General features: G+C 53.8%; 43 protein-coding genes, 17 pseudogenes and 1 riboswitch (1 of these 61 only partly in view). Of the genes and pseudogenes, 21 read left to right on the top strand and 39 right to left on the bottom strand.

The window, feature by feature from the left end:
• From ACVWYU_RS16155 to ACVWYU_RS16190, 8 genes are all read right to left on the bottom strand, one after another.
• Window positions 1–136, bottom strand: partial view of a nucleotidyltransferase family protein gene (locus ACVWYU_RS16155; RefSeq protein ID WP_457373127.1) — the 5' end (the start) only. Its footprint begins 167 nt before the window's first position; the window shows 136 of its 303 coding nt (coding positions 1–136); the start codon lies at window positions 134–136; its stop codon lies beyond the left edge, outside the window.
• Between the two features lie 505 nt (window positions 137–641).
• Window positions 642–761, bottom strand: a complete 120-nt coding sequence (locus tag ACVWYU_RS16160) for an antitoxin Xre/MbcA/ParS toxin-binding domain-containing protein (RefSeq protein ID WP_457373128.1) — start codon at window positions 759–761, stop codon at window positions 642–644.
• A 386-nt stretch (window positions 762–1,147) separates the two neighbouring features.
• Window positions 1,148–1,390 (bottom strand): AbrB/MazE/SpoVT family DNA-binding domain-containing protein, encoded by a 243-nt coding sequence (locus ACVWYU_RS16165; RefSeq protein ID WP_457373129.1) that lies wholly within the window; start codon window positions 1,388–1,390, stop codon window positions 1,148–1,150.
• 488 nt (window positions 1,391–1,878) lie between these two features.
• Complete coding sequence (locus tag ACVWYU_RS16170; RefSeq protein WP_457373130.1) at window positions 1,879–3,783, bottom strand: ATP-dependent nuclease; 1,905 nt, start codon at window positions 3,781–3,783, stop codon at window positions 1,879–1,881.
• Window positions 3,784–4,078: 295 nt separating this feature from the next.
• On the bottom strand, window positions 4,079–5,257 hold the full coding sequence (locus tag ACVWYU_RS16175) for a hypothetical protein (RefSeq protein ID WP_457373131.1): 1,179 nt from the start codon (window positions 5,255–5,257) through the stop codon (window positions 4,079–4,081).
• 179 nt (window positions 5,258–5,436) lie between these two features.
• Complete coding sequence (gene kwaB / locus ACVWYU_RS16180; protein WP_457373132.1) at window positions 5,437–6,402, bottom strand: anti-phage protein KwaB; 966 nt, start codon at window positions 6,400–6,402, stop codon at window positions 5,437–5,439.
• Window positions 6,399–6,989 carry an anti-phage protein KwaA gene (kwaA, locus tag ACVWYU_RS16185; RefSeq protein WP_457373133.1) on the bottom strand — a complete coding sequence of 197 codons (591 nt, stop codon included), beginning with the start codon at window positions 6,987–6,989 and terminating at the stop codon, window positions 6,399–6,401. Before kwaA ends, kwaB begins: the two co-directional genes overlap by 4 nt.
• Before the next feature lie 688 nt (window positions 6,990–7,677).
• The gene (locus ACVWYU_RS16190) at window positions 7,678–8,175 is read right to left on the bottom strand and encodes a hypothetical protein (protein WP_457373134.1); all 498 of its coding nucleotides are present in this window, start codon (window positions 8,173–8,175) and stop codon (window positions 7,678–7,680) included.
• Window positions 8,176–8,261: 86 nt separating this feature from the next.
• Here ACVWYU_RS16190 and ACVWYU_RS16195 point away from each other — a divergent pair, with 86 nt between their 5' ends.
• The 5 genes and pseudogenes from ACVWYU_RS16195 to ACVWYU_RS16215 all read left to right on the top strand — a co-directional run.
• Window positions 8,262–8,876: a histidine phosphatase family protein gene (locus tag ACVWYU_RS16195; RefSeq protein ID WP_457373135.1), complete on the top strand. Its 615-nt coding sequence runs from the start codon at window positions 8,262–8,264 to the stop codon at window positions 8,874–8,876.
• Window positions 8,877–8,996: 120 nt separating this feature from the next.
• Window positions 8,997–9,365, top strand: a complete 369-nt coding sequence (locus ACVWYU_RS16200; RefSeq protein ID WP_457373136.1) for a hypothetical protein — start codon at window positions 8,997–8,999, stop codon at window positions 9,363–9,365.
• A 59-nt stretch (window positions 9,366–9,424) separates the two neighbouring features.
• Window positions 9,425–10,597, top strand: coding sequence for a DUF3800 domain-containing protein (locus ACVWYU_RS16205; RefSeq protein WP_457373137.1), 1,173 nt, complete (start codon window positions 9,425–9,427; stop codon window positions 10,595–10,597).
• 154 nt (window positions 10,598–10,751) lie between these two features.
• On the top strand, window positions 10,752–11,624 hold the full coding sequence (locus ACVWYU_RS16210) for a DNA/RNA non-specific endonuclease (protein ID WP_457373138.1): 873 nt from the start codon (window positions 10,752–10,754) through the stop codon (window positions 11,622–11,624).
• A 161-nt stretch (window positions 11,625–11,785) separates the two neighbouring features.
• Window positions 11,786–12,006, top strand: a pseudogene (locus ACVWYU_RS16215) (transposase domain-containing protein); the annotation flags it as partial.
• 33 nt (window positions 12,007–12,039) lie between these two features.
• On the opposite strand, the pseudogene ACVWYU_RS16220 reads toward ACVWYU_RS16215, so the two are convergent.
• Both ACVWYU_RS16220 and ACVWYU_RS16225 read right to left on the bottom strand, forming a co-directional pair.
• Window positions 12,040–12,186: pseudogene (locus tag ACVWYU_RS16220) on the bottom strand (IS66 family transposase); the annotation flags it as partial.
• 297 nt (window positions 12,187–12,483) lie between these two features.
• Entirely contained in the window at window positions 12,484–15,258 is a 2,775-nt protein-coding gene (locus ACVWYU_RS16225) for a UvrD-helicase domain-containing protein (protein ID WP_457373139.1), read from the bottom strand.
• Window positions 15,259–15,708: 450 nt separating this feature from the next.
• On the opposite strand from ACVWYU_RS16225, the gene ACVWYU_RS16230 reads away from it, so the two are divergent.
• On the top strand, window positions 15,709–18,372 hold the full coding sequence (locus tag ACVWYU_RS16230; RefSeq protein WP_457373140.1) for an ATP-binding domain-containing protein: 2,664 nt from the start codon (window positions 15,709–15,711) through the stop codon (window positions 18,370–18,372).
• A gap of 61 nt (window positions 18,373–18,433) precedes the next feature.
• Window positions 18,434–18,547 (top strand): annotated as a pseudogene (locus ACVWYU_RS16235) (endonuclease); the annotation flags it as partial.
• A gap of 405 nt (window positions 18,548–18,952) precedes the next feature.
• On the opposite strand, the gene ACVWYU_RS16240 reads toward ACVWYU_RS16235, so the two are convergent.
• The gene (locus tag ACVWYU_RS16240; RefSeq protein WP_457373141.1) at window positions 18,953–19,168 is read right to left on the bottom strand and encodes a hypothetical protein; all 216 of its coding nucleotides are present in this window, start codon (window positions 19,166–19,168) and stop codon (window positions 18,953–18,955) included.
• A 400-nt stretch (window positions 19,169–19,568) separates the two neighbouring features.
• Here ACVWYU_RS16240 and ACVWYU_RS16245 point away from each other — a divergent pair, with 400 nt between their 5' ends.
• Window positions 19,569–19,850 (top strand): hypothetical protein, encoded by a 282-nt coding sequence (locus ACVWYU_RS16245; protein ID WP_457373142.1) that lies wholly within the window; start codon window positions 19,569–19,571, stop codon window positions 19,848–19,850.
• Between the two features lie 78 nt (window positions 19,851–19,928).
• On the opposite strand, the pseudogene ACVWYU_RS16250 reads toward ACVWYU_RS16245, so the two are convergent.
• The 12 genes and pseudogenes from ACVWYU_RS16250 to crcB form a co-directional block, all read right to left on the bottom strand.
• Window positions 19,929–20,795: pseudogene (locus tag ACVWYU_RS16250) on the bottom strand (DUF3422 family protein); the annotation flags it as partial.
• 104 nt (window positions 20,796–20,899) lie between these two features.
• A pseudogene (locus ACVWYU_RS16255) lies at window positions 20,900–21,175 on the bottom strand (methyl-accepting chemotaxis protein); the annotation flags it as partial.
• Window positions 21,176–21,868, bottom strand: a pseudogene (locus tag ACVWYU_RS16260) (PAS domain-containing protein); the annotation flags it as partial.
• Window positions 21,869–21,966: 98 nt separating this feature from the next.
• Entirely contained in the window at window positions 21,967–23,649 is a 1,683-nt protein-coding gene (locus ACVWYU_RS16265) for a hydantoinase B/oxoprolinase family protein (RefSeq protein ID WP_457373143.1), read from the bottom strand.
• On the bottom strand, window positions 23,646–25,697 hold the full coding sequence (locus tag ACVWYU_RS16270) for a hydantoinase/oxoprolinase family protein (protein WP_457373144.1): 2,052 nt from the start codon (window positions 25,695–25,697) through the stop codon (window positions 23,646–23,648). The genes ACVWYU_RS16265 and ACVWYU_RS16270 overlap by 4 nt, the downstream gene beginning before the upstream one ends.
• Window positions 25,698–25,753: 56 nt before the next feature.
• Window positions 25,754–26,467 (bottom strand): TorF family putative porin, encoded by a 714-nt coding sequence (locus tag ACVWYU_RS16275; protein ID WP_457373145.1) that lies wholly within the window; start codon window positions 26,465–26,467, stop codon window positions 25,754–25,756.
• A 172-nt stretch (window positions 26,468–26,639) separates the two neighbouring features.
• Window positions 26,640–27,929 (bottom strand): purine-cytosine permease family protein, encoded by a 1,290-nt coding sequence (locus tag ACVWYU_RS16280; RefSeq protein WP_457373146.1) that lies wholly within the window; start codon window positions 27,927–27,929, stop codon window positions 26,640–26,642.
• A 160-nt stretch (window positions 27,930–28,089) separates the two neighbouring features.
• A complete protein-coding gene (locus ACVWYU_RS16285; RefSeq protein WP_457373147.1) occupies window positions 28,090–29,862 on the bottom strand; it encodes an aminopeptidase P family protein in 1,773 nt (590 codons plus the stop codon).
• Complete coding sequence (locus ACVWYU_RS16290; RefSeq protein ID WP_457373148.1) at window positions 29,862–30,401, bottom strand: peptidylprolyl isomerase; 540 nt, start codon at window positions 30,399–30,401, stop codon at window positions 29,862–29,864. The genes ACVWYU_RS16285 and ACVWYU_RS16290 overlap by 1 nt, the downstream gene beginning before the upstream one ends.
• A 135-nt stretch (window positions 30,402–30,536) precedes the next feature.
• Window positions 30,537–31,025 carry an Lrp/AsnC family transcriptional regulator gene (locus ACVWYU_RS16295; RefSeq protein WP_102675000.1) on the bottom strand — a complete coding sequence of 163 codons (489 nt, stop codon included), beginning with the start codon at window positions 31,023–31,025 and terminating at the stop codon, window positions 30,537–30,539.
• A 1,601-nt stretch (window positions 31,026–32,626) separates the two neighbouring features.
• Entirely contained in the window at window positions 32,627–32,950 is a 324-nt protein-coding gene (locus ACVWYU_RS16300) for a DUF190 domain-containing protein (RefSeq protein ID WP_457373149.1), read from the bottom strand.
• A gap of 10 nt (window positions 32,951–32,960) precedes the next feature.
• Window positions 32,961–33,328, bottom strand: a pseudogene (gene crcB, locus ACVWYU_RS16305) (fluoride efflux transporter CrcB).
• A gap of 142 nt (window positions 33,329–33,470) precedes the next feature.
• Window positions 33,471–33,532: riboswitch (Fluoride riboswitch) on the bottom strand.
• A gap of 177 nt (window positions 33,533–33,709) precedes the next feature.
• Between crcB and ACVWYU_RS16310 the strand changes: the two are divergent.
• The gene (locus tag ACVWYU_RS16310) at window positions 33,710–34,786 is read left to right on the top strand and encodes an ArsO family NAD(P)H-dependent flavin-containing monooxygenase (RefSeq protein ID WP_457373150.1); all 1,077 of its coding nucleotides are present in this window, start codon (window positions 33,710–33,712) and stop codon (window positions 34,784–34,786) included.
• Window positions 34,787–34,848: 62 nt separating this feature from the next.
• Here ACVWYU_RS16310 and arsJ read toward each other — a convergent pair whose 3' ends face one another.
• From arsJ to ACVWYU_RS16370, 12 genes and pseudogenes are all read right to left on the bottom strand, one after another.
• A complete protein-coding gene (arsJ, locus tag ACVWYU_RS16315) occupies window positions 34,849–36,084 on the bottom strand; it encodes an organoarsenical effux MFS transporter ArsJ (protein ID WP_457373151.1) in 1,236 nt (411 codons plus the stop codon).
• Between the two features lie 12 nt (window positions 36,085–36,096).
• Window positions 36,097–37,101, bottom strand: a complete 1,005-nt coding sequence (locus ACVWYU_RS16320) for an ArsJ-associated glyceraldehyde-3-phosphate dehydrogenase (protein ID WP_457373152.1) — start codon at window positions 37,099–37,101, stop codon at window positions 36,097–36,099.
• Window positions 37,102–37,136: 35 nt separating this feature from the next.
• Window positions 37,137–37,643: a cyclin-dependent kinase inhibitor 3 family protein gene (locus tag ACVWYU_RS16325; protein WP_457373153.1), complete on the bottom strand. Its 507-nt coding sequence runs from the start codon at window positions 37,641–37,643 to the stop codon at window positions 37,137–37,139.
• 13 nt (window positions 37,644–37,656) lie between these two features.
• Window positions 37,657–38,359, bottom strand: a pseudogene (arsH, locus tag ACVWYU_RS16330) (arsenical resistance protein ArsH).
• A 4-nt stretch (window positions 38,360–38,363) separates the two neighbouring features.
• The gene (gene arsB, locus ACVWYU_RS16335; protein WP_457373154.1) at window positions 38,364–39,425 is read right to left on the bottom strand and encodes an ACR3 family arsenite efflux transporter; all 1,062 of its coding nucleotides are present in this window, start codon (window positions 39,423–39,425) and stop codon (window positions 38,364–38,366) included.
• A 16-nt stretch (window positions 39,426–39,441) separates the two neighbouring features.
• A complete protein-coding gene (locus tag ACVWYU_RS16340) occupies window positions 39,442–39,912 on the bottom strand; it encodes an arsenate reductase ArsC (RefSeq protein WP_457373155.1) in 471 nt (156 codons plus the stop codon).
• Window positions 39,913–39,957: 45 nt separating this feature from the next.
• Entirely contained in the window at window positions 39,958–40,314 is a 357-nt protein-coding gene (locus ACVWYU_RS16345) for a metalloregulator ArsR/SmtB family transcription factor (protein ID WP_457373156.1), read from the bottom strand.
• Window positions 40,315–40,322: 8 nt separating this feature from the next.
• Window positions 40,323–40,679, bottom strand: coding sequence for an arsenate reductase ArsC (locus tag ACVWYU_RS16350; protein ID WP_457373157.1), 357 nt, complete (start codon window positions 40,677–40,679; stop codon window positions 40,323–40,325).
• A gap of 727 nt (window positions 40,680–41,406) precedes the next feature.
• On the bottom strand, window positions 41,407–42,681 hold the full coding sequence (locus tag ACVWYU_RS16355) for a methyl-accepting chemotaxis protein (protein ID WP_457373188.1): 1,275 nt from the start codon (window positions 42,679–42,681) through the stop codon (window positions 41,407–41,409).
• Window positions 42,655–42,984: pseudogene (locus tag ACVWYU_RS16360) on the bottom strand (PAS domain-containing protein); the annotation flags it as partial. The pseudogene ACVWYU_RS16360 and the gene ACVWYU_RS16355, both read right to left, overlap by 27 nt.
• A gap of 46 nt (window positions 42,985–43,030) precedes the next feature.
• Window positions 43,031–45,249: pseudogene (locus ACVWYU_RS16365) on the bottom strand (EAL domain-containing protein).
• A gap of 172 nt (window positions 45,250–45,421) precedes the next feature.
• Window positions 45,422–45,733, bottom strand: coding sequence for a hypothetical protein (locus ACVWYU_RS16370; protein ID WP_457373158.1), 312 nt, complete (start codon window positions 45,731–45,733; stop codon window positions 45,422–45,424).
• Window positions 45,734–45,852: 119 nt separating this feature from the next.
• Here ACVWYU_RS16370 and ACVWYU_RS16375 point away from each other — a divergent pair.
• Window positions 45,853–46,137 (top strand): annotated as a pseudogene (locus ACVWYU_RS16375) (IS66 family transposase); the annotation flags it as partial.
• Window positions 46,138–46,458: 321 nt separating this feature from the next.
• Here the strand turns inward: ACVWYU_RS16375 and ACVWYU_RS16380 are convergent.
• Window positions 46,459–46,590 (bottom strand): annotated as a pseudogene (locus ACVWYU_RS16380) (amidohydrolase family protein); the annotation flags it as partial.
• A 193-nt stretch (window positions 46,591–46,783) separates the two neighbouring features.
• On the opposite strand from ACVWYU_RS16380, the gene ACVWYU_RS16385 reads away from it, so the two are divergent.
• The 3 genes from ACVWYU_RS16385 (at window position 46,784) to ACVWYU_RS16395 (ending at window position 49,306) form a co-directional block, all read left to right on the top strand.
• Window positions 46,784–47,239: an Hsp20 family protein gene (locus ACVWYU_RS16385; RefSeq protein WP_457373159.1), complete on the top strand. Its 456-nt coding sequence runs from the start codon at window positions 46,784–46,786 to the stop codon at window positions 47,237–47,239.
• A gap of 597 nt (window positions 47,240–47,836) precedes the next feature.
• The gene (gene tspO, locus ACVWYU_RS16390) at window positions 47,837–48,277 is read left to right on the top strand and encodes a tryptophan-rich sensory protein TspO (RefSeq protein ID WP_457373160.1); all 441 of its coding nucleotides are present in this window, start codon (window positions 47,837–47,839) and stop codon (window positions 48,275–48,277) included.
• 288 nt (window positions 48,278–48,565) lie between these two features.
• Entirely contained in the window at window positions 48,566–49,306 is a 741-nt protein-coding gene (locus ACVWYU_RS16395; protein WP_457373161.1) for a Mut7-C RNAse domain-containing protein, read from the top strand.
• 247 nt (window positions 49,307–49,553) lie between these two features.
• Here ACVWYU_RS16395 and ACVWYU_RS16400 read toward each other — a convergent pair whose 3' ends face one another.
• Window positions 49,554–50,873, bottom strand: coding sequence for an ABC1 kinase family protein (locus ACVWYU_RS16400; RefSeq protein WP_457373162.1), 1,320 nt, complete (start codon window positions 50,871–50,873; stop codon window positions 49,554–49,556).
• The gene (locus ACVWYU_RS16405) at window positions 50,870–51,334 is read right to left on the bottom strand and encodes a DUF3429 domain-containing protein (protein WP_457373163.1); all 465 of its coding nucleotides are present in this window, start codon (window positions 51,332–51,334) and stop codon (window positions 50,870–50,872) included. Before ACVWYU_RS16405 ends, ACVWYU_RS16400 begins: the two co-directional genes overlap by 4 nt.
• An 826-nt stretch (window positions 51,335–52,160) precedes the next feature.
• Between ACVWYU_RS16405 and ACVWYU_RS16410 the strand changes: the two are divergent.
• The 8 genes and pseudogenes from ACVWYU_RS16410 to ACVWYU_RS16445 all read left to right on the top strand — a co-directional run.
• A pseudogene (locus ACVWYU_RS16410) lies at window positions 52,161–52,673 on the top strand (MCP four helix bundle domain-containing protein); the annotation flags it as partial.
• Window positions 52,674–53,273: 600 nt separating this feature from the next.
• Window positions 53,274–53,801, top strand: a pseudogene (locus ACVWYU_RS16415) (methyl-accepting chemotaxis protein); the annotation flags it as partial.
• A gap of 67 nt (window positions 53,802–53,868) precedes the next feature.
• Window positions 53,869–54,333, top strand: a complete 465-nt coding sequence (locus tag ACVWYU_RS16420; protein ID WP_457373164.1) for a thiol-disulfide oxidoreductase DCC family protein — start codon at window positions 53,869–53,871, stop codon at window positions 54,331–54,333.
• 13 nt (window positions 54,334–54,346) lie between these two features.
• Window positions 54,347–54,616: pseudogene (gene folE / locus ACVWYU_RS16425) on the top strand (GTP cyclohydrolase I); the annotation flags it as partial.
• Window positions 54,617–54,651: 35 nt separating this feature from the next.
• The gene (locus ACVWYU_RS16430) at window positions 54,652–55,362 is read left to right on the top strand and encodes an SDR family NAD(P)-dependent oxidoreductase (RefSeq protein ID WP_457373165.1); all 711 of its coding nucleotides are present in this window, start codon (window positions 54,652–54,654) and stop codon (window positions 55,360–55,362) included.
• A gap of 14 nt (window positions 55,363–55,376) precedes the next feature.
• Window positions 55,377–55,682: a DUF6482 family protein gene (locus tag ACVWYU_RS16435; RefSeq protein ID WP_457373166.1), complete on the top strand. Its 306-nt coding sequence runs from the start codon at window positions 55,377–55,379 to the stop codon at window positions 55,680–55,682.
• A gap of 116 nt (window positions 55,683–55,798) precedes the next feature.
• A pseudogene (locus ACVWYU_RS16440) lies at window positions 55,799–56,091 on the top strand (cryptochrome/photolyase family protein); the annotation flags it as partial.
• Window positions 56,088–56,219, top strand: a pseudogene (locus ACVWYU_RS16445) (DUF2256 domain-containing protein); the annotation flags it as partial. The pseudogenes ACVWYU_RS16440 and ACVWYU_RS16445, both read left to right, overlap by 4 nt.
• Before the next feature lie 251 nt (window positions 56,220–56,470).
• On the opposite strand, the gene ACVWYU_RS16450 reads toward ACVWYU_RS16445, so the two are convergent.
• Window positions 56,471–57,463 (bottom strand): TerC family protein, encoded by a 993-nt coding sequence (locus ACVWYU_RS16450; RefSeq protein ID WP_457373167.1) that lies wholly within the window; start codon window positions 57,461–57,463, stop codon window positions 56,471–56,473.
• Window positions 57,464–57,671 lie beyond the last annotated feature (208 nt).

The following is a 57,671-nucleotide window of genomic DNA, read 5'->3' on the forward strand; positions in this document are numbered from 1 at the left end:
GCAGATCGAGATCACTTCCCTCTTCATCCTCTCCACGTGCTGTCGATCCAAAAATCCCGGGCGCCACAAATCCGTAGGACTCTATGGTCTTTCTGATTTCATCTGCCTTACCTTTAACAGCATCAGATGGTTTCATTTGAGGGCAACTCTCGAGTAGTGAAGCAGCCGACATAGAGCGCGCTGCATGTGTGACATTCAGCTTATCAGCGCTGCCGTCACTCACACATGAGGAGCGCAAGAGCTCACCCGATGGCGGCATGTCTATCGATGCCGATGAGATACGGGAGCGAGTGATAGCCAGTGAACGCACTCAAGCGTTTCGTGAGATGAGCATCAGCAGTTTACTTGGCGCACTGAGCCGAGCCGGCGGCTCGAAGGAGCGATAGCATTGGCATCGTGCTCAGCAACCTTCATGGCGCATTGCGCAGTGATCGCCAGATTCCTTCCCGATTTTCAGGCAAAAAAAAGCCCCAATTAAGGGACTTTTTCGCTTTGCATTACGATCCGTGCTGACGTCCCCAGTTGCTACACTCAGAGTTGGCACCGTCAATGCAATTGAGATAACTGTATATCCATACATAATTTACGTCAAGCGCATTTTTTCGGACTGACCTAAACCCGGAAAACGATATCGGGTCGCCTCACACCAGCACTCCCCTTTCGAGCCTACCAATCAGATCCAAAACAGCGTTCGCTTCCACCCTCGTCCCTAACATGTCCATTGGCCGCTTGAGCCCTAGACCTTGCACCGGCGAGCTCATCCACTATCAATTCCACCAGGCGATCGCTTTCATCGGTATTAAAGCGACCAGCTTTTACCCGAGGCGCCGATGTCTTGGGCGACACGCAAATAGCGTGGGAGACCTCCGCATTCGGCATCTGAACCAGGGTCGCTATCTGGTCGAGCAATTCGACGGGAGGCCTTGATGCACACCCTCAAGTTGTTTCGTCCCGCGAGACGGTATTCGCAGTGCCATCCAAATGTCTCCATCTGTTTTTGGGTCTGGCTCATATTCAAAACACATGTCTCAGATCCGTATGAGCCGGGCGCACCGGTGAACAGGTTTTGTCGATAAGGACTGTTAGGTGACTGGAGATAAAGCTCGCTTCAGCTCACCCTACGTCAGCCTCAATGATGCTAACCCTGTCATCGAGCTTCTGCACCTCTAGCAGCGATGGCCGAATTCATGTCCTCTACGCTCACGGGGACTCTTGGCTTCCGGATTATGCCCTTGAGGCTTTGCACAGAATGAGTAGCAGCCACCATTGCAATCTGGCCATCCAACATTTCAAAGAAATGAACTCGATCTCCTGGCTTCAGACCGAGCGAATCACGCACCTGAGCAGGGATTGTGATTCGACCGCGAGAAGTAAGGGTTGCGGAAGGCATGTGTATACCTACGAGATTGGCTCACCACATATTAGCTAGGCAATGTGTCGAGATGTCAGGTCGACTATTGAGTTTAGCCGGGCCTTCAGGGCCCGAACGAACGGCTATCAAATGAAGCACTGGGTGCCGTGTAGCCCCATCCTCCAGAGGTAAGTACCCAAGAGCCAACCGCCTAGCACCCCCTAGAGACCTAAGCTCTTCGTCATGATCCATCACATTAGTAAAAATCAGCACGGAGCCGGGCACGCTTGCGTGTTGTTTCACACACACGGCCTCTTCTATGGTGAATGAAACTGGCATGCCCCATCCATGAGCTTCTTCGGCTAGCCTCTCAAAACAAGTTTCCGCTCAAGGTTTGGAGCACCTAGGTCGTGACAGCAGTTTCAGGCAGCCCCAAGTTTTCCTGCGTTAGAGTCACTGCGTAATGGCTTAACAAAATATGGTTAATGTGATGAGTGAAATCGGCCTGCCTGCCATGTAATGCGAGATCATGACGCGTTAGCCTTGGTTATAAATTCAACCATTCTGGTAAGCTCATTTGAGAATCCCCACAAGAGATCAGTTGGCTCAAGTGCTTCCATCGTCAACGCCGCCCTCATCATTTCAACCTTATTCGTATCGCCCCACACGCTCTTTCCAGGAACTTGGACGTGTTCTTTACCATCTTTCATGGTCGTTGTTGTGATGCCTGCGGCTGTAAAAAAGGCTTCCAAAGCCTTATGAAAAGGTTGGTACCGCCCGAAAGAAAAATCATCAACCACGATCTTTGCTTCATGGTTTGCGTATCCCTGCCAGCATTTAGACGCTGCATAAAGCAGCGTTCCGCCAGGGAGATAGTTTTCAATTTCCCGGCCTCCGGTCATACAAAAAAGGGCAGAGCCCGGCCTGCTGGCGTTAAGACGATCCACTTCGGTTTTTATCAATCGCGCACCAGGCTTCAAATGTTGAGCGGCATCTCCCTCTACTACTCCACCAAGGTCGGAATCAACCGCGATAATGATATTTCGACAAATACTGAGTGCATCAAAGGCCAATTGACGCTGTTCGTCGTCAGCAACACCAAGGTACGAGATCAGTCCTCCTCCATAGTGCATGATCGTGTAGTGAAATCCTTCCTCCAGATCCTTATCCTGCAACGCTTTTTTGAGCCAATGGCGATAGAACACAAGCTCAGTAGGGCCCTCAACCCAAAGCACAACGTTTGCTGTGAACAAGGTGCGCGCCGGCTGAACTCCCAGTGCCTCTAGCAGCAAAAATCCATCTTTGCGGCTTGTGACCTCCTGAACGCTGAGCGTGGTATTTTCGGCATCCTCTTCGTAAGCAGAATCGCACCTGTAAATCTTACTATCCGGTGCAAAAATTGGTGCAAATTCCAGCGCATGCGTGGCTATTAGAAATTGTCGAGGGTCTTGAAGAATTAGATCGAGCACTCTAATTCTTCGAGTGGGGTGAAGCCCATTCTCCGGCTCATCCCAGATAACGAGGTCGGTAGAATTCAAAAACCGAGTCAGACCAAAGTATGCAAGCGAAACTCTTGTTCCAGATGACGCTTTGCGATAATCCACACCATCTACCGATAAACATTTTTTGCCATCACTATCATGAAAATCTAACTCGTGTTGGAGTAAGTGTTCTAATTCCCCATGCGCAGTTCGAAATATTTTTTTATCTGCGGATTTACCTGATTGCTGCTCACACATCTTCTTTATGAATTCAGGAATTATTTCATCAAGGTTTTTAGCCGAATCCACTAAAACCGCAGCCGGAAACTGAGTCTTACTCAGTGCCTCATCTAGGATTTTTCTAGCGACAACCTCCGGCAACGTGCCAGGCATCATAACTTCACACTGAGTGGCAAGTTCGTATTTGCTGTTTTGTTGATCCAACGTACTTCTGAGACGAGCCATCTCATCGATGATTGGCTGGTGGTGTGGATTTTTATTATATTGATTCTGAACCTCTTCTATACGCCTACTGATTTCTTGGATAGCGCTTTGCAAATCTTCAATCGCCTCAACGGTGTGGGCAGATGTTATGAAAATTTCTGATTCGGACTTGAGGCTTTCAATAAAAAACTTACCCATCTCGCATTTTATTTTTACGTGCAGCCTATCTGAACAAACCTCAAACAAACCCGGCACTAAATGCTCAAGCGCCTGCTTGCTACCCTCAAACACCAATTCAGCTGAACTGAAAAGCAACCAGCTATCTGCTTCGCCTATTTCGCAGCTCACAGTTCTGCGCGACAGAAGATCGAGGGCGAATTTGACAACTCTTAGAACTGTAGTTTTTCCTGACCCATTGGGCCCGACAAGCGCGTTTATACCACCGAGTTCGAGAGATAATTTCGCGATACTAGGCAATCCGTGAAACTCGGCGTATAGAAGCTTCATTTGAACTCCACAATTTTTTAAATTAACGTACCAAGTCTGGTCAAAAGACTAACGAAAAATTCCGGCTTAGATTCGATTTTGAGTGATTCCCTCGATGCCATCCGAGGCTATACCACGCAGTTGAATTAATCTGCTCCGAGGGCTTTCACAGTTCACATCGAAGAACAGAACGATCAGACCCCCTTCGGATGATTGAAGCTCCTGCCTAGAACCGTAGACTCCTTGAACAAATGAGGCTTGCCATTCTGGAAGAGCAATGCAACCCAAGTATCTGTAGCGTCTCAAGCCCAGAGAGCTATTTCTTTACCGATGCTGATGGCCTGTTGGATGTGAATGAAATCAGATCATCGCCATATCGTATGGCGTCTGCTTGAATAATGAGCTCGTATAGTGCAAAGCCTTTTGCTTGGATCACCTGCGAAGAGTTCGCAGAGTTCAACTTCATCTTCTTGAGCGCTTCCGTGGCATCAGCTTTCAAGTCAAAAACCTCAATGACGCCCGCATCTCCCCCCTCTTGCTGAGGGTAGGCCGCAGCCTCAGCGCCTGGCTTGCCAATGTAGAAAATGCAGCATCTTTTAAGACCGAGCATATGAGGATGTCTAGGGCCGCGCCGAATGAGCCACATTCCGTTAGGGCCACGCGCAGTCCAATGTGGCACCAGCATCAACTGCCTCACCTTAGCGTTCTCAAAATGCGTCAAATCCAGAGCAGGGACACCAACATGAATCAAGGTTCCGCCACACCTCAATGTCGCCTTTTCGCTCACAGCGGCCTTCCAAGACTCGCCGGATTCCGTCTCCCGCATCAGCCGCCATACAGCAGGTATCAAGTCGAGGGTTTTCTGCCCCATGCCTGTTATGCATTCGAACAGCTGCCTTTCCTTACTCCCAATTTCTTGTGGAGGCATAGCGCTCAGCAGCTCGTTATTTAGAGAAACAAAATCCCACTCCAGGATACCGTCGCGCTCCCAACGAGCAACATCGTTCAAAGTGCAACTAGGGAAGCGCATTTGCTCAGCGCGTAGTGGAACAGAGTCAGTATCTCGGGCAGCTCTGCCCGCTGTCGGATCCGGCATGATCGAATCAATCCGAGCTTGCCAATCGCAATCCTGCGTTGACCAGATCCGCACCGCGTCTGGAAACACAGCTCCCGACCTGTTCACCTCAGGCGTGCCGCTGTAGAACCGAACACCGGGCGTAGCGCCGAAAAACGCCCTGGACAGAATCTGTGGCGTCGGCAGACCCGCTCCAGTGGCAGCAAAACTTACAACGATATCCAAGTCGCCGCAGGTAAGCGCACCCCGCGCGTATGAACCAACGACCCAAAGTTCGTTAGCCTCCAAATGACACGTTGCGGTAGTGCCATATGTGTCATAGGAAATGTCGCAAACCGATACCTCATCGAGCGCCTTGCAGATTCGGACAAGTTGCTTAGTAAACCTATCTCTGGGGTAACGCTTTTCTTCTGCTTGCAATGTTAAATCTCGTAGGAGGTTGATCCGTTTGTCAAAGCTCTTCAGGTTTCGGAATGCCCTCGGTCAAGGAGGGCAGCGTGCAGCTTCGACTTAAGCAGCTCCGTATGCTCCCACGATTCGACTGACCATGAAGAAGACATTGGGAAGTTAGCTCATGCTCCTGGCCCACACTAGACGCGCTATGGGGCCTCCACCAAGTCCTTGTTGTCTGCATCATATTCGAAATGAGTGAGCTCAGACTTCAAGTAGTCATCGTTCAGTAGCTTCATGAAGAAATTTTGAGAAACCTTACTCTCCAGGACAATTCGCGTTTCCGTATCATTAATTTTTATTTTCTTGCTGAGGCTGTGGTGCTGCTTGATAAACTGAATGATCTGATTATTTCCAACGGTGTCTAGCACCCTGGAATGAGAGATTGCTCGAATAACCTTCTTAGCGAATGTCACATCACCTTGGACACTGATTCGTTGCTCTAGAAGGGAGATATCTTCAATAAGGGCTCGGCCGGTCAACGTGGCAAGTTTAACGACTGCATCCGATTTCACGGCCTCTTTAAAACCAAAAAACTTCTCGAGAACCTTGAAGTTAGTGACAAAAACATCAGCGCCATCGTAAATAAAATCAATTGTGTGGCCCATTCGTATGATGTCTTGGTTTAGCTTTTCAAAGCGATCCTGGCCTATACCCACACGCATTAAGCTAAAACCATTCCGTCGATAGGTATTGGTTGGGTAGTGATGCTTATATACAGCTAAGGTCTCAGTGCCATTACCGAGCACTACCACGATAGCTTTCAGATCAGTCACTTGATCATTCGTGTGGTCGAAATCGGGGATCGTAGCAGGCGTGTCCAGCGTATCAATTAACCGCTCTATCTGCGGAGGGATGTTCTGAAGGTTGTAGCGAAAAATAGCATCCTGCCGCTGGTCAGCAGCGGTAAGGTCTCTCAATACGTAGTCGCCGTCGAAAAACTCCCGCAACTCTACCTTCATCTCACCTGTTAATGCAGTCTGAGCATCACCTGACAGCTCAACCTTCCGAGCAACGAATAAATTTTGCTCTTTTAAGATGAAAAACATGAGCCCTATGGTTTGCGGGTCATTTGCTAGGTTTTGTGCGGTCAATCGCAATGCTTCAATGCTCATGCTTTCCTTCCAGATATGAACTTCTCGTCAATTGTGGTGAACACAATTTTGTCAGACTCAGCTATTCGCTGGGTGGTAATCAGTACTTTACTGACACCATCAATCTCAACTTTGTACAGCCTGAACCCCAATATCGCCAGCGTTGGATTGGCGTAAAACTTGTCGGTTTTAACGTAAATCTGCCCAATAACTATCAAGAGAATGAATAGAGCAATGATGTAGCGTACATTGTCCAAATTGAAACAAATTAAAGGGACAATATAGGTTGTGAGGAATGTTAGATGTTCATAGCTCAGATCCTCGACATTTTTCGCTATTACTGGCAAGCTGACATTTGATTGGATTCTGTATCTGAATCGAAGGTAGCAAATTGCAATAACCAGAATCAACACCAGAGAAATAACGGGCAGAACGTTAGCACTAATCAGCTCCAGGGTACCAATATAATTACAGTCAGCACCAAAGCAGACTGGCACATCCATTTTCACCACAATCATCAAAATGAACAGAAGCCAAAGTGAGATGAGATAAAGTTCAAACTTCATCACTGACTGACGAAACTGTAGTCGCCGCTCTTGATCGCGCATCAGTGGCCGCTCCCTGGCTGTTGACAGCGGACGATTCGCTGCTTCAAGCGCAGGGTAGCACAACAGTGGCACTCCCACGTTCTGGTTATTGCCCTACACGTTAACCTAAAGGCCCTTCCGGCAACGAGATGCCTGCCTCTGCTCGCCACGGCCACGCGTCGATGCACGTTGGACAAATCAATGTGAGGACAACCATGCCATGAGCATCGAAGCAAAACTCCTTCATCTACAAGCCATCCAAACCTCATCGCACCATACCGCTACCCAAACGCGGCTTGGGCATCGTGGGGTGACTATGACGCAAGACAGCTTGAGCGCGATGCTGGCTTAGCTGGGTGCCCTTCCCTGCTCGAAGGCCTGCCGCATTTCAATGCTAGGAAATGGCATGCCGGCCTATATTACGATCGACCTAAATCCCTTAAGCAAACAGTAGAGTCGTTGGGCTTGGTTTGGCTGGGTACCTATCACCGAGGAATCGACGATGCCAGGAACGTTGCATCCATCATCAAGGAGATGCTCGGCTGATTATGTGAGCCGGGCCCTTTGGCCCGAAGGAACGATACCCTCAATTTACTTCACACCACAACTTAGCTTTGGGCATGCGATGACTCGCATGGAAGCAAGCGCCCGTATGCCATTCGCACAGCGATCTCTCGATGCCAGAGCTCTTCGTCATGACTCATCGCAATCAATCTCCAACCTGCTTGGAGGCTCCTGCCAAGCGTTGGTAAAGACCGGCAAGGAGTCGGGCATCGAGCAAGGCATGATGCGGAAGGTCGGGAAGCGTAATGTTACCGATGTCGTCGGCTTCTAAATGCCTGAACAAGTGGATCAGATTGGTAGGCCTGTTCTCCACATGGCTCGGCCACTTGCGATCGAAATACGCAAGCTGGCAGAAAAACTCCCAGTCCCATTCTGGAGCGTCCGAGCAGACCTCAAGTTGGCCGTCGAAACCGCCCAGGAAAACCCTCAGCGCGGCTTGAGCTTCCACGAGTGGCATTCCGTACCGAGGCTGACTCAACTGCGGCAAGACATGTTGGATTACAAAGTCACTGCAGTCTTCGACCTGATAGGTATCGGTCAGCTCTACATAGAACTCGTCACTGGCTTCTGAGACCAATGCCAAGGAGATCAGCTTCGAATTCTGGTTGAGCTGAGTGAACTCACAGTCCAAAAATAGCTTCATCACCTTTCTTCCTTTACGTGAACTCATCCGTACTCGAGGCTGCGTTGTATCCTTGACTAGGGCAGGCACCAGGTGTGTGAAGCTTAATGAAGAATGTCCGACTAATCCGCCACGGAGAAAATGCTGCCAACGCTGGCAAAGCCAGCCTGGATCACGCGGCTATTCCTCTCACGCCAAAAGGTGTTGAGCAGGCATACCTGGTGGCCCAGTCATTCAACCATGCTCCTGTTCTCATAGTCGCCTCACCGTTCTCTCGAGCGCAGGCAACTGCAATGGCGACCTTAGCTGCCTTCCCAGCTACCTCGTTTGAAACCTGGCCGATTCATGAATTCACTTACATTGAGCCAGTGCGGTGTAGCAACACGACCGTTGCCGAGAGGCGGGATTGGGTCGAAACATATTGGTCACGGTCAGACCCCGCATTCAGAGATGGTGAAGGCGCCGAGTCGTTCTTGGACTTCATATTTAGAGTTCAGTCTTTCCTGGATCAACTGGCAGAGCATCCTGCCCGGGACATCGCTGTATTTTCGCATGGGCAGTTCATCAATGCCGTAGCCTGGCTGATCGAGCGAAAGCCGCTGACCATTGATGGCCGAGCTATGGCGGACTGGCGCGACTACGAGATCACGAACCACGTGCCCAATTGCCGGGGCTACCTGCTAACCAGGCATCCAGACAATGCCTTCTGGGAAGTAAGGTAGCTCAGGGCTCCCAGGGCGCTCTGATTGCTGCGTGCACATGATAGCAGCTGGTCAACCTGATGATGGCTATTGGCTTCGATGCGAGCTAGGATTTGGAGCACTTCAACATCAAGGACAGATATGAAAAGTCTCATCGCAGTTATGGCAGTTTGTTTGGCACTTATCGGTTGCGCTACTTCGCATTTCACCGCAGGCCGAGACTTTCCGTCGACAAGCGTGGCCAATATCACCAAGGGTAAAACCACGACTACCGAATTGAAGTCGCTATTCGGTGAACCCTATGCAAAGAGCGCAGTCAGCGAGACTGACGAAAAGTGGGTATACACCTACACCAATGGCTCAACCCATGCTCAAAACTACGTGGTTACCATGAAGGTGACGACCACTGGCACTCAGAAGACGCTCGACGTTCTGATCCGCAATGACGTTGTCATCAACTACACATTCAGTGAGGGCCCTGCGCCCGGCACAACCACCGCCACCAACTGAGACTGCCACCTTCGCACTGGGCGACCCGCCGCTCAGTCAGGTGTTGATGGAGCACGCTCATGGACAGAACGTATGCTTTCGTGGATGAGTCCGGGAATTCAGCCCTTGATACTTCAAAGGGTGGAAACTCGGGCTTTTTCATCGTGTGCTCCATTCTGGTGGCAGAGAAAGACCTAGATGCTGCGTATGCCCAAGCTGAAGAGCTTCGGAAGCGTCATTTTCAAACAGGCGAGATCAAATCTAGCAATCTGAAGCACAAGGATTCAGATCGCCGTGCCCGGATTCTGAGCGAACTGGCCGAGCTGCCATTCAAGCTTTATTTCACCGTCGTTGATAAGTCGCGGATCCACAAAGATGGCGGTCTTCGCATCAAGACTTCGTTCATTAAATACGTGAACGGGTTGCTTTATGATCGTTTGTTCCGCGCCTATCCTGACCTCCGGATGGTCGTAGACGAGCATGGTGGCCAGGAATTTCAGGAGAGCCTGAAAAGCTACGTTGTAGAACGGTTCGTCGATGACCTATTTGGCGATGAAGATGCCTTCCAGACGACGTCCAGTAAGGACAACGTTTTGGTTCAGGTTGCAGATTTTTTCGCCGGGTCAGTGGCTCAGATTTACGAAGAGAAAGCATCGGAAGAAGCAGTTCTTGCCTACAAGAAGATCCTCCGCAGTCTGACTCTTGGCATGCTTGAGTGGCCATCCAAATACCAGTCTCTCCTGCCTCCGCCGACGAATGAGTCTGGATATGCAGACTACCAGGTACACCAGGAAGCTCTACGCCAGGCTGACCGTTTTAGCGAGCGCGTTGGTGAGCACCCAGATGAAGATGAGCACTTTCAGCTAAGCATCTTACGGTTCTTGAGATTTCAAAGCGAATTCGTCACCAAGGACTACGTCCTGACTACAGAAATCATGGCCCACCTAAAAGACAGCGGGTTTGGAGAGGTCAACGGCCAAAGAATTCGCTCCAATGGCGTTGCCAAACTGCGCGATGCGGACGTCATCATCACAAGCGCGGCGAAGGGCTACAAGATTCCCCAGACGCGTGCGGACATCAACGAGTTTCTTGAAAGGGCGTCAGGGATTGTCGTTCCTCTGCTGGAACGGGTCAAAAAGGCTCGAGAGGTGTACCGGCTGAGTAGTCGCGGAGAATATGACATCGTGACAGCAGCGAACCTGACCGAACTAGCCAAACTCCTCGCATCGCTAGAAGCACTTGCGGATGACTGAGCTAGGCTAGGTGCCCGCACCTCATGGTTTCGAGCTAGGTTTTAAGCATAAGGTGCGTTTGACGCGCTCGTAGACTGGCTCACCGCACGCGGTCGTTGATTCCGCAAGCGACGCAAAGTACGTTTCCCATCCATCTATTTCGAAGATTTCAAGCATGTATCCACGCAAAATTGCAATGGGGCTGTCGGCCCTTGTTTTGCTCTCCACCGGAGCAGATGCCCGCAGCCTGCTTGATCTGATCAAGACACCTACTCAGTATCAGGAACAAACATTCCGCTCGGGCTCAATCAGTCAGAACGTGGCGCTTGACCTCTATTCAAACAAGCAAAAACAGGCAGCGTTCGATGGCTGTGCAGAGCTGTTCCCAGCAGCCAAACCGTTCAACATCGCCACTGTACCTGCAACTATGAACCCCTTGGCCCTGTGTTCTGACCATTTCGCAGTGCTCTACTCGCAAACCAGCAAGACACCGCTGGTAGTGGTCGAGCGTCTTAATGCCGCCCAGCTTCAAGATGCCAAAGGGGAGGAGCGCACCAATCAGTTCTATCCAGACCCACGCATTCCCAAGAGTGGGCGGGCAGAGTTGAGCGACTACCGTGGCCAACATCCGGCTGTGGATCGTGGTCTTCAGTCCCCGGCAGCCGATGCACCGACCCCAAATGCAATGGCCCAATCCTTTGCACTGTCGAACATTGTGCCGCAAGACCCCACCAACAACCGCAAGATCTGGAGCAAGGTCGAGTCTGATGTCAGGAAGTTTGTCAGGCGAGCCGATGGCAATGTTTATGTCTTTACCGGCCCGCTCTTTGACCCAGGCCACACCACCATTGGCGACAACAAGGTCTGGGTGCCGACGCGCCTATTCAAGCTGGTATACGACGCATCGTCCAAGCGGGCCTGGGCTTACGTATTACCCAATGCAGACACCCGTATTGAGCGACCGATGGACTACGACGCGTTCGTGAGAACGACGGGGCTGAAGCTGCTGGGCAATTTACCGGTAACAGTTGCCGGGGGCCGCACCTGATCTTCGACTTGCGGGTAGTATTTTGGCGGCATGATAGATTTGCATGAGGGCGCTGGAGATGATGCGTAGGGGTGCCTTAGCAGAGGCTTGAGCCGTGTGCGGGGAAACTCGCACGCACGGTTCTTAGGGGGTTGAACGTGTGCAACCGCGTCTGACAACCCGACAATCAGATCCGGCCGTTGCGGTCGGGCGTTCAAACTGGTTGTTTACGGGGTCGCTTCGCAGCGGCAAACGTGCGGCAGCGATTATGAGTTTGATCCAGTCGGCGCGGGTCAACGGGCATGATCCGTATGCTTACTTGAAGGATGTTCTTACACGCCTGCCGATGAAGCGTGCGGGTGAGATTACCGAGCTGTTGCCACACAGGTGGACACCCGTTTAATCACGCAAGGTGTGTGGGCGGACGTTTACCTTTTTCCTTGCCTATTCGCCAGCGATCTTTATCGCTCAAGTCCCGCTCTTGGCGTTCAACTTCGTACAGGCCCCCAATCGATTGCAGCGCCTGTTCGGCCAACTGACTTTTGTTTGCCACGTGCAGATCGAAAAACTTGCGGCGGGCGTGAAGCGTGCGTGCGGTCAGTCGTGGAGTGAGATCAATCACGGACTCATTCCCGTTGATGCGGATTCCACGGCCATCCGGCCACCCGTTCCACGCTCGTCCGGCCACCCCTTAAAGTAAGCAGCAACGCAGGATTAATACACTCCCGTCGACCTCTTTTATCGAAGCAGAGAGGTCGTCATGGAGCGGTTAGCGACTCACACTATTCGATGACTGCGGCTCCTTGGATTACTGCGAGTACTGCAGGTCACCTACCGGCGGACTGATCCTGCGTCGATGGCCCGTTTGTAAATGTTAGTGTCACCACGGCCCACGGGAAGACGATCCAACTCTATGACCGCTAGGCTTACGCTGTTGCTTAGGTTTGTGAGCACACATGGGATAGCTTGAGCACGAGCGAAACTCGCCATATGGGCCTTGTCGGATGACTAACACACCGCGTTTACAGACCGGGCAACGCTCTTCCTGAATGAGCTCGCCCCGAATGCTGGTGACTGTGACGGAGCCCTCTTTCACCATTTCATCAAGAAACGGTGAGTTCTTGCCCATTACTGTGAACATCGCGACTGAACGACGAGCACGGGTAAGAGCTACGTAGAACAACCGTCGCTCTTCACTGTGTTGATAGGTGTCCCCAGCAGGCATGACCAGCTGCAGAACCGAGTCATCACTTTTGACGTTAGGAAATCCTCGGGACACCATCCCAGGTAGGATCACATACTCGGCCTCATCGCCTTTGGAGGTATGGATAGTCTTAAATTTAACTTCGATTCGATCCCCGAAATGGTATTGCCAACCGTCAGGGACGTATTGTCGATCGTTCTTATAGCGCCCCAAAACGAACACGGTCACTTTCCCATTCTTTCCTGCAAGCACCGCGCCGTCGACCAAGCGACGATAAAGCTCAGATAGGTAGTGGTTAATCGCTCCCTGAAGTTCGTTTCTGTCGGGGACTTGGAACGCTTGGATACTAGGATCGATGGCGGGCGTAACCGAAGAAACCCGCTTTTTTAACTGGGCCGGATTTTTGGAGACAAAGCGACTGGACACATCACAGAGTTCTTGAGGGCATCGGAATGTAGTCTCCAGGCGATAAACCTGCCCGTGCCCAAACCAATCGCGAAAGCCCGTCATGACTGAAATGTCTGCACCGGCAAAGCGATTGATAGATTGCCAGTCGTCTCCGACAGCGAAGAGATGTCGCCCCGGCTCAGCGACTAATGCTCTGCAGAGGCGCGCACGAGCCCTTGAAGCATCCTGGTACTCGTCAGCCATTACCAAACTGTAAGGCGAAGGGTGACCTCTCTCAAGGCTCTCCGCAGCCATGTTGATCATGTCCTCGAAATCAATTCCCTTTTCTAAGGACAGAGCCATGTTCCAGCCGTTGATGACCGGTACAGCCAGCTCCAAAAAAACTTCAAAACGGAACTTGAATGCTCCAGGTGGCAAATCCCGCAAGCGCTCAAATAGAACCTCAATTGTAAGACTATTACTCTTGAAATGAGTGATGAACGTACGGAGTAGCTTGATGAGATCCACATTCTCCATGGGTACCATCCCTTGAGCAGGAATCGGACGGTCTGGATTTGGGTCAAGAATGAGACCTCGAGATATTAGCTCTCTACTCAAGTGCTTAAAGATTTCGCCAGTCTGCAATTGATGCGAAGTAGTCTCCATGAGGGCAGTACCTAGTTTTTGATGCGTCGCTCGTTTCCAATTAACGCCTTCTAGGTAATCTTTGAAATGCTCTGGAGGCTGGCCATGAGCGTCCAATGCAAAGTGTTCATGGTAGAGGTTGATGGCGGGGTAGAAAAAGTCGGGGAAATATTGGCGATGCATAACGGTAGCTGTGTCATGCTCGTAAGACCTCTCGTACTGATAGTCGATGCCGTTGTAAAAAAGCCAATTGGCGATAATCCGCTCCTCTTGGCTTGCAACATGATCACCGTTCAATGACACCAAGCGGCCTCGCCCTTTCTTGTCCCAAGCTTCGAAAAGCTGATCCTCACCCGCTGCTGGGACGTCTCGCCCAAGTACCAGCCTGAATAGATCCCACTGAGTCTTGAATACATCAGATTGATCCTTAAGATCGTCGACGATAGTCAAGAGCTTCTGGAGGCCCAGTAGGTTATCTACCGCCCAATCCGGTACATGAGGCTTACGGCCAGTTGCTTCAGCGATGATGGAAAGCCCAAGAGAGTGGAAGGTCTTTGCCTCCACTTGTATGTCTTTAATAGCGACACGCGCGAGTGATTCTGCAACCCGTGCCTGAAGTTCTCCAGCTGCGTCCTTGTTAAAGGCCAGCATGACGATTGAGCTTGGAAATACTAATTTACGGTGCAGAGCATAAACCGCCTTGGCAACCATGGTCGAAGTCTTGCCAGAGCCTGCGGAAGCGATGACTTGGACGCGGTTATCGAAGCAGATTACCGCGCGGGATTGCTCATCTGTAAGCGGCTTGCTTTCTACTTTGGCGAAGAGATCCTTGCATGCATCAAGCTCATGCAACATATGCTCGTTGTTTCGGTGAGCCCATACCTCTGACCAATTACACCTCCAGTCATCAAGATCCTTCTGGACGGCCAGAGCGCGCTCCTGGAGAGAGGACTGAACTTCAGGAGTCTGAAACAATTTAGTTACAGCTTGGTCGTCGATGCTCAGCATTGGCTTGGCTGTGAGAAGCGCCTGCTGCATCTCGTGCGTCAGCCAGAGGTGTTCAGCGTCGGCTTTTTTTACGGTCTGCACAATGGTGTCCAACCATGTTCGGATGGACGAGTAGCATTCCTCAAAGCGTTGTCGCCGGGTAATCAGGAGAAGCCGAGCTAATTCCTGTGCAAGGATAGGCTCTTTGGAGTTGGGCAAACCATCGACACGAAACTGGCAACCTTCGAATAACGTGATATCTGTCCAAAGCACGCCACGATTGACCTCGACCTTGGGGATGTTGTCAGGCTGTATCTCAACCACCTTGTCGCCGAGTCTTAAGAAAAGCCGGTCGTCTTCAGTGTTTAAGCGCCATGGCTCAGATTTTGTCAGCAACCGCCCCCAAGCAGATGCTCGCCACTCCATTGTCATCCTGATTCCAGAATCTTAAAAATTTCTAGTCTACATCCTGCCTGCATCCCAAGCGACGTCAGTGCTCTAAACCATCGGGGTTCCACGTTTCGGGTGACATGCGAATTGCCTTGGAGGTATTCCCTCGGGGCACCTGCAGAAAGCTAGCTGGGCTTATGTGGCCTTTGATAGTGTTGATCGATTTTATTCTGGATTCGCCCCCCGATCCTCAGCACCAAACCTGTTTATCTTTCTGGCCTGTACAGACAGTCCTCTCTCCTGCCAGCCTTAGACACAGCCTCCTCCTGACTACTGTCAAAGTCGCTATTTATGGCAATTTGGTGGCAACTATGGCCGGCAAGAATTAGCATCAGGGTCAACTGAGGAACATCGTCTACCTGAGTACAGAAAAACCGTGTACTCGCGCGCCTGTACCCCCCACAACGACCATTCGAAACAGGGAGAGCTTCAATGAGTTCAAGCGACGCCTTGGATCTTGCCAATGATGCGCTAGATACCTTCCACCAAATCGAACAAATTGCATCCAAGCGCCTCGCGGCCGGGAATCGGGAAGCCTTTGATGCCTTGGCCGTCGTCAATACGTTCACTGGGTCAGCAGCAGTCGACCAGATCGCAGCCATCGCCGACGACGTGACCAAGTCTCTCTTGAGCCTGGTTCGTGAGCCTGCCGTTTCACGAATAGTCGTGGAGAACGACAAGGGTCAAACTGACACTTACTACATTTGTAGAACGACTGCTGGCATTCCCCTCAACAGCGGCAAGTTAGCTGGCTACCGTACGCCGCTCGGTCGCCTAGCAGCTCTCAGCGTAGGTGAGGACGTCGACTTAGAGATAGCAGGGAAAAAAGTCAATTTCCGCGTACTGGACAAGGTTGATCTGAAGCCCCAAAAAAGCGCAGATCTATGGGACTCAATTGATAGCGTCTGGCGACGGGAGCGGTCGACTCCGCATACCATCCCATCCCTTCGAAAAGTCATTCAGCCGGTTGATGACAATGCCTTCTTCGCGATGCTAGCCGGTGAGTCGGAAGAGGAGAGAATCCGGGAAGGTGTTCGTCATGAAATCCGTAGAGCCATGGCACTCAGAGATCAAGCCATCCTCGACAGAATTCAGGACGATATTTTCCGGTTATCAATCGACCACCAACTGATCATTCTCGGCCCACCTGGTACAGGAAAGACCACTACGCTGATCAAGCGTCTCGGGCAGAAGCTGGACTGGGAAGCGCTCAGCCCTGAAGAGCGTATCCTCCTAGGCTCTCAGGCGAAGCGCTCACGTTGGATGATGTTCACCCCATCCGACCTACTGAGGCACTACGTCAAGGAAGCTTTTAGTCGCGAAAATGTGCCGGCTTCCGATGAGCACATTAAGACCTGGAGCAAGCGGCGCCACGAGTTGGCAAGATCGACCTTCGGCATTCTCAAGACCGGTAACGGTGGCACCTGTATCCTCAAAGAGGATCGCCAGTTTGCAAGCTCTACGATTAGCGATGATCCGCGCGAATGGTTCGCAGACTTTAAGTCGTTCCACCAAAATCGCCTCCTCGCCTCGCTAAGAGAGGGGGCGAACCTCTTGAAAGATTCTGCTCCTAATCTCTCGGACGCGGTTGTGAAACAACTGCTCGCCACAGTTGATAAACTGAGTCCTGAAGGACTACTGGGTGCTTATTCCGTTTGGTATACAGTGGAAGCACGGATTGACCCTCTGCTAAAAGCTAGCCGAGCAACCACTGACAAGTTAATCCAGCAGCAAGGCAGCCTTCTCCACAATAGAAACAAAGCTGTCTTCCTCGAACTAGCGACCTTCCTTGAGAGCTTGGGACAAAACGAGGATGAGGTCGACGACGGCGAGGAGTTTGACGACGACAACGGCGAAGATAGCGTTAACACGCCCACTCACACTGCTGAACGTAGAGCGTTCCAAGCCTACCAGCAGTTCCTGCAAAGCTACGCACGCACCCATTATCGAAATGGCAAACTTGGCAAATCCAGCCGGGCAGCGCGGATCCGAGATTGGCTGGGAGATCGAGTTCCCCTGGATGAATGGCTGAAGACTCTCGGTCGTGAAATGTGTTTCCAGAATGCTCTGCGTCGCTTCAAAAATGCGTGGAAGCGTTATGTCCTTGATGTTCCCACAAGCTACCGAGCGTTTCGTCGCGATTGCCTAGAACTTGAGCTCTACGGCTACCAGCGTCCCGACACTCCCGCCCACATTGACGAAACTGAGCTAGACGCCATTCTGCTTCTAATGCTCCGATCAGCGCGCGAACTCATCCAACAAGAGTTCGTGAAACGACACCTCGATGACCCTCGCTTTACTGAACTGGCCAGGATCTCTAGTCAGTTCCTACAGCAAGTCCTAGTTGACGAGGCTACGGACTTCTCGCCACTTCAGCTGGCCTGCATGGAGAGCCTTACTGACCCTGCAACCGAGTCGTTCTTCGCCTGTGGCGACTTCAACCAACGAATCACAGGAAGTGGTCTCAAACGCCTAGACCTGCTTGAGTGGATTTCTCCACGACTGAAGCATCGCCGAATCAACACGGTTTACCGACAGAGCCGTCTACTGAACAGTTTTGCTATCAAGCTTCTAGGCTTGATGGATGGTGACAGTGAGGCGGTAGGTAGCCTACCCGATCACTCCGCTCATGATGGAGTCAGGCCGGTGCTTGGGGAAAACCTATCCGGCACAGATGCCTCCGCTTGGTTGACGGATCGCATCTTCGAAATCGAGGCGCTGATTCGCTCCAAGGGTGAAGGCGTGCCCTCAATTGCCGTGTTGGTTGGCTCTGAGGAGCAAGTCAGACCCATGGCGCAAGCGCTCACTGAGAGCCTGGAACGCATTAGTCTGAGAGCTGTTCCCTGTGTCGACGGCCAGTCATTGGGCAACGAATCAGATATTCGAGTGTTCGATGTCCAGCACATTAAAGGGCTTGAATTCGAGGCCGTGTTTTTTGTGGGCGTCGACGCGCTTGCTGAAGCCAAGTCTGCCCTATTCGAGCGCTTCCTGTACGTTGGGGCAACTCGGGCGGCGACGTACTTAGGCATGCTCTGTCATCAAAAGCTCCCGCAGAAACTGGAAGCCCTCCGGCCGTACCTAGCGGGGAAATGGTAGAGGGATTGAGATGAAGGCGTTGAGCCAGAGAAAATCACTCTATCAGTAGGTGATGTAGTAGCTATCGATAGGGTGCTCTGGGCATGTTCAAACGCCCGTGAAAAACCATATAACTTTTAATTCTGAGTCGGAGGCACAAGCGGCGAAATATCGCAAAGCAGGCAACTGCAAGTAGCTGAGTAGAAAAACAAAGCCCCAGAGGTTCGCGGCTCCAGGGCTTCTATTTTCGTCTCCATCCCTTAATGGTTTGACGAACGTGGCCAGGACATTACCTGCGTCGTATTGATATTTCACTACGACTTTGGATAAATGTGTTCGATCAGCGAAGCATCAGGGGCGAACGTTGAAACACACACCCTTAACCGAATGCAGTAGGGTCTGGCTTGCGAGCGATCATCTGGTCACAGGGGTGAAGAACTATTAACAGGAGACGTGGATCGCAAGCGAAGCGAGCCGAATTCGTCGATTTATGTTGATATGCGCCCCACCGAATCTGGCCTTGCCTCCTGCATTTTAAAGCAAGGTTTCAGCCGGGACTCGTTGGCCCGAAGGAACGAACACAGAACTCCTGCGAGACCGATCACGCGAGCTTTATGGCACCGCCTTGGATATCGTCCCGCGCCATCCGCAAGTCACTGGCGTCTTGGTTGAGCCGATGAATCAGGTTGAGCAATCGTTGGCGCAATACCTCATCCTGGAGCTGCTCGGCAGCATGCATAACATCAAGCGCCGCTGCCTCATTATTAGTGGCGACAGAGTCGAGCAGTTTGCGCATGCTTCTTGATGGCCGATTCATCTCCAACCCTCCTAGGTTCGGTGACGCGAATCATATGGCCGGAATGTTTCGTCAGTGTTTCAGTTGCACGAACAGGTTTTGAATCACTAGCTCGGGCTGATTTGAGGCTGGCTGGAAGGTGTTCCATGAGCTATCAATTACCCTAACGCTCATCCACATGCTGTACACGTCGTTCAACTGCGACGCAATCGGCCGGGCAACACAACCTCAGTCTATCGCGGGCCGACTCGGCAAACCGAGGCCATCACCCACCATTGAACTGAGATATGCGTCCTGTTTTTGCTATTTTCATACTAGATAAAGTCAATGACCGCAGGCGGTTGGTGCAAAGCCTCGGACGCCCCCTCCCACATCACCCAGCCAATGAGCCAATCGCTGACTGCCAACTAGGAGTAACAAATTGCTTACCCGTCCCGACAAAGACGCGCTTCGTGCGATGCTGGAATCGCAAGTCCAAGAGAAACTACAGCAAGACCCAGACGCCGTGACGACATATGCCGCCCAACCTGACCCAGAGCGCAAACCGTACACCAGCAAACCCACGGTTCAGGACAAGGCTTTTCACAAAGAGCTCGAGCAAATGCGTGCAGACGCCAAAGCTGGTGTGATACATACGCCTAAGCACGAACCGCACGATACGGAGGCTCCTAGCCTTAGGCTTGATGATTATCCGGATCTGTAAAACCTGTCGCCGTGAGGCCACTGGTATTGAACACCTGTAAGCGAAGGCCAAACAAACCTTGCGAAACTGACAGGACTATCTGACAGTGGATTTGAAGCAGCGCTCGATAAACACGCCAAGGCGTTGGCAATCTCCCACGTGACTTTCTCGCAATTCCCCCAAGCGTTCGAACACCAATTGAGCGAAGGCCTGCGTTGCGCTGAAACGGTGGTGGGTTTTCGCGGTGCTGCTGACCACTTGGGCAGAAAGGTTGGAGATATCCGCAAGCAGGGCTCTCGCATTACTGCCGTCGGAGTTGGCATTACGCTCGGAGAGGATGACCAATGTCTTGTCAAAAACATCGAGCTGCGCGCTCAAGTCCTTGGCCGTAGTCAATGATAACGAGGCCATCATCCTGTACGTCTCGATTTCCAGTAGACGGCGAATCATCCGGCCTTGGCGGTAAACATTCAGAAGCCGGTTGACGAACAATATGTGGTTGCTGCCGTCCTCGCTGAGACGAAAATCGCTCCAGACCATTACATCGCCACCACCCACGCAAGAACCGCTCGGATCCTTGAAGCCATAACGGGACAGATCCAGATGGACTTCACCACGCACTGCAATCTGCACTGACTTGATCAGGGTCGACAAATACACCTCGACCATTGACGCCAGCGCTTCAGGCAGCGTCGTCCAGGCCAGGTCATCACCTGATGAGGTGACTACCAGGGTCAGGGTGAAAAACTCGGCATGGAGCTCCCATTTCAGTGCATGGCCATCGAGTTGGGTAATGCCTTGCGCGGCATTCAGATCCTGGGTGCCAGGGCAACAGTTTTGAAGGAATGCATAACACACCTGATTGCTGCCGAGGAAGGCCAGATGAAGCACATGGGCCGGCTCATCGAAGTACAGAGACGGGCGCGCGTGTAGTTCGTTGTGCAGGCGTTGTCGTAGCAGGTGCATGTAGTGTGGCCATTTTGAAGTTGGTTGACTTGACTACGAAACCAGGGACTTTTCGGTTTAACCTTCACCCACATCAGGCTCGCAATTGAAGCTCAACACGTAGTGAGCATCTCCTGAATTTGTTGCGTAGCCACACTCGTTCGCTTGGCTAGTTTTTTCACTTCGTCTGCCACAACGGAAAAGCCTCGTCCAACGTCGCCAGCCCGAGCGGCTTCAATTGCAGCATTCAGTGCGAGCATATTTGTCTGGTCGGCAATGGTTTTTATAACACTCACAACTTGGGAAATCTGACCGTAAGTTGCCTGTATACGGGCGATCTCTCTTTCATGGATCGCGGCAGCCAGCTTTTCGTCAGATATGTCTCGTACAGCACCGATCATTCGACAAGTTTTTCCATTGTGATCCCGCACGACCCTGCCTCTCTCACGGAACCAGATGTCTCCTTTAGTCCTGTGCTGCATTCGATACTCAACAACGTAGCAGTTGCTGTTATCTCCAGATTGGAGGTAGGTATCGACAACCCGCAGCACAGCATCAAGATCATTAGCATTGATCAGGCGCTCATAATTACCCCAAGAAGCTGCCAACTCTGACTCGGAATAATCGATCAACGTTCTGAACTGCTTCGACCAGCGCAAAGTGTTTGCGCTGTTGTAGACGTCCCCACCAATGACAACCAGCTCCCAATAGCCCTCGGTCAACGTATCGTTGATTCCATTCCACACAAGATTCTCAATCTCATGAGCTTCCTGCCGAGATTTGCTTTCCTCGATCAATAACCCTGACTGATCCAAGTCCAGATGCAGGGCTGCAATCTCACCTTCTTTTGCTTGCAGCTGTTTTTTTAAAGCATCGACCTGTTCTATGGCTGAACTGGCAACCTCATGGCAATGTGCTTTTTGCTGTAAATCAATCCATGCCTGGCTAAAGTGCGTCAGGCTAGCCAGCAACTGCGGATAGCAATGGATCACATCGTCGCCGGGGATATCCGCCTGCTGTCCGGCAGCAAGTTTTGATAAAACGTCACTTAATTGCTTGGAAAGAGCATCGACCTTTCGATGAGAAAACATCATTCGTCCTCGATAAAAACAATCGAAGCCAAGCCGTCCCTGGCAGGTACTGCTGGCATGTGTCTCGTTACCAGCCTTGGCAATCAAACGTTGCCGTTGAGTTAAATCCGTGACATTTGCTCGGGGTAGTAGCGCCGAGCTTGTTCAGCCGAGATGTAGTCGTTTTTGATATCGTCCTGAATAGCCCGCAGGCTTCGCGCTTTTGTCGGCCCCCAACCACCGCCGTTGGCAGTGACCAGACGCAGCAAATCTCCTTTTTCAAGTTCCACACGATTGGCTCGACTGAAGCGCTCGGTTGTCCCCTGTGCGCGAATGACTTCCGCGTAGTTGCACGAGCCTTCATGACCCGCGTCAATGCCCCACGGCGGGGTGATGCCGCGTCCGAAGAATGTCGAAACCCAAGCCTTGGGCGACAGGATCCGATAATCGAGCATTACCCCTCTTCCGCCACAGTGACGCCCGGCACCACCCTCTTCATGATGAAAACCATAGCGCTCGACTAATACTTCATAACAACGTTCGGTCAACTCGACCGGAATATTGCTGGTTTCACCATTGCCCACACAGAACTGACCGCTCTCTCCGTCCTTGTCATGCCCGGCGCCCCAACCACCAACTAGCGGTTGCACCATAAGGTACTCATCATCGGTAATGGAGTTGTGCCCGTTCAATACCATTGAGCACACGGAACCGAGTTGCCCTGCAATCAAGCGATCCGGCAGCACCTCAGCCAACGCGCGACGTATCACATCGGCTGCCGCTACCATTGACTCGAAGTAAGCAGACACCGGCGCCGGACGCTGGGCCGTACAAATGGTGCCAGGCGGACAGATCACTTCGATTGGACGGAAACACCCGGCATTGGCCGCAATGCCAGGTCGAACAACACCCATGAATACTTCACGTACCGCTGATTGCAGGCCACATAGGGTATTGTTAATCGGCCCTTGCGCTTGCAAGCTTGATCCAGTGAAATCGGCCACGAAGCGACCTTCATCGATCTCAACTCTAACCTTCACCGTAAACGGCCCGTTGCCCAAGCCGTCTTCGTCAATGACGTCCTCGGCATAAAAAACGCCCTTGGGCAGGTCTGCAAACGCCGCCAGCGTCATCGCCTCGCCGTGTTCGAGTAACCGCTCGATGGCATCGAGGGTGGTTTCCTCGCCATACTTTGCCACTATCGACAACAGCCGCCGTTCCCCCACGCGCAATGCTGCTGCGCATGCATGCAGGTCACCCAGCGTCATGTCTGGCAGGCGGACGTTGGCAGCAATGATGTCCACCACAGCCTGGTTGATCCGCCCTCGGTCATAGATGCGTACGGTGGGAAACTGTAAGCCTTCCTGGTAGATCTCTGAGGCATCCGAACTGAAGCTGCCGGGATCCTTGCCACCCACCTCCGTCCAGTGAGCCTTGTTGGCAGTCCAGGCGATCAGGCGCTCCTTATGGAAAACCGGCATGATCATCGAGACATCCGAAAGATGCGTGCCACCTCCGCCGTAGGGGTCGTTGGTGATGAACATGTCGCCCGGCAAAATATCGTTCAGCGGGAATTTCTCCATCACGCTGCGTACGGCGCCATCGAGTGTGCCGATAAAGCCAGGAATGCCGTTGCCTTGGGAAATCAACTGTCCCGTCGCATCAGTAAGACCAATGCCGTAATCCAGTGCTTCGTAGATGATCGGGCTCATGCTGGTGCGCTTGAGGGCAATGAACATCTCTTCGCCAATGGCAACCAAGGCGTTTTTGATAATTTCGCGGGTGAATGGATTGGCGTTGCTCATGCCGAAAGCTCCTGCGCGTTGATATAGATATGAAGGCCACCGTAAGGGTCAACTTCAAGACGATCGAGCGGGCGAACGACTGTCGTGGTGGTCGCCTCTTCGATAATCGCCGGGCCATCGATTCGCATACCGCTGAGCAGTGCCGAGCGTTGGTACAGTGGTGTGTTGATAGGTTGTTCAGGTTCGAACTCGACCCAGCGCCGCCCACTGAACGCAACTTCGGCCGTAGCCGATGTACTCATGCCTATGGGCGCAATGGGCGATTTAGGTACTTCGCCAAATGCCACCAGATGAAGGTTGACGACTTCAATCGGCAACTCCAGCCGGAAGGTGTAGGCCTTTTCATGCTGCGCGTGAAAGCGCTCCAGGATTGACGGCAACTGCAATTCATCCAGAGCTACTTTTACGGTGTGTTCCTGGCCGGTATAACGTGCATCTATGTGCCACTCGAAACGGAGCTTTTCGCGCGACATACCGTCCTCGGCAAATTGCATTTCGGCAGCGGCCTGTAGACAAGCAAAAGCCTTGGTCAGGACAGGCAACCCTTCGTCATCGAGTAGTTGCAGGTGAGTCTGTATGTAGTCGCGACGGGAATCGAGCATCAACATACCCCATGCCGAAAAGACACCGGCGAACGGCGGAATGATGACTTTCGGAATCCCAAGTTCAGCAGCCAGTGCAGTGGCATGCAATGCCCCCCCACCGCCGAAGGCCATGAGCGCGAAGTCACGAGGATCATGGCCACGGTTGACTGAAATCAACTTGAGCGCATTGACCATGTTGGCATTGGCTATCTGTAATACGCCATGGGCCAGCAGCTTGGCCGATACACCAATCTGCTCACCCAGTTTCGCAAAAGACCTTTGCACCCCATCGACATCCGGTTTGATTTCGCCACCGGCGAAATCATCCGGATTGATCCGGCCCGTATAGAGATTGGCATCGGTCGTCGTCGGTGCCATGCCGCCTCGACCATAAGCGACCGGCCCTGGCGTTGAGCCTGCACTTTGCGGGCCTACACGCAGGCTACCCGCCGCGTCGACCCACGCCAGACTGCCACCGCCATTGCCAATTTCTACGATGTCCACGACAGGTGTCATGATCGGATAACCGGCACTGATCGCGGTTTTCTCGATTACGTAATCGTTGCTGATGTCCACCTTGCCGTCATGAATCAAGGAACACTTGGCCGTTGTCCCGCCGATATCCAACGCCAGCAACTGGTTTTCCCCGATCAATTGGCCATAGGCCTGCGCCCCGAGAATGCCACCGACCGGCCCGGACTCCACCAAGCTGATCGGATCTTGCTTGGCCGCACCAACCGGGGAAATGCCTCCGTTGGACTTCATGATGAAGGGCGCCGATTGCAGCCCTTTATCTGTCAGATGCATGGACAGATTATCCAGATAGTCTCGTGTAGCAGGCATCACGTAAGCCGACAACACTGTGGTGTTGGTGCGTTCATATTCACGCAGCGCACGACTGACCTGATGTGAAGCAATGACCGCCACTTGTGACCACAATTCGGTCACCGCAGCCATCAACTGCTGTTCATGCACAGGGTTGCAGTAGGCATGCAGCAGGCAGATCGCAATCGCTTCGACGCCCTCCCCGCGCAAGGTGTCGAGTATGGCTGGCAGGGTTTCAAGGTTCAGTGGTGTGACTACTTCACCGCGATAATTCAAGCGTTCACAGATTTCCAGACGCAGATGACGCGGCACGAAAGGCGGCGGCTTGCGGTAGTAGGTATTGAAAATATCCGGCGTATTGCCCCGAGCAATCTCCAGTACATCGCGAAATCCACTGGTGGTCAGCAAGGCGGTTTTGACACCCTTGCGTTCGGTCAGGGTGTTGATCACCACAGTCGAGCCATGGGCGAAGAACTCGATATCGGCGTAGCTGACGCCACTCTTGGCGACCGCATTGAGCAGTCCCTGTTCAAAATTCGGCGGTGTGGTGTCGGCCTTGACCGCGTTGATCACGCCGTTTTCCAGGTAAACCAGATCAGTAAAAGTGCCACCGATATCGGTAGCCACACGGATTGTCATAAGTCCTCCGGCAGTCATGCAAACGCCGGCCAGCCGCAAAGCCGCCGGCTGTTTTATCAAAAAGTGTGGGAAACGCTAAAAATTAGGCGGCCGTCATTACGCAGGTATTCGCCACTGTTGTGAAATCGACCGGACAGGTCGGTATCGACCCAGCTGAGTTTTGTGTTGATCGGGCCGAAGCTACGTTTAAGCGAGACCTCCCAGTTGGTGTATTCGTGGCCACCGGTAACATCAGGATCGCGAAAGTATTCGCCCCAGGAGTGTCCGGCCATGAACGTCAGATCGACAGCTAATGGCAGATTGAAGGTGTAATCAGCCGCCGCATATCGCGATGCTTGGGACGAACTGATCAGGTCATTGGAGTAGTAGTAATAGGTATTGAAGTTGCCGTAGCCGAGACTGAATCCGATTTCCGGGTAGTCGATGTTGTAGTTTGTCGACGGGAAATAGTAGTAATACCCGATCACGCCGTAGCGCAATCCGTTTTCCAGTTGGCCGTTGTAGCCCCCGTAGAAATCGACCTCAATGTTTGCACCATCATCGTAGGGATCACCGCTTTTGTAGCTGTCGGTGCTGGAAACCCAAGTCCCAACAAATGCCCCACTCTCTCCGGCCCAGTCGAGACTTATGCTCAGCGCTGGTTTGTTGCCGGAGTATCCGATACCGCGAGTCTGGTATTCAGAGGTCAAGGCCAGCGTGCTGGAAACTTGTGCCTGGGCTGCGCAACTGAATCCGAGCGCGGCAATAATGATGAGTCGAATGATGTTCATTGAAACAGCTCCTGAACGTCTAAAGCTTTTTATGGGCGTTGCGGTTGGCAGAAAAAAGACGAGCCAGCCCCATCGAACACACGCTTGCAGTGTTCGTTTTTCTAAAAACGGGCATGGCTTCGCCCTCCGGGTAAATCCCCGGGTCAACGCATTGGGTAGGGAGTTATCGGTATTACGAGTGCGACGGCACTACTTTAGAAACCGGGTTCAATCGGTGGAGCACTAGGTACGCGACGAAGGCGACCAGTAGTGAGTCCAATGTGGGTTGTGATGTCAGTGTCCAGCCTTCGAAAGAGGTCATCCAGGCGACTGCGCTGGCCAATGTCCAACTGACCAGTGCCGGCCAGCCAAATGCGGAGGACTGTTTCAGTGCGTCGACGTCATAGCGTTGTTGGCGTACCACAAAGAAGTCCGTGACGTAGATACTCGCCAATGGTGGGATCACGATGCTCAAGGCCATGACGAAATCGAGGAAATGCGTCATGAACCCACCTACGGCCAGTCCGGTTGCCAGGACGCTCCCGCCCACTGTCAGCTTCCAGCTCGCGGTACGACTGACGGTTGCCAGCGTGAGCGTCGCGGAATACAAGTTCGCGGTGTTGGTGATCCAGGTGGAGAACACAAGTACCGCCAAGGCCGGCAACAGTACGCCCAAGCTAGCCATGATCAGCATGATTTCACTCTGGCCGGTAATGATCGACAACAAGCCACCGACGATTAGCACAAACGGAAAACCTGCGGCCATTCCAAGAATGGCGATCAAGGCATCTTTTTCAGTACGTGCATAACGAGTGAAATCAGGCATCAATACCGGTGTCAAAATCACCATGCCAATGGTGCTGGCGATGGCCAGTGCCAGGCTGTCCCCAGAGCCCGCAAACACGCCCAACTGGCCCGGCGCTGCACGCTGGAAGCCCAGGTACAATGCAAACAGCATGAACAGTGCCATAAGCGGCACCGAATAAATCGACAGCCGATCCAGACCGCGCAATCCATAAATGGCCATCAACGTCATCAGGATGCTCCCCCAGACGCAGTGCACCCACGCCGGCGTGACAATGCCCCAGGAACTTTGCAGCGCGCTGGCCACTGTGCTGCCAAAGATATCCGCCGTGGCGGCATAGAACCCCAGCAAGGTTACAGCCATGGTCAGGTTGATCAGCTTGGCGCCATGGCGGCCAAAGGAAAACTGCAGAACCATGTAGGTACTTAGCCTTGTCCGCACACCGACCATTGCGGTCAATGCACACAGCAAGCCGAGCACCGCACATACCCCGACAAAAATCAGCGAGGCAGTCGAGAATCCGACTTTCTGAGTCACATCTGCACCCAACCAGAACACCGGCAAGGTCATCCCTATCCCAAAAGTAATCAGCGCTAGCCCGGTTCCGGAAACCGTTTCGGACTGAGGCACGGGCCTACGATCGTACCCGTCGGGAATCACACTTTCTGAACTGTTCATGCTCGCCTCTATACTGGCAACGCCTGCTCTCCCACTATGAAGTGGGAGGCAAACCGACTATTAGAATTGTTTTGAGGCGCTCGCGAACGCTGGAAACATGATGTCAGCCCTACTGAAATCTAACTGCGCTTTTGCAGGGGCCAGGAAAAACAATCAACGGTTATTCAGTACGAAACTGCATGTTGTTCGGTAGCGTTTGCCGCAGCAACCATGCTGCGACGTCTGGTTCCAGTGAGGCCACCAATGACACCCGAACAGTCCAATGGTACTCATCGAGCCACTGAATTTCGGCCGGACTCAGCAGACCACGGTCTATCAGTTCAATAGCAAACGGCGCCAAGGTAAGGGCCTGGAATTTTAGGAACCCCGGATGCGCCTCGACCTCAACTACTTCATAGAGGTTCTCGATGCGGATCCCCAACTCACCGGACAGATAAACCCCCGGCTCGATCGAGGTCACCATTCCCGCTTGTAGTGGCACCGAGCTGGCGTGGGGGGCAATTCTGTGGGGCCCCTCGTGCACATGCAGATAACTGCCAACCCCGTGTCCGGTGCCATGATCGTAGTCCAGCCCTTCTCGCCACATCACTTGCCGCGCAACGCTATCCAGTTGCTGACCACTGGTGCCCACGGGGAACAAACAGCTGGCCAGTGCAATATGGGCACGCAGCACAGTTGTGTAGAGGTAACGCTGGCGTGCGGTAGGGGGACTGCAAGCCAGCACCCGGGTCACGTCGGTGGTGCCCTGAGGGTATTGACCACCGGAATCGATCAGCAACAGCTCGCCGTGCTTGAGCTTTGCCGCCCGCCCTGGCTTTGGTAAGTAATGGGGCTGGGCACCGTTGGCACCGGTGGCCGCAATGGTCTCGAAACTCGCGCCTCTATAGTCGGGATGCCGAGTACGCCAGCCCTCCAGAGATTCGACAACCGACAATTCGCTTTGCCCGAGAAAACGGCCGCAGCGGCAGTGGAACTCATACATAAACCGACACAAGGCGAGCCCATCTAAACGATGCGCTTCACGACTGCCACGCAACTCGGCGGACTGCTTGCAGGCCCGCTGTAATAGCAGAGGATTTTGCGCCTCATAAAAGATACAACCGGCGGACTTGAACTGACGATAAATAGCCGCAGTGCACATTCGACGATCAATCCATACCCGCTGGCCATATAGTTCTGCGATGGCCTGATCGAGCCATTGGGGTGGACGCACAGTCACCGCAACGGGCAGCCAGCCCTGGGGTAGTTGCAGGCGGTCGATGTCGATGAACCAGTCAAGTCGACCGTCGGCGTACAGCAGGGCGCTGCTGAACGGCAATGGTGCGATATCGATATCCTGACCACGCACGTTCAACAGCCACGCCAACATATCTGGCGCCGGCAGCCACAAGGCATCGCACTGTGAAGTCCCCAAGCTGGCAGCGAGGTGTTCGAGCTTGTCTTGCGCAGCCATACCCGCATGTTGCAGCCCCCAGGCAAGCACTGGGCTGTTCGGCGCCGTCGGGCGATTGCGCCAACATTCGAGTACCGGATTGTCCAGAGACTCGTGCCAGTTAAAGCCCAATTCCGTCGCCATGTCCTGCCAGCGCGCGCACTCATCAACGCTGTGCAGCCTTGAATCGCATGCGATGGTCGCACCGGGTTTCAGCTGCCCGCGCAGCCAACTGAACAGGCTGCTATCGTCCAACATCAAGGTATCGAACTGAGCACATTCCTGGCGGGCTTGCTCGGTATAACGACCATCGACAAGCAGCGCCGCGCATTCTTGTGTCAGCACCGCCACCCCTACGCTGCCACTGAAACCGGTGAGCCAGTGCAAGGCTTCGTCGGCGGGGGCCAGGTCTTCATTAAGGTAGGCATCGCTGCGGGGAAGCAAAAACGCATCGTATCGACGTGCTGCCATCACCGCCCTTACATTCGCAGAGCGCCCCATCACACACCTCGCCGCTGACGATAGGCGCGCACGATGGCAATCTCAGCCTCGGGCGGCAGATATTCCTGCGGCCCGGCACAGCTCCAAATCGCCTCGACCACCTCCATGCCCGCACAGACCTGCCCGAACGCCGCAAAGCCCAAGCCATCCGGATGGCGAGCGCCGCCATGATCGAAGTGCGGCTGATCGCCGATGCAGATGAAAAAATCACCCTCGGCACTATTTGCCTCGTCACGCCCCAACGACACTGTGCCATGTCGATGGCTCAAGCCGGTCTGCAGAGTGCTTTCGAGTTCGATCATGGGCAAATTATTGGCTGCCAGGGGGCGCGTGCCCCCGTGCACCACACTGATGCGAACAGGATCTTCCGGTTGCTGATTGGACGGATCGACGATGCGAAAAATGCTGCTGCCTTCATAGCGACCACTGTCCACGTAAGCCAGAAAATTCGCAGTGGTCAACGGTGCTTGCTGGCCAAACAGCTCAAGTGTGAAGGCCCCCAGTGCCGTTTCCAGGGTAACGTACGCAGATGCAAACATGGCTGTTCTTTCCCTTAGGATAAAACAACCATTGTCCGCAAACACGGCGATGCAAAAGATTGAGATCGCCAGTGTGCATTGCACTTGCTGCGGGATGCGCGGGCATTTACCGCAGATTGTGCAGGTCGCTCGCCGTCACTCCCGCCAAATCAGATTCTCTAGCGGATAGCCGGCAAACCACTTGGTTTTGTCGAGAATGATGTTGCTGCTAATTTTCAGGATGTTGGGGTTTTCATCCAACAGCTGCTCACAGAGAGTGTTGAAATCGGTAACGGTCGAACAAGTGGCCAAGGCAATGTAGTCGAACTCTCCATCGACTTTCAGGCAATCGACCAGCTCGCGCCGTTTGGCGATGAAGCGTTCGAACTGAACACGTAGATGCCCCGCGTGATCGCGCAAGCTGAACATGACATAGGCCATGACATTGATACAGATCGCATCGATGTCGATCGACGCCATGTAGGCGCGAATGTAACCGGCATCCTCCAGCGCCTTGGTTCTCTGGAGGCAGGCGCTGGGGGAGAGATTGATTTTCTCGGCCAGTTCCAGGTTGCTTATCCGAGCATTGCTTTGCAGATTTTCGAGGATTGCTCGGTTGATACGATCCAACTTCACTTTTTTCATGTTGCCTCTGCACCAATCAACGATAAACCCTAGGGTCTAGCGAAAAAACTTGTGCCACGAGACTGACATGAGGCTAGCAATCTGGATAGCCCGAACTTTACATCCCTCGCTTTGGCGGGTAGTCGACTCCTCGCGTAAGCGCCTAGCCTTACTGCGTAATACGTTCAATCGGGAAATGGAAAGCGGCAAACCCACTAGCAAAACGGCGATGACGTGTACGCATGATAGCGGCACCAACTGCCAAACCGTGCTTCATGCGATAAGAGGCATGATGCACCGTCATAAATTGACTCAGCTTAAGCCCGTCCCGATCTCGAAGTCGCCTCCTTTTACCGGTACTTGTAGGGAGGGTTCGCACTGGCGAGGTATGTCTGCTTTGCTGGCACCTCTGCTGAATCAATAAGACATGCCTTCTGGTCGGCAAGGCCCTACCCGAAGATGCGATAGCCGGGCCCTGCTGGCCCGAAGCGTCGACTATAGGAAAATGGCTCATCACGACACCTACTACCAAACCCTGATTCATACGATGAGAAGCATGCTGCACCGTCATAAATTGACTCAGCTTAAGCCCGCCCCGTTCTTGAAATCGTCTTGTTTTGCCGGTACTTCTAAGCAACCAATGTCATGCACGGAAAGCAACCATGCACCCTAGATTCAGAGTGATCGAGACCACCACACTAGATGATGGCAGCAAGCGATACAGAGTCGTTGATCTTGTAGAGGGAGGATCAGCTAGCAAACATGGAGTCTTCAAGGTCAGGACAGAGGCAGAGACTGTTTGCTCGACATTAAATGCTGAACATCCGCGTCAAAATGGTGTAGGTCGTACGTCCCTGAGCATCTGATCCACTTGCCTCGAAATGCCAAGCACTTGATACCTTCTTAAGAGTGAAAATGCCCTATCGCGCGGTCATGGATTCTCGATCCGTCAGTACGTTTTGAAGGCGCTCCAGATTCAGTTGCTGTCACTCAGTCTCGGCTTCTTCTCGGGACTGGTAGGTAGTCGCCAAGCGTAGCTTCTCTTCGTTGTTGAAACCTATGGGTGCAGTCTCACAATAAAAGCGCGCTCCGTTACGCATTGATCCCGTTTCTGTTGGTATTGCAGGGACAACAACAAATCTCGAAATCATTTTGACGCCCTCTCCAAGCACCTCCTCACTACCGGCTATGAGCCACCACAGCAAATCTTCGCCATCAGTTTCCGATGACAAGCACAAGCGACCTTGGAATGGTTCTCGATAAGATCTACAACGGGGAATTGGTACGCGAGGGTGAAAGTACATTCCATCTCTAATCCTTCGTCTCAGCAGGTTCTTGAATGGTGTTTAATTTGCCGAGATACGACGAGCAGTTGCTCATAATGTTGGGACGGTTTGATCGATGACAGCACCACACTACCGTCGCTACTCAGTGCCTTCGAAGTCATTCAACTGACTCAGCCGGGCCGTAGGCCCGAAGCAGCGACTACAAGAAAAATGCATCCTCACGCCGCCTACTGCTCAGCCGGCCCTCCCCGTAAAGGTGAATCGGGGATTGCGTTACCAGCTGGGATGTCTGCATAGCCCATATTCGTATCTCCGAAGGTCTAGGATGGGGCCCGGCTAGTTGGCCTTTTTGCCAACGGTGCCCATCTCGATTGGGGTCTTTATGTAAAACACAGAGATTTCCTCAACCTCCAATCGCTTGAATAACCTTTCGGATTCATCCTCGGTAATAGCCATTCGAATTTCCGTCAGTTGATCCGCCAGCTCAAAAAAGTGCGATGAGTGCAATTTCCCTGTGTGCCCAAATCCTTCGATTCCTGTGCAGAGGGTCGCGCCGCGCAACCCCATCTCTTTAGCGACGTCGACGATCCATTCGCCCAGCATCTTTCCCTGATAACGACGGTTCTGCTGGGTAAAGAAAATCACTAGATAACCGTTCATGTTCATCTCCTCAGCGTGTACCAATCATTTGATAGGACAGAAGCCCGGCAGCCGTCATCGCCATCGAGCTCACGACGTGTAACGAAATCGAACCGAGCGCCCACAGAAGTCTGCCTTCCTGAATCAAGGCAACTGTTTCGGCGGAAAAAGTGGAAAAGGTAGTAAGGCCCCCACAGAAACCCGTGATGATCAGCAGGCGCCATTCAAGGCTTAGGGAGGGGGATGCGGCCAAGAACGCGATGGCTAGGCCAATGATGTAACCCTCGATCATATTGGCGGCCACAGTGCCTGGGGGAATTGTCGGGAACAGTGCGTTGAGCTTCATACCCAGGCGCCAAGCGATGCGCCGATGGCGATAACTAATAGTGATTTCAGCATGGTTGAAGGTCTCCTTTGGGCCGATAAAGCCGAGGAGGTGCTGATAACCGCAAGCGGAGAGAGGGAGCTGATAAGGGAATGGAAGTCATGATCCTGTCCTAAATTGGAAGACAGGGAGAAACACCTACGCACCCTGTCCAGGGTTCACGTAGGCATCATCAGCACAAAGGCGGTTAAAGGAGGAATGCCATCTCCTCGTTTCATCCTATAGCAACGGCGGACAGACATTCAAGCCGCTACGAGGTCGGGAATCTGATAAGCAGTCTTTCGAAGCATTCAATCAATGTCGATCAGCATCCTCAACCTATGAGCTAGATCAGTTGGATTCAAACGTGGGTCGCTATACTGGCTACCGCCCAGCATCGACTTAAGGTTTCCACCATGACTCATTCCGCCAGTGACCAACTAGATGTAGTCATTATCGGTGGGGGGCAGTCAGCCTTGGCGGTAGCGTATTTCCTTCGCCGAACTCAACTTTCGTTCGTCATCCTCGACGCAGAGGAAGAGCCCGGTGGTGCCTGGCGGCATGGCTGGAACTCGCTGCGTTTATTCTCCCCGTCCACCTGGAGTTCGATCCCCGGCTGGATGATGCCTCCTGCGCAGGAGGGGTATCCAACGCGAAATCATGTAATCGACTATCTCAACCAATATGAACTGCGCTACCAATTTCCGGTGGAACGCCCGGTTCGGGTCACTTCGGTGGAACGCAGAGCGTCTGGCTTACGAGTACGTTCTGACGACAGGTATTGGGATGCCAGGGTTGTAATCAGCGCCACCGGCACCTGGAGCAATCCGTATATCCCTCACTACCCTAATGCCGAGTTATTCACCGGTCGGCAATTGCACTCCGCGAACTATGTCGAAGCACAAACGTTTGCTGGCAAGAAGGTTTTGGTGGTGGGTGGCGGTAATTCAGGGGCGCAGATTTTGGCAGAAGTCTCCAAGGTCGCCGAGACCACTTGGGTAACAGCGACTGAACCGGTCTTTTTGCCTGACGATGTGGATGGACGGGTACTGTTCGAGCGCGCCACTCAGCGCTTGAAGGCCCAGCAAGAGGGGCGTGTCATTGACCAGCCAGTTGGCGGGTTGGGAGACATTGTCATGGTGCCGCCAGTTGTAGAAGCCCGTGAGCGTGAAATTCTCAAATCTGTGCGCCCCTTTGAACGCTTCACTCGCGACGGTGTGATATGGGCCAATGGATCTGAATCTGCAGTGGATGTGGTGATCTGGTGTACCGGGTTCAGGCCTGCACTTCAGCATCTGGATACGCTGGGGGTGATCGACACTGAAGGTCGTGTTGAGGTCAAAGGAACTCACTCGATCCAAGAACCAAGACTATGGCTGGTTGGCTATGGTGAGTGGACAGGTTCGGCTTCCGCCACGCTGATCGGTGTAACACGCACAGCACGCAGCACCGTCAGTGAGATCGTGGCCTTTCTCGCCGATCAGTCCGCCTGAAGCAGACTGCAGCCAGCCTTGGTATATACCCCACGGCGCGCAGCGCGCAGAGGTTCACTCCGTCATGTCTGACGGTTTAAAATCGCCTCGGTATGCCTGGGTAAGGCGATAGAAATTACAGCGGCCAGCAGCACGAAGACCGAGGAAACCCACAAACAAGTCTCCAATCCGTAACTCTGATAAATCCAGCCGGACAGCACGGTGCCGAGCAGTCGGCCCAGGGCGTTGGACATATAGTAGAAACCCACGTCCAGCGATACCCCGTCTTCTTTGGCATACGAGACGATGAGATAGCTGTGCAGAGAAGAGTTCACCGCGAACAGCGCGCCGAACACCATCAACCCACCCAGCAGCACAAAGTGAGGCGACCAACCAGCCGAGAGACCGAGCGCGATTGCCGCAGGCAGCCCCGCCAACGCCAGTGCCCACAGAAACGCCGCTCGACCATCCGGTACGCGCCCTCGCCTCTTGCCGGTGATGTTCGGTGCGAAGGACTGCACGATGCCGTAACCAATCACCCAGGCCGCCAGGAAGCCGCCAACCTTCCAGAAGTCCCAGCCGAACACGCTGCTTAGGTACACCGGCAGGGCCACCACAAACCAGACATCGCGGGCGCCGAACAGGAACATCCGCGCCGCCGAAAGGCTGTTGATTGCCCAGCTCTTGGAGAGAATGTCGCGAAACTTCGGTTTGGCCTTGGCTTTGCCCAGATCCTTCTTCAACAGGAACAGGCTGGCTATCCAGATCAACGCCAGAGTCGCGGCCATCGCTAGCACGGCAACCGTAAAGCCCTGCAATGCCAGCAGCGCACCGCCCAGGAAGAAACCCACGCCTTTGAGCGCGTTCTTCGAGCCGGTGAGAATTGCCACCCATTGATAGAGGGTGCCTTGTTGGTTGTCGGGCACCAGGAGTTTGATCGAACTCTTGGCGCTCATCTTGTTGAGGTCTTTGGCAATGCCCGACAACGCCTGAGCCCCCATTACCCAAGGTATGGTCAGCCAAGCGGCGGGCACAGTCAGCATCAACAAGGCTGCCACTTGGAGTCCCAAACCAATGTTCATGGTGCGATTCAGACCTAGACGGGCACCCAAGTAACCGCCGACCAGATTGGTGATGACTCCGAAGATTTCATAGAACAGAAACAGGAACGCAATCTTTAACGGGCTGTAGCCCAATGCATGGAAGTGCAACACCACCAACATGCGCAAGGCGCCGTCGGTGAGAGTAAAAGCCCAGTAATTGCCGGTCACTAACAGGTACTGGCGCACTTGCGGGGAAAGGGCTGACAACTCGTTCATGATCTCTCCCTGTTAATCGGCCATGCCGACCAGTTTGGCCAGCTCAACAGCACGGTTGGCGTAACCCCATTCGTTGTCATACCAGGCATAGATCTTCACTTGAGTGCCATTGATCACCATCGTCGACAGTGCATCGATGATCGATGAGCGCGGGTCGGTGCGGTAGTCGATGGACACCAATGGGCGCTCTTCATAGCCGAGGATATTTTTCAACGGGCCTTCTGCCGCCGCCTTGAGCAACGCATTCACTTCCTCCACCGAGGTGGCGCGCTCCACTTCGAACACGCAATCGGTAAGCGAGGCGTTGGCCAGCGGTACGCGCACCGCGTGACCATTCAAGCGGCCACGCAGTTCGGGGAAGATTTCCGCAATGGCGGTGGCCGAGCCGGTGCTGGTTGGGATGAGGCTCATGCCTGAAGCGCGGGCGCGGCGCAGATCCTTGTGCGGCTGATCCAGGATGCTCTGGGTGTTGGTCAGGTCGTGAATTGTGGTAACCGAGCCGTGGCGAATGCCCAGATTCTCGTGGATCACTTTGACCACCGGGGCCAGGCAATTGGTGGTGCAGGAGGCAGCGGTCACAATACGGTGCTGCGCCGGGTCGAACAGGTGCTGGTTAACGCCCATCACCACGTTCAAGGCACCTTGCTCCTTGACCGGCGCACAGACCACCACACGCTTAACGCCTTGATCCAGGTAGGCCTGAAACACCGCCACAGTCTTCATCTTGCCGCTGGCTTCGATCACCAGATCGCAACCCGACCAGTCGGTGTCGGCAATCGCTTTGTTCGCGGTGACCTTGATGCGCTTGCCGCCAATCACTACATGATCGCCTTCTGCGCTGGCTTCGTTGTTCCAACGACCATGCACAGAGTCGAAGTTGATCAGGTGCGCATGGGTTACTGCATCGCCTGCCGGGTCGTTGATTTGCACGAACTCGAACTCTGGCCAGTCCCAGGCTGCACGCAAGGCGAGACGACCGATGCGACCAAAACCGTTGATACCTACTTTGATGCTCATGCTTTTGCTCTCTTGGGGCTGCTGTCTGTGGGCAATTACGACTTCGCGATGTCGAATTGGCTGATGTAGTCGATATGTGCGGGGTGCTGAATCGCACGCGGACGCAGCGCTTGCACTTCGCCTAACGCCTCGCGGAACGGCACTCCGCATTCAATTAGCAGTTGCGCTGCAATCAATCCGGTACGACCCGAGCCACCCTTGCAGTGAATGGCAATATTCTTGCCTTCAGTTAGCAATTGCTTGATCCGCTCACGATTGGCTTCCCAAGCAGCCTGGAACGACTCAGCAGGTGCTTGGTCGTCTTCCACGGGCAGGTGAAACCACTCGATGCCTTGCTGTTGGCATTGCTCTGACAGATTCCCTACTTCGTTCTGGCTCAACTCTTCGGTGGGCATCAACGTTAGCAAGGCCGAAGCACCTGCTGCCTTCAAAGTGCCCAGCGCCTCAGCGACCGACACGTCTTTGGTGCCTGGGCAAGGCGTGAAGATCAGTTGGCCTTGCACAGCTGTCGTGGCAAGCACGGAGTACGGATGTTGGTGCACGATCAGACGTCCTTCAGATAGAGCGTTGATTAACGCGTTTGAAGAGTTCTTCCGCCGATTCCTTACGTTCGGAATAGCGGTCGACCAGATAGTCCTGCCGCTCACGCAGCAGCAAAGTGAATTTCACCAGCTCTTCCATCACGTCCATGACACGGTCGTAGAATGCAGAGGGCTTCATCGAACTCCAGGTAGGCCTTCGGCACCGAGGACTGGTTGGGAATGGTGAACATTCGCATCCAACGACCCAGCACACGCAGCTGGTTGACCACGTTGAAGGATTGCGAGCCACCACAGACCTGCATTACCGCAAGCGTCTTACCCTGGGTTGGGCGCACCGCGCCCATGGTCAAAGGAATCCAGTCGATCTGCGCCTTGAACACTGCGCTCATCGAACCGTGGCGCTCGGGGGAGCACCAGACTTGACCTTCTGACCAGAGCACCAGTTCACGTAGCTCTTGCACTTTGGGATGGCTGTCCGGCACGTCATCTGGCAACGGCAGCTCCGATGGATTGAAGATGCGTGTTTCTGCGCCGAAGTGCTCCAACAAACGCGCAGCTTCTTCGGTCAGCAGGCGGCTGAACGAACGCTCGCGAGTCGAGCCGTAGAGCAGCAGGATTCGCGGCTTGTGCGTGGCCGACAACGCACTTCCGAGCTTATCGAGGGTCGGCAGATCGACCAGTTCGGCATCAAGATTGGGGATCATTTCTTCAGTCATAAATTTACTCCTCAGCGAGGGCGCCCTTCGGATGATCGAACCAGCGGCGTTTGAGCCAGAGGGCCACGCCAACCAGGGAGATCAGCACCGGCACTTCCACCAGCGGGCCAATTACAGTAGCGAAGGCCACCGGCGAGGCGAGGCCGAAAGTCGCGATGGCCACGGCTATGGCCAGCTCGAAGTTGTTGCTGGCAGCGGTAAAGGCCAGCGCGGTAGTGCGTGCATAGTCAGCGCGGAGCAGCTTGCCCATCCAAAAGCTGATGAAGAACATCACCACGAAGTAGATGGTCATCGGGATAGCGATACGCAGCACATCCAGCGGCAGTTGCAGCACCATGTCGCCCTTGAGGCTGAACATCGCCACGATGGTCAGCAGCAGCGCGACCAGCGTCAGAGGACTGATGCGCGGAATGAAGCGTTGGCTGTACCAGGTCTCGCCTTTGCGACTGATGAGGATCTTGCGCGTAAGGAAACCAGCCAGGAATGGGATGCCCAGGTAGATCAGCACGGACTCGGCGATACTGACAAAGTTGGTATCAATCACGCTGCCCTGGAGACCGAACAATGGCGGCAGCAGACCAAGGAAGATCCATGCATACACGCTGAAGAACAGGATCTGGAAGATGCTGTTGAAGGCCACCAACCCAGCGACGTATTGGTTGTTGCCGCCCGCGATCTGATTCCACACCAGCACCATGGCGATGCAGCGAGCCAAACCGATGAGGATCAGCCCGGTCATGTACTCCGGCTTGTCGGCGAGAAACACGATGGCCAGTATGAACATCAGCACTGGGCCAATCACCCAGTTCTGGATCAGCGACAGTGCGAGAAGGCGCTTGTCCTTGAACACCTCGTGGAGCTCTTCGTATTTCACCTTGGCCAGCGGCGGATACATCATCACGATCAGGCCGATGGCTATCGGGATATTAGTCGAACCCACCGAAAGGCTGTTAAGCCAGGCCGGCAGTCCCTCGAACAGGCCACCCAAGCTGACACCAATCACCATGGCGAGAAAGATCCAGACCGTCAGATAGCGATCCAAAAAAGAAAGACGGCTTTTACTCATCGTCATGTCTCCAGTGTCAGAGAGTGCCGATCATGGCCAGCTCGGCCTTGAGTTGTTCGGCACTTAACTGCTTGAGCGGTAAAGCCAGGAAGGCTTCGATTCGGGTTCTGATCTGCTCCAGAGTGGCTTCGAAAGCCGCCTTGATCTCTTCTTGAGTCCCTTGATATTCCGAAGGGTCTGCCAAGCCCCAATGGGCCTTGGTGGCCGGCCCGAAAAACACCGGGCAGGCTTCGCCGGCAGCCTTGTCACACACCGTGATGACGAAATCAGGCGCCAGGTTCTCGTAGACATCACTGGACTTGCTGTAGAGCCCTGCGGGCGAGATTTCAGCCTTATCCAACGTTTTCAGACTCAGCGGATGCACTTCACCCTTCGGCTGGCTGCCAGCGCTGTAGGCGTGCATATCCGTCGGAGCCAAGTGATTGAACATGGCTTCACAAAGAATGCTGCGGCAGCTGTTGGCAGTGCAGAGAAACAGAATCTTCATCAGGCTATCTCGTTAAGGCCCAGCGTTTCTTAGGCAGGCGTTAACTCAGCAACAAGCGGCCAGGCGCTGTGGGCGATTACCCATCACGTCGAGGCGTTTGGCGTCTGGACTAAGCCAGTGCTGGTTGGCGTCCAATGTGGTTTTCAGTACGGCAATCACCCAGTCCGGCAAGCTGGGATGCAGGCGGTAATACACCCATTGACCTTGCCGACGATCCTCCAGCAAACCGCAACTGCGTAGTTGCGCCAGGTGCCGGGAAATTTTCGGTTGGCTCTCATCGAGTGCGCAGGTCAGTTCACAAACGCACAGCTCTTGCTCACGGGTGATGAGCAACATCAGACGAACGCGAGTTTCGTCAGCCAAGCATTTGAATACGGTGGTCGGTGTCAGATGGTCAGCCATAGGGGATCTCAACGTTTAGTTTTCACCAACACGAACATCTTGATGCGCTCATGGATCTCGTGAAGGGTGTAACGGAATGCATCGTGCCTGGTGCTGGTCTCCGGATCTTCAAAGTTCCAGGCCAGCACCTCTCCGGCCCCTGGAAGGGAATGACATTCCAAAGACGATTTATCGCACAACGTGATGACGTAATCGAAACGCTCGCCCGCAAACTCATCGATAGACTTGCTGTACAACACTTCGGTACTCACACCCAGGTGCTGAAGTGCCTCTAAGGTAAGGGGGTTGATCTCTCCGGGCACAGTACCTGCACTGAAGGCGTCGAATTGTTCGGAATCAGTGTGCCGCAAAAGTGCTTCAGCCAATTACGAGCTGGCAGCGTTAGCCACACAAACAGTACGCGGGTCTTGTCGGTCATCGCCAAGTCTCTATCTGCATATGGTTTTTCGAATATACGTAAATTCGCATATTCAGTAAAGAAAGAGATCCGATGCCGATACCACCTGGCCTACTCATCCACCTAGGCCGATACCTAGAGGCATCATAACGGTGCTTTGCCTGTCTTCTTTCGGCATACATTTAAAAATCCACATATCCATATTTCTGAATTAATCCGTCATCGTGGCGACTTCAGGGCCTTCTGCAGCTCACCCAGTCACGAACCTTTGCATGTACAAACTGACCCATAGTGCTCTCCGCTCATGCGCATTGCGTCTCCCTTGACCCGAGCTTTGCATTGCCGTTGATCGGCAATACTGTTGGCGCCAACGCCGAATTGACCTGCGTGTCGACGCAAGACTGACCCAACCCAAATCGGCAGAAATCCAGCACAGGAAATGGTTCGCTAGGTATCAAACTGGGTCAGTGGCATTTCAGTAACTGGATCAATTCGGCGTCGGCGCCAACAAGCTGTTCTCATGGAGGAAAGTCCAGTTAGCATCACTGGCTTTTATGTCCGTAGCCACAGGTCGTATAGCGCAGATAGACACCACTCAGAGCTAGTGACGGGAAAACATCAACACTTGGCTATCCAGTCCTAGCTGTCTTTGCGGTGGGTGGTTATCAGTCAACTCGAACCCGTCTTTCATTACGTTAACGTCCCCAGAATTGCGCCGCTAGCAGTTGAAGGCGCTCGGCCAGTTTGGCGACATGGGCAGCAGTCGTGCGGCTCTGGCTACTGGCAAGCACGTTACTTTGGGTGGCTTGACTGATACCTTTCAGGTTGCACTGGATACTATCACCCACCGCGCTCTGCTCTTCTACGGCGGCGGCTATTTGCACACTCATGTCGCTTATTTCACCGACTCGCTGGGTGATTTCATCAAGCGCCCGGGCGGCAAACAGTGCCTGTTCGACACTGGCTTCGGCCTTGCTGTGGCTGCGTTGCATCGCGACCACGGCATCACCAGTGGAGCGCCGTAAGGTATCGATGGTTCCCTGGATTTCTGCGGTGGATTGCTGGGTGCGCGAAGCCAGCGCGCGCACCTCGTCGGCGACCACGGCGAAACCGCGCCCAGCCTCGCCGGCCCGAGCAGCCTCGATAGCGGCATTGAGGGCGAGGAGGTTTGTCTGTTCGGCGATGCTTTGGATTACCTCAAGTACGCGGTTGATTTCTTGGCTATGTTGTTCCAATTGGTAAATCACCGCGCCGGTCTGTTGCACCTCGCTGGCGAGGCTATCGATGTGCTGGCAGGTTTGCTCGACCAGTTGTCGACCTCGATCGGTTTCTTGATTGGCCAAGCTCGCGGCGCTGGCGGAGAGCTGAGCGTTGCGCGCCACTTCCTGCACACTGCCGGCCATCTGGGTTATGGCGCTGGCCACCTGGGCAGTTTCCCCTTGCTGTTGTAGGGTCGCGCAGTTGTTGTTGTCCACTGCGGCGACGAGCTCTTCGGCTTCTTTGTTCAACTGACGGGCCGAGTCGGCAATGCGGCCGACGACTGCCCGCGTCTCAGCTTCGAGCATTTGCAGGGTGAAATCGATCTGTCCAAATTGATCGCGGCGGCCGCTGTATAACATTTGGCTTAGCGGGTTATCGGCGATATTTTTAGCCTTTCGGGCAAGGGCGTCGAGGGGGCGCAGGCTGGAGCACAGCAGGCCGCCGAGCAAAAGGCTGAATAGCGGTGCAGCGATGGCTGCATGGTTCCAAGAGAGGGCCCCCACCAAGCCTAAGGCGGTAAAGCCGAGTAGGTTTAGTCCAGTGCTAGCTAGTGCTAAGCGCATGCCGACGGACAGTCGTGACGGACGCAGGCAGTGTGTTTTTTTACCGCTGCGCAGCTGTGCATAGAGAAGTTCGGCGGCGTCTACCAGCGCTTTCGGTGGGCGCGTGCGAACCGATTGGTATTCCATTATTTCACCATTGCGCTGCATCGGCGTGGCGTAGGCGCTAACCCAGTAGTGGTCACCATTCTTACAGCGATTTTTTACAAGGCCCATCCACGAGCGTCCGGCCTTGAGGGTCTGCCACAGGTGTGCGAAGGCTTCTGGCGGCATATCCGGGTGACGCACGATATTGTGATTGACCCCAAGCAACTCGGCCTCACTGAAACCGCTGATGTTGATGAAATCCGGATTGACGTATGTGATGGCGCCCTTGGGATTGGTTGTTGAAAGAATGTTCGCATTGACGCTGAACTCGACAGCACGACCACTGACTGGAAGATTGATTTTCATAGTTCGCCTCCTGAGCTGATGGATAACCGCTGGGTGCCTACCGTGCTTACAGCAATGGACACCCAAGCCCCTCGAAACAGTCTTCTCCGCTGAACAACCGTTGCATCTGCGCAACAGGTCGTGGTCGGCTAAACCAATAGCCTTGGGCGTAGTGGCAGCCTTCACTGACTACAAAGTTGAGTTGTGCCGGGCTCTCGATGCCCTCCGCCACGACTTCCAGGCCAAGACTACAGCCGAGGCCGATGATCGCCTGGCTGATCGCGCTCTGTTTGTTGTCGCACGGGATGCCGCCGATGAAACTTTTATCCAGCTTGAGGATGTGCAATGGAAAGCGTGTGAGATAACCAAGCGAGGAGTAACCGGTGCCAAAATCGTCCAGCGCCAACAACACGCCAAGGCTGGCCAATTCGTTCAGACAGGCCAATGTGTCCAGGTCGTCATGCATCAGTTGGCTTTCAGTAATTTCCAGGATTAGGCTGGCAGGTCGCAGGCCGCTTTCTTGCAGGATGTCGATCAGCCGGAGGGTGAAGTCGGCTTGTTGCAACTGGAGGCTGGAAATGTTCACCGAACAGCGCAAATGGTCATGTCCAGCCAATTGCCAGAGCCGGGTCTGTTGGCAGGCCTGGCGCAATACCCATTCGCCGACGCGGATAATTTCCCCCGACTCTTCCAGCGCCGGGATGAACTCCACTGGTGGGATCAAGCGTTCGCCGTGGCGCCACCGTAACAGCGCTTCGACCCCAGACATGAGGGGCGCCCCCTGGTCAAGACGATAGATCGGTTGGTAATGCAGTTCGAACTCATTGTGTTGCAGCGCCTGACCCAGAGCGGACTCCAGTTCCAGATGGTGCTGTGCGGTATCTTGCAACGCTTCGCTGTAGTGGGCGAACCGCGCCTTGCCGGCAGACTTGGCTCTGTAGAGGGCAAGGTCGGCGGCCTGCAAGACATCCAGCGCTTTGCCCTTATCATGCAATGGGGCGATGCCGATGCTGGCACTGACCACCAGGGTACGACCGTCCATGTGCAGCGGTTGATGAAGGTTGTCGAGAATGCGTTGGGATATTTGCTCGGCGTCGCGGTCGCAGGTGAGATCATGAAGCAATACGATGAATTCATCTCCGCCGAAGCGGAATAACTGATCGCTGGGGCGCAGAGCGCCTCTCAAGCGCTGTGCCACTTCTACCAGCACGCGATCACCGACGTTGTGACCAAGGCTATCGTTGATCAACTTGAAGCGGTCGAGGTCGATGAACAGCAGCGCCTCGTGGGCCCCCCCTTGCGCTGTTTCATGAAGGTTTTCTGCATTTGCTCATCAAGGCGCATACGGTTGGCCAGGCCGGTCAGCGGGTCATGGTGGGCGGCATGTTTGAGGCGTTGCTCGGCGTCCTTGCGTGCACTGATATCGGACTGTGAGCCAGCCATGCGTAGCTGGCCTGATGTCGTGACTTCCGCGACCCCTCGCACCAGTACCCAGATATAGCCACCGTTGTTTTGGCGGATGCGGTACTCGTGGTGGACTGAAGACGTCTGCCCTTGTATGTGGGCATCGATGGCCTGGCGAAAATCCGGTAGGTCGTCGGGATGCACGCGACCGAACCAACTGGCACTGCTATCGCCGATGCTATCGCGGCTGAGGCAGAGCATGCTGGCCCAGCGTTCCGAAACGTACAGTCGATCCTGATCGACATGCCAATCCCAAATTCCGTCGTTGGCACCGCGTAACGCACGGGCGAAGCGAGCCTCACTATCCTCCAGAGCCTTGTGCTGGGCCGCACTGTAGGTATCGATGGCTAAGGTCATGTCGAAGAACACCGCCTTCAACAGACTTGAATAGAGAGCGGCGTTTTGGCTGTCGCCGAACACGCTTTTAAGCATGTCGTCGAGGTATAGACGGTAGCTGCCGAGATACCACTTCAACTCCAAGCCGACTTGTTGGTGAATCACACCGATGCGCAGGCGGCCGTTGACGTAGGTGTCATTGTAGGGGCCGCCCCACAAACACTGGTAATACTCGGCCTGGCTGTGCTTCAAACGTTCGGTGACCTCCGGCGCACGAAGTAACGCAGACGGCGTGGAGAATTTCGCTAGGTGACGGTACAAATGATCGACGAAAGCCTTCTGAGCTGGGGCCATGTGCTGAGCTGCTGCATGGAGTCTTTCGGCATCTTCGGCACTCCAGTCGAGAAAGCGAAAGCGTTCGACAATCTCCTCGTCATCGAGACGGATACGCCTGAGTAACTCCTCCAGATCTTTTTTCACCTTCATCCGCACACCTCGGTGTTTGTAAAGATTCCTTTCTGCTGACAAAAAAAACGCCGTGACAACGAGTTCTGGTCAAGAACTGCTGTCTCGGCGCTTCGTCTTTCAGGCCTATTATCCTGCTCGGCAAAGCCGGTTCCCGCCGCATTGGACGGAACCTACTGATGGCATATTTACATCATTTCTGATTGTCTGACAATCTATCCATCAATGTAACCAAGCGCCGCCGTAGCAGCCCCAGTTCGCGAGATTTGAAGGCGTGTCGAGTCTGCTCCAAAACCTCGGTAGCATCCAACAACGCAGCATGTATCAGTCCAGCTGCCCCCAATTGTGCTTCACCGAGCCAGCGGCAAAACGGCTCGGCACTACAATTACTCGGAGCACTCAACACCTCGCAATCTGGTGCTATATGAACCAACAATTGGCGTAATTGATCGGCTAATTCTAGGTCGTTGCAGATAATTCGGGTTGTCTGGTTGGACTTGTTCATCAAACTGCATCCCCAAAAGGTTGATGCGCTGTTTACAACACCGTCCGTGGCGTTTTATTGATGCAAATCAATGTTAAAACCGATCCTATGGATACGTGTTGTTGATCGCTCGTTATCATGTCCCAGCGCCGAGTCGCCCGATAGGCCGAGGCCTTGGTGGCCCGAGGTTGTTTGTCTATGCGCCGGTTTCCAAATTTGTCGATCACTTGCCGTTGTATCGGTAGTCCGAGATCTACGCCCGTGAGGGCATGGATTTGCAGCGATCAACCCTGGCCGACTGGGTTGGCCAGAGCAATCAATTGCTCAGACCTCTGATCAGCACCCTTGAGCGCCCTGTCATGAGCGGCCTTAAAATTCATGTCGAGTCCACGCCAATTGGCGTGCTCACACCGGGCCACGATCGTGGCCAGTGAAGAGCTGGCTCGCTTGGCCGCAAATCTTAACACTCTGGTCAATCGCTTCAGTATGTAGCCCCTGACCCTGCCAGTACTGTCTGCCATTACCCGGCAGACAGTCGCTCTGTTTTAGATCTCAGGCAAAGACTCAATCTGGCCGGGATGTACTCAACGATTCAATGAAACCTACCCATGTACGATAAGAAGACTCGCCACCGATGCCCCAGTTCACTTTCCAACCACTCCAGAAAGCGCTACGTAACGGATCGGAGCTAGTCGAGCAGAAGGCGAATGCAGGCTTGGTCTGTCTACGACTCGGGTAGTAGAGGTGCTAAGCCCCAACTCCAGCATCTCGGGAAAGCCTGGTTGATCAACGCTCAAACGCGCATCCGGATGACCTAAGTGATCGATGACGAGTTTGATACCGAACGGCATCAGTTGACGAATCAGTTTCGGTAAATCCTCGGCTGGCGACTCACTTTCTGAATAACCATACGCATATAAACAACCTTTTTAGCGGCCCTGACATTTGAGAACAAAAAATCATTTTGACTGTTCTTGAATCGTTTTTCTGACGTCGCTATATATTTTTGTACGCGATGCCGAAACCGGGTCGCGGCATAAATCACTTGGAGAAAACTCAGGAGATTTAGCAATGGCTACTACCTTTTCGTTAGCCCCACTGTTCCGTCAGTCCGTAGGCTTCGATCGTTTCAACGACCTTTTCGAATCCGCGCTTCACAGCGAGGCGGCCTCGACTACCTATCCACCTCATAACGTCGAGAAGCATGGCGAAGATCACTATCGAATCGTCATAGCGGCGGCGGGCCTGAGAGAGGAAGATCTGGACATTCAGGTTGAGAAGGAGGTTTTGACCATCGCTGGCGGCAAGCGAGATAACGATAAGGAAGCTATTTATCTTCATCAGGGAATCGCGCAACGTGCATTTCGACTGTCTTTCCGTTTAGCGGATCACATTGAGGTTCAAAATGCATCGCTATCCAATGGACTGTTGACTATAGATCTGCTGCGGGTTGTACCAGAGGAAGCCAAACCCCGGCGCATCAACATTGATGGCTCGGGTAAGTCTGATCTGAAACAACTCAATTGATAGCAGCAAACGAGGCGCTCTTCGGAGCGCCTTTTTTTGCGACCAAATTGCTCGTCTTCAGGGCGCCACCTCAAGGGCGGTTGTCACCTTTGGTCTCTTCGACCTCGCCGGTGTGAGGTTTTTGTAAATTTTCACTTGGCGTGGCTTACGAGTGGAGGTCTAAGACTTGGCTACAGAGCGCGACGGCCAGCCTGAGGATCCGGCAAGTTGATAACGCTAGGCAGGCTTTAGCCTCTATGCTGGAACAGAAGCAGTACGCCCCCTACTGGGGGATCGAGATGCTCGAATCAGAAGAGGATGACCGACAGAAAGCTTTGTTGGAGTTTCTCGCAGAGCTAGTTCAGCGTTAAAAATCGTGAATGATCTAGCGATAGAAGGCATAGACCGAGGGATAAACCTCTATTTGGCAGAAGGGAGTCTAGCCTGTCGGACAGTGGCCTTTAGACTGCTGAAGGGGCGCTTCGATAAAAGGTCGGCAAAGGATGAGGTGTTTGGCTGATTCAGGCTACAAAAGGCTAGCCTGCCCTGAAGAGGCTAGCATTTCCTCGGATATGGCATCGCAATTCAGGAAAAACCGACCTCAGCTAAGGAGTGGTGATGACCTTTTATATTTTCCTTCTGGCCTGTGGAGCTGCGGCTAGCACAGGCATCTTTTTCAAACCGGGCCAGTGGTACGAATTCCTCGCTAAACCTGGCTTCACGCCACCTAATTGGGCATTTCCGGTCGCCTGGTCAATTATCTATCTGCTACTTGCCTGGGCCGGGTACCGGTTGAGCCAGATATCTGGAAGCCAGGTGGTACTGGCCTTATGGGCGGCGCAGATTGCGCTGAATACACTATGGACACCGGTGTTCTTCGGCGCGCAGAGGATTTTCGCCAGTATGGTGATCCTGACACTGCTCTGGCTAGTGGTGGCGGTCATGGTGGTGATGACGCTGCGGCTTGATGTGATCACGGGGCTGATCTTGTTCCCTTACCTTGCTTGGCTTTGTGTGGCCGCTGCGCTGAATTTTTCCATCATGCGTAATAACCGCTGATGTTAAATTCAATTCGGGCCGCTATTGTCCAGCAGGCTGCATTCAGTCTCAGAACAATTCCGGCACGTTGATTGCGAATCACGAAGTTGGTGCTGGCTGCGCCGCTGGTGGAGACGATCACCATTGTGGCGGGTGCCGCAAAGGCTCTTATTAGAGCAGCCGAACGCCAAAACACTGTCAATTCAAAAATTCAACAATTCAGGTGAAGGTAGGAAGGAACCTGATCACAGGCGAAGTGACTGTCCGGACTGGACTCGCTCATCCTGCAGCCCTGCCATACTGTTCAGCATGACCAGTGCAACCTTCCGGTTCTACGAAGTGCTCAACGATTTCCTGCCGGCCGAACGGCGGAGGCAATCCTTCACTTGCGAGTGCGCGCAGGGGGCGACGGTCAAGCACATGATCGAGGCGCTCGGGGTACCGCACACCGAGGTCGAGCTGGTGCTGCTCAACGGCGAGTCGGTGGGATTCGAGAGGGTGATCCTCAATAGCGACCGGATAGCGGTGTATCCCAAGTTCGAAGCGCTGGACATCAGTCCGCTGCTCAAGGTTCGTGCGCAACCTTTACGGGTGCTGCGCTTCGTCGCTGATGCGCACCTTGGCGGACTTGCCAGCCTGCTGCGCATGAGCGGCTTCGACACCCTCTACGACAATAGCTTCGAGGATGGCGAGATCGCCGAGATCGCTGCCCAGCAAGGACGCATCGTGCTAACCCGCGACCGCGAACTGCTCAAGCGGCGAATCATCAACCACGGCTGTTATGTGCATGCCCTGAAACCGTCGTTGCAGCTGCGCGAATTGTATGAGCGTCTCGACCTGGCGCGCAGTGCGCGGCCGTTCAGCCTGTGCCTTCATTGCAACCTGCCGCTGCACGAGATCAGCCCGGAGCTGGCCAGACTGCAGGTGCCACCACGTGTTGGCGCCCTCTATTCGCACTTCTTGCGCTGCGACTCTTGCCAACGGGTTTACTGGGAAGGTTCGCACTGGCGCGGTATGTGTGCATTGCTGGCACCTTTGCTGAATCAATAAGACATGACTTCTGGTCTCGAATCAATCGTGGCAGGCCAACTGCGGAATGGCTCGCTCAGGGCATATGAAGACTTTGGGTCGAGCCGGGCTTAAGCCCGAATGAGCGATAGCCGATGTAGCTATAGCTCCGCAGCCCAGAAAATCGCCAATTGAATCAGAGATCAGATAATTGCGGGCCGAGAATTATGTAAAGGCCTGGTTAAGCAGTAGTGGTACCCAAGACGAGCATTTATCCTCCACAAAGCGCTCAAATCACGTAAGGCTCGAACAGCCTTCGTACATTCACCCGCGCCTTCAGCTTCGCGGCCAACAGGTACAAACCTCCCACCTTGCGATGCAGAAACAGTACATCCACAGGTGGCGTGTGCCAGAAGTCGCGGTCGGCACCTAGTTCCCAACCGGTATCACGTAGGCGTACGGGCAGGTCAGACGTCGCAAAGTCATAGGCACCTTGATGCCTCAGTGGCTCGCAGGCCTGTGTAATGAGATCAGTGAGCACCGCTCGGTGTTTGGGCAGCGTTTCAGGCTGAAAGTAGCCGACGTCCAGCGCGGCATTAGTGACGGCGGCACGGTCTTCATGCAGGCCTGCAATCAGCAAGCGGCGATAAGCCTCGGTAGTGTTGCGGTCATAAAGTCGCGTGGCGCCGAAGTCCAACAACACCATCCGGCCGGAGCCTTGCTGATAACGGTAATTGGCAAAGTTAGGGTCGGTCTGCACGCACTGGAACTCGAACACCTCGCGCATAAACAGGCCGAATAGCAACATGATGATCCGGTCGCGCTCTGCCTGGGGCGCGTGCTCTAGTGACTCCACCGCTACTCCGTCAACGAACGACATCACCAAAATATTCGGCGTGCTGAACTGGCTATACGCACGAGGAACCAGAAAGTCAGGACTGTCGGCCAACAGTTGATCAAAGCGCCGTAAGTGCTCGGTTTCTTTCATGTAGTCCGCTTCATCCTGCAGCTGACGCTTGGCCTCTTGTAGCAATGGGGCGACGTCCATGCCCTTAGGCATCAGCCCGGACATGCGCAACAAGGTAGCAACGTTATCCACATCGCTCGAAATACTCTCGCGCACGCCAGGGTATTGCACCTTGATCGCCAGACGTTGGCCGTCCTTTCCTTTCGCAACATGAACCTGGCCGATGGACGCTGCCGCCAATGGCGTGAAGGAAAACCGTTCGAAGCGCCCTTCCCAGCCCTTGCCCCAGTTTTCGTTGAGGACTGCCACCAACTGGCTCATGGGCATAGAATGAGCGTCGCAACGCAGACGAGAAAGGATTTCGCTGAACTCGCGCGGCAACAAATCACCTGCATCCATCGATAACAACTGCCCGACCTTCATGGCGGCGCCACGCAGTTGCGACAGTTGCTCGACCACCCGATGCACATTGCCCGACGTCAACAGCAGTTCGCTGAGCGCCGGACGTTTGCCCTGAACCCACTGCCGAGCGCCTTCGGCTAGCATGCCGCTCGCGACGCCCGAGGCCAAACTGCCAAAACGCATCAACCGCGATAAGCGGCTGCCAGGCACGGGCAACGAGCCGGGCACACGAGGCTTCATGAATGAAGCGCCTCAACGATCGCGGCAAGCAGCAAGCAAACGCTCGCCACGAGGGTAAGCCGTAATCGCATCGGCAGGTACCAGGCGGGCAAGCTCGTAACCCGCAACAGCTGCCTGTCCTGCCGGAGGTGGACAACTAAGCCGATGACCAACAGCAAGCAACCCAATGGCATTGGCAGTAACGTGGCAATCCAAGCAATAAGCGCAGGAATGACACTCCAAATGAACCGGTCGCGGCCCTGCTCGGAGCTCATATCTTGCACGGTCATGGCGAAGCCCCAGTGTAAGGCGCCGACGAAGCTCAGGATGACTGCGCCATAGTTAACAAGCGCAATCGCTAACAACGGCCGATAGTCGAGAGAGAACGGGATCAACAGCGCCAGAAAAATAAACGGCAACAGACCGCCATAACCCAGCAGGCTGACATGCTTTGGCAGAGAGGTTGAAGGCAACGCGTTCATTTGTATTCCTTGCAGTGAGCGACACTCAAGACTGTAGGCCCAAAAGTCCTGCTTGGGCGAGATTGATGGCGATCCGAAGCTGAAGTCAGCGTAATGAGTCGCTTTGTAGAATTAGGTCATTGCCCCATTGTTTTTCGGGCACTCAGGCGACGGCATATGAAGAGCTTCGCATCCTTGAGATCATGCTCAGTACCTGCATTTACCAAGTCGACCACACCCTAAAACCCTTCCAGCCTTCAGTTCTTCGTGAGCGGGTTTTTAAAACGTGCCAATGCAATCAACAGATTCTTGAAACCAAAAAAATAGGAAAACCGCGCCAGTAGTGCTTTGCCTGGTCGTCCAAGACTGCTTGCAGTAAGTCATGACACGATGTGGCTGACGACGCTGCATGAGATGATCAAACGCTACAACACGAAAATCACGACTACAAATTTTCGGAGATGTCTGGTCGTTTCACCCTCGGTTTTAAGCATACGAGCCGGGGCTCCCGCTGACTAATCCCAGTCCTTCATCGGGCCACCTAGCTTTTACAAACCGATCCGCTCGCCATCTTGGTGCATTACCGAAACCAGACTGCGACTACCAGCAGTGGCTCGACTTTGCGAAAAGCGATAAAACCTGTACAAAATTAAATTCTTGTATAGGTTTTCTGCAATGTGTGCCATTCTGCCATCAGTCAGCTATCACCAGCGGCTCACGCTCGTACCTCGCCGGGCTCTCGTAACTTTCAACTGGGTGGTAGAGACACACAAGCAGCCCTTAACACGGATAGCAAAACAGAACCACCACGTCTTGCCCGTACAGGGTCTATCTAAGAGTTCAGCCGATGAAAAACTCCATCACACTAGCCTCGCGCATAGGCCTTGGTTTCGCCGTAATTGTGTCGCTGCTCATACTAATCACCGCCGTGGGCATCCAACGTGTGGGCTTTATCGATTCCACCCTGGAACACGTAAGCGAAAATGCGGCGAAGATTCAACGCTACGCTATTAACTTTCGCGGAAGTGTACACAACCGAGCCATTGCTATTCGGGATGCAGTGTTGGTGGATACTGAACAAGACTTAACCGTCCACCTCAATGAAGTTATCAATCTAGAACAGGCCTACTCCGATTCAGCCATACCAATGGATCAGCTATTCGCAACTGCAGGGGTAACATCGCAGGAGCAACAGCTGCTACTGGCGATTAAAGACATTGAAAAGCAAACGCTAGCTTCCACTAAGTCGGTAATTGCTTTGCGTCGCGCCGGAGATATTTCAGGTGCACAGGCTTTGCTGCTGCGCCAAACCTCTGGTGAATACAGTGAGTGGTTGAAACGCGTGAATGCACTGATTGACTACGAAGAAGCCTCGATCAAAAGCCAACTCAATGCGGTACAAGCCACCGCTAGTGAGTTTCGAGGACTGATGCTCATGGCCACCGGGATAGCGCTGCTGCTGAGCATCATCCTGGCGATCTCAATTATTCGCTTCGTCAAATCAACGCTGGGTGCTGAGCCGACTCAGGTTGCACAGGCTATCCAACGGTTGGCGGCAGGTGACTTGCAACAAATCATTGTTACCGATTATCCGAACAGCGTGATGGGCGTCCTGAAAACTGCCCTAAGTCGTTTGGCTGATACCATTAGTGAAGTACGCATTGCGGCCCAAGAGGTCAACAATTCATCTAGGCAACTATTGACCACATCGTCCACCAATAACAATCAAATCAGCCTTCAGACTCGCGAAGCCGAACAAGTGGCAACTGCAATTACGCAAATGGCGGCAACGGTCAATGAAGTTTCAGGTTATGCATCTCAAGCAGCGGATGCAACGCGTCTAGCCGATGCAGAAGCTGTAAGCGGTACTCGCGTCGTTGCGGACTCCACTCTCGCTATCGAACAATTAGCGAACACACTGGTTGAAACCACCAATACGGTAGAGCAGGTGTCCAAGCGTAGCGAAGAGATTGAGATAGTGATCGAGGTAATCAATTCAATTGCCACACAAACTAACCTGTTGGCGCTGAACGCAGCCATCGAAGCGGCCCGAGCAGGTGAGCATGGCAGAGGGTTTGCAGTTGTTGCCGATGAAGTGCGCTCTCTAGCTAATCGCACTCAGGAGTCGACGCGGGAAATTCGAGAAATGATAGGCACACTGCAGAGCGGTACTGAAACGGCTGCACAAACCATGCGTAATAGTTGCGAACTGGTAAGCCACACCGTTGCGCAAACCCGCAACGCCCAGACGGCGCTAGCTACAATTAGCCAGCAAGTCGGCGCCATAAACCACATGAATGCCCAAATCGCCAGCGCATCTATCCAGCAAAGCGTCGTGGCCGAAGACGTTGCGCAAAATATCACGCGCATCCATAGCTCAACGGTGCAATCGGCAACTGGCTCTCGTGAAGTTGCAACGGCCAGCCAGGAGTTAGCGCAGCTTGCTGATCGTCTTACTCAGAAGGTCGCATTTTTCAGCGTGGCTTAGGGCAGGCCCATTGTCAGTCCTTTTCTTTCAGCATATCTTGTACAAAACCTATACAAGGTCGCTAGAAATGTATAATAAAAAGGATTGGCCATTGACGCTGTACTTTGACGGTCAATGTCCGCTGTGTGCGCGCGAAATCAAGATCCTGAATCGACACGCCACAGAGAGTCGACTGCTTTTTATTGACATCAGCAGCGGTGCGTTCGACGCCAAGGCACTCGGGTTCACGTTCGAGCAAATGCAGTCCTCGCTGCACGCCCGTTTCGCCGATGGCCGCTGGATAACCGGTCTGGACGCCACCTTGTGGAGCTGGCGAGCCGCCGGCTTAGGGTTTTGGGCATCGCCACTGACATGGCGTGCCATCCGACCGCTGCTTGCTTTAGGTTATCGCCTCTTCTGCCGCTTACGCCCCCATTTGGCGTGGCTTCCTCACCCGGATGGCCGCCGTCGATGTGTCGATAACCGTTGCGCGGTGCCGGAAGCAAAACCCACACACGACGAGCTGCTCACCGTCAAAACAAAGCAGCCCTAGAACGCTTCGCTTTGGCCTGTCCAAGGTCGCATGAGTGGTCGATATGTTTGCCCGCCGCTTACAGATCCAGGAAAACCTCACAAAACAAATTGCTGATGCCATCCATCACATCACCAATGCGGCCGGCGTGGCTGTGGTTATTGAGGCAAAGCACATGTGCATGATGATGCGAGGCGTGGAGAAGCAAAACTCGGTGATGACCACATCGGTGATGCTGGGCGCCTTTCGCGATTCGTCCGCTACGCGTCACGAGTTCCTGCAACTGATAGGGCGACTCGCTTAGCGCCAATAGATCACGTCTGTCTGCGAAGAGGCTAAATGAACAGTTCCTTCAGGATAAACTCCCTTGGCGAGGGCTACCGTGCCTTGGTGATAGGCGCCAGTGGAGCGCTCGGCGCGGCGTTTTGTGAGTTGCTCAACGAAGATCCAAGATGCTCGGCTGTTCGTGAGCTGGGGCGCAACAGTGCTCCAGGATTGGATCTGGAAAAGCCCGACAGTATCGCGAGGGCGGCCGCCGAATTAGCTGAAGAAGCCCCGTACCAGTTGATTTTACATGCTGCCGGCTTGCTCCATCGTGAAGACATCAAGCCTGAAAAAAGTTACACCTCTATTGAAGCGGATGCGCTTCAGGCGATATTCCAAGTCAACACACTCGGGCCTGCACTGGTTTTGCGTCACTTCCTGCCCTTGCTTGACCCTCGTGGTGCGATGGCAGTGCTCTCCGCCAAGGTGGGCAGCATCGGTGATAACCGTTTGGGCGGCTGGTATGCCTATCGCGCCTCCAAGGCAGCGTTGAACATGTTGATTAAAACGGCTGGGATCGAACTAGCACGAACACGCCCTCAGACCCGCTTGCTGACTCTTCATCCAGGTACGGTCATCTCGGGCCTGTCCCAGCCCTTTAAAGGCGCTTCTGCCGCCAGGCCCGCAAGCCTCGCTGCCCGCGAATTGTTATCACTGATTGACCGTTTGGCGCCTGCCGACAGCGGCAATTTCTTTGCTTATAACGGAGAACGCCTACCGTGGTAGGCAGGGAGTGACCCTTGAACCTGCAAGCGTTGACCGAACGGGCCGCGAATGGCGAAGTACGAGAGTTGGAGCTGCTGTCTCTGGAAGGCGGTTTTTATCTGGCACGAGTCGGGCTGGATCAAGACCAGTTCACACTGCTGGACGACGAAGCAAAGCCTATGCGCCTTCGCTCCATCAATCACCTGCGTGAGTTGTTGCAGTTTGTCCCGCCATTCCCCTGCGTGCTTGTGCAGCAGTGCGTCCATGACGAGATGTGCGGTTCACGTGAAGAGCCCATTGGATCGTTACGCATTCCTTTCTCGCTGACTGCGCCTTGGTGAGTCACCTTCCGTTGGACTCCGTCGAATGAATAAGACTCACCGACTATGCCTGGTCTTGGGCGACCAGTTGTCTTTTGACCTGGCCTCATTGAAGGGGCTGGACATTGAGCGCGATACGGTTTTACCTGAGCTCCAAGCCTTACTGCGCCAGTGGCCAATATATAAAGCGCATGTCTGACTACTGCCGTCACTGCGCGTACAAAGTCAGTGAAAGCACGACGACGACGCCTGCCCTTTCAATTCGCTTTACTGGCATTTCCTGATGCGTCACGGCGACCTATTGCGCAGCAATCAGCGCATGGGCATGGTCTACAAGAACCTCGATCAGATGACTGAAGCCAAGCAGGAGGCGCTCTGGAAACGGGGCCAAAAACTGCTCGCCAAACTCGATGCAGGGGGGGCGTTTTGAAGAAGAGTGAACTGCCCGTAAAGGCGTGTGCGGTCTGCGGATTGCCTTTCGCCTGGCGCAAAAAATGGGCGCGCTGCTGGGCTGAGGTGCGCTACTGCTCGGAGCGTTGCCAACGGCGCAGAAGCAGTGGATGCCATGTCATCCCCTCCCCAACTGCCGGACGTACTCGAAACCCTTCACGAAAACCAGCTCGCGCTTGCCGGCGCTATTTAGTCGATAGCAATGTGGATTGATCAGAGGGGATCCATTGGCGTTTCCTGTACCGCCCTTGGCGCTATAGCCACGCTCGACTTGAATGCCGTGTCCGTTACTGTCCCCATTTCTCAAAGTCGCCAATTCGCTAGGAGGTAGCCGACTGGCGGCCGCCACCTTTTTTGATTTACTCCCGCGAGCCAGCAGATGCTTGGTCGCGGGTTTTCCACAGCGACAGCAGCACACCGCCCAGCAGCAGACCCAAGGTCACGCTCAGTGAAATGACCGCCGGAATCTTGCCGATGATGCCGACCAGGAAGATCTTGCCCCCGATAAACACCAGCACCAGCGCCAGCGCGTACTTGAGGTAGGCGAAGCGGTGAATCATCGCCGCCAAGGCGAAATACAACGCACGCAGACCAAGGATGGCGAAGATGTTCGAGGTGTAGACGATGAAGGGGTCTTGGGTGATGGCGAAGATCGCCGGCACGCTGTCCACGGCGAACACCAGATCGGCACACTCGATCAGCACCAAGGCTAAGAACAACGGCGTTGCCCAGACCACGGACTTGCCGCTGGCGTCTGCCTGACGGACAAAGAAGTGCCCTTCATGCAGTCGCTCGGTCACCCGCATGTGTTTGCGCAGGAACTTCACCAGCAGGTTTTCGCTAAGGTTTGGATGGGCATCAACCTTGCTGAACAGCATCTTCACTCCGGTTAACAGCAGGAAGATGCCGAACACATACAGAATCCAGCTGAACTCGGCGATCAGCGCCGCCCCCAGGCCAATCATTATCGCGCGCAGCACGATTACACCGAGAATGCCCCAGAACAGCACCTCGTGCTGATACCTACGCGGGATAGAGAGGAAGCTGAAGATCATCGCCATCAGAAACACGTTGTCCATCGACAACGATTTCTCGATTAGAAAACCGGTGTAGAAATCCATCCCGGCGTCACCGCCCTTGACCTGCCAGACCCAGAGGCCGAACAGCAAACCAGCAGTGATATAGCCAGCAGACAGCAGTAGACTTTCACTAACGCCGATCTCTCGATGCTCACGGTGTAGCACCCCGAGGTCGAAGACCAACAGGCCCATCACGATGCTTATAAAGACTAGCCACAACCAAGTGGCGGTGCCGAGAAGCTCGGCCAAGAAGAACGGTTCTAGGGCAGTCATGAGCCCCTCCTCTCAGTGTCGAAGTTATAAAAACTGCAACTCCGACATGGCAGCGATTAGCTGTCAGAGGGGCCCGGCATTGCGAAATTAAATCTAGAGAGACGCGTGGGATTTCTCAATCACGCAAGGTTTGCAAGGTATTTCAAGCTGGTAGGCCGCATCGAAAGTCGGAATACCGATATGCAGAAATGATATCTGCATTCAGAGA

The organism is Pseudomonas sp. TE12234 (assembly GCF_054061835.1).

Bases quoted from the DNA above. Each gene is read 5' to 3' on its own strand.
- ACVWYU_RS16195 (WP_457373135.1), top strand. From the start codon at position 8,262: ATGAAGAATGTCCGACTAATCCGCCACGGAGAAAATGCTGCCAACGCT.
- ACVWYU_RS16160 (WP_457373128.1), bottom strand. From the start codon at position 761: ATGAGCTCGCCGGTGCAAGGTCTAGGGCTCAAGCGGCCAATGGACATG.
- ACVWYU_RS16170 (WP_457373130.1), bottom strand. From the start codon at position 3,783: ATGAAGCTTCTATACGCCGAGTTTCACGGATTGCCTAGTATCGCGAAA.
- ACVWYU_RS16450 (WP_457373167.1), bottom strand. From the start codon at position 57,463: ATGACTGCCCTAGAACCGTTCTTCTTGGCCGAGCTTCTCGGCACCGCC.
- ACVWYU_RS16205 (WP_457373137.1), top strand. From the start codon at position 9,425: ATGGACAGAACGTATGCTTTCGTGGATGAGTCCGGGAATTCAGCCCTT.
- ACVWYU_RS16420 (WP_457373164.1), top strand. From the start codon at position 53,869: ATGTATAATAAAAAGGATTGGCCATTGACGCTGTACTTTGACGGTCAA.
- ACVWYU_RS16310 (WP_457373150.1), top strand. From the start codon at position 33,710: ATGACTCATTCCGCCAGTGACCAACTAGATGTAGTCATTATCGGTGGG.
- ACVWYU_RS16210 (WP_457373138.1), top strand. From the start codon at position 10,752: ATGTATCCACGCAAAATTGCAATGGGGCTGTCGGCCCTTGTTTTGCTC.
- ACVWYU_RS16395 (WP_457373161.1), top strand. From the start codon at position 48,566: ATGACCAGTGCAACCTTCCGGTTCTACGAAGTGCTCAACGATTTCCTG.
- ACVWYU_RS16290 (WP_457373148.1), bottom strand. From the start codon at position 30,401: ATGTTTGCATCTGCGTACGTTACCCTGGAAACGGCACTGGGGGCCTTC.
- ACVWYU_RS16280 (WP_457373146.1), bottom strand. From the start codon at position 27,929: ATGAACAGTTCAGAAAGTGTGATTCCCGACGGGTACGATCGTAGGCCC.
- ACVWYU_RS16370 (WP_457373158.1), bottom strand. From the start codon at position 45,733: ATGAACAAGTCCAACCAGACAACCCGAATTATCTGCAACGACCTAGAA.
- ACVWYU_RS16295 (WP_102675000.1), bottom strand. From the start codon at position 31,025: ATGAAAAAAGTGAAGTTGGATCGTATCAACCGAGCAATCCTCGAAAAT.
- ACVWYU_RS16400 (WP_457373162.1), bottom strand. From the start codon at position 50,873: ATGAAGCCTCGTGTGCCCGGCTCGTTGCCCGTGCCTGGCAGCCGCTTA.
- ACVWYU_RS16405 (WP_457373163.1), bottom strand. From the start codon at position 51,334: ATGAACGCGTTGCCTTCAACCTCTCTGCCAAAGCATGTCAGCCTGCTG.
- ACVWYU_RS16265 (WP_457373143.1), bottom strand. From the start codon at position 23,649: ATGAGCAACGCCAATCCATTCACCCGCGAAATTATCAAAAACGCCTTG.
- ACVWYU_RS16285 (WP_457373147.1), bottom strand. From the start codon at position 29,862: ATGGGGCGCTCTGCGAATGTAAGGGCGGTGATGGCAGCACGTCGATAC.
- kwaB (WP_457373132.1), bottom strand. From the start codon at position 6,402: ATGAGCATTGAAGCATTGCGATTGACCGCACAAAACCTAGCAAATGAC.
- ACVWYU_RS16230 (WP_457373140.1), top strand. From the start codon at position 15,709: ATGAGTTCAAGCGACGCCTTGGATCTTGCCAATGATGCGCTAGATACC.
- ACVWYU_RS16275 (WP_457373145.1), bottom strand. From the start codon at position 26,467: ATGAACATCATTCGACTCATCATTATTGCCGCGCTCGGATTCAGTTGC.
- ACVWYU_RS16190 (WP_457373134.1), bottom strand. From the start codon at position 8,175: ATGAAGCTATTTTTGGACTGTGAGTTCACTCAGCTCAACCAGAATTCG.
- ACVWYU_RS16165 (WP_457373129.1), bottom strand. From the start codon at position 1,390: ATGCCTTCCGCAACCCTTACTTCTCGCGGTCGAATCACAATCCCTGCT.
- kwaA (WP_457373133.1), bottom strand. From the start codon at position 6,989: ATGCGCGATCAAGAGCGGCGACTACAGTTTCGTCAGTCAGTGATGAAG.
- ACVWYU_RS16385 (WP_457373159.1), top strand. From the start codon at position 46,784: ATGGCTACTACCTTTTCGTTAGCCCCACTGTTCCGTCAGTCCGTAGGC.
- ACVWYU_RS16200 (WP_457373136.1), top strand. From the start codon at position 8,997: ATGAAAAGTCTCATCGCAGTTATGGCAGTTTGTTTGGCACTTATCGGT.
- arsB (WP_457373154.1), bottom strand. From the start codon at position 39,425: ATGAGTAAAAGCCGTCTTTCTTTTTTGGATCGCTATCTGACGGTCTGG.
- ACVWYU_RS16430 (WP_457373165.1), top strand. From the start codon at position 54,652: ATGAACAGTTCCTTCAGGATAAACTCCCTTGGCGAGGGCTACCGTGCC.
- tspO (WP_457373160.1), top strand. From the start codon at position 47,837: ATGACCTTTTATATTTTCCTTCTGGCCTGTGGAGCTGCGGCTAGCACA.
- ACVWYU_RS16355 (WP_457373188.1), bottom strand. From the start codon at position 42,681: ATGCAGCGCAATGGTGAAATAATGGAATACCAATCGGTTCGCACGCGC.
- ACVWYU_RS16300 (WP_457373149.1), bottom strand. From the start codon at position 32,950: ATGAACGGTTATCTAGTGATTTTCTTTACCCAGCAGAACCGTCGTTAT.
- ACVWYU_RS16340 (WP_457373155.1), bottom strand. From the start codon at position 39,912: ATGAAGATTCTGTTTCTCTGCACTGCCAACAGCTGCCGCAGCATTCTT.
- ACVWYU_RS16270 (WP_457373144.1), bottom strand. From the start codon at position 25,697: ATGACAATCCGTGTGGCTACCGATATCGGTGGCACTTTTACTGATCTG.
- arsJ (WP_457373151.1), bottom strand. From the start codon at position 36,084: ATGAACGAGTTGTCAGCCCTTTCCCCGCAAGTGCGCCAGTACCTGTTA.
- ACVWYU_RS16320 (WP_457373152.1), bottom strand. From the start codon at position 37,101: ATGAGCATCAAAGTAGGTATCAACGGTTTTGGTCGCATCGGTCGTCTC.
- ACVWYU_RS16240 (WP_457373141.1), bottom strand. From the start codon at position 19,168: ATGAATCGGCCATCAAGAAGCATGCGCAAACTGCTCGACTCTGTCGCC.
- ACVWYU_RS16225 (WP_457373139.1), bottom strand. From the start codon at position 15,258: ATGACAATGGAGTGGCGAGCATCTGCTTGGGGGCGGTTGCTGACAAAA.
- ACVWYU_RS16345 (WP_457373156.1), bottom strand. From the start codon at position 40,314: ATGGCTGACCATCTGACACCGACCACCGTATTCAAATGCTTGGCTGAC.